This window comes from Paenibacillus sp. PCH8, from assembly GCF_002968835.1.
Classification (GTDB): Bacteria; Bacillota; Bacilli; order Paenibacillales; family Paenibacillaceae; genus Paenibacillus.
Map to the genome: position 1 here is coordinate 1 of NZ_PKQK01000009.1, position 57,671 is coordinate 57,671.

At 46.3% G+C, this 57,671-nt stretch carries 48 protein-coding genes, 1 tRNA gene, 2 pseudogenes and 1 riboswitch (1 of these 52 running past the window's edge); of the genes and pseudogenes, 12 read left to right on the forward strand and 39 right to left on the reverse strand.

The features are described from left to right. Nucleotides 1-2: 2 nt before the first annotated feature. Nucleotides 3-1,082 (forward strand): hypothetical protein, encoded by a 1,080-nt coding sequence (locus C0Q44_RS28660; protein WP_374955166.1) that lies wholly within the window; start codon nt 3-5, stop codon nt 1,080-1,082. Between the two features lie 8 nt (nt 1,083-1,090). Beyond that, complete coding sequence (locus tag C0Q44_RS31965; RefSeq protein ID WP_374955167.1) at nt 1,091-1,396, forward strand: hypothetical protein; 306 nt, start codon at nt 1,091-1,093, stop codon at nt 1,394-1,396. An 11-nt stretch (nt 1,397-1,407) separates the two neighbouring features. Here C0Q44_RS31965 and C0Q44_RS28665 read toward each other — a convergent pair whose 3' ends face one another. The 4 genes and pseudogenes from C0Q44_RS28665 to C0Q44_RS28680 form a co-directional block, all read right to left on the reverse strand. Continuing rightward, nucleotides 1,408-1,917, reverse strand: a complete 510-nt coding sequence (locus C0Q44_RS28665; RefSeq protein WP_181151217.1) for a DUF4269 domain-containing protein — start codon at nt 1,915-1,917, stop codon at nt 1,408-1,410. A gap of 42 nt (nt 1,918-1,959) precedes the next feature. Continuing rightward, nucleotides 1,960-2,166 (reverse strand): YwbE family protein, encoded by a 207-nt coding sequence (locus tag C0Q44_RS28670; protein WP_105410553.1) that lies wholly within the window; start codon nt 2,164-2,166, stop codon nt 1,960-1,962. A 206-nt stretch (nt 2,167-2,372) separates the two neighbouring features. Then, a pseudogene (locus C0Q44_RS28675) lies at nt 2,373-3,160 on the reverse strand (polysaccharide deacetylase family protein). A 107-nt stretch (nt 3,161-3,267) separates the two neighbouring features. Beyond that, nucleotides 3,268-5,292, reverse strand: a complete 2,025-nt coding sequence (locus C0Q44_RS28680; protein WP_105410554.1) for a Na+/H+ antiporter — start codon at nt 5,290-5,292, stop codon at nt 3,268-3,270. A gap of 214 nt (nt 5,293-5,506) precedes the next feature. On the opposite strand from C0Q44_RS28680, the gene C0Q44_RS28685 reads away from it, so the two are divergent. Continuing rightward, nucleotides 5,507-5,806 carry a hypothetical protein gene (locus tag C0Q44_RS28685; protein ID WP_105410555.1) on the forward strand — a complete coding sequence of 100 codons (300 nt, stop codon included), beginning with the start codon at nt 5,507-5,509 and terminating at the stop codon, nt 5,804-5,806. A gap of 87 nt (nt 5,807-5,893) precedes the next feature. On the opposite strand, the gene C0Q44_RS28690 is transcribed toward C0Q44_RS28685, so the two are convergent. After that, nucleotides 5,894-6,379 carry a MarR family winged helix-turn-helix transcriptional regulator gene (locus C0Q44_RS28690; RefSeq protein WP_105410556.1) on the reverse strand — a complete coding sequence of 162 codons (486 nt, stop codon included), beginning with the start codon at nt 6,377-6,379 and terminating at the stop codon, nt 5,894-5,896. A 460-nt stretch (nt 6,380-6,839) separates the two neighbouring features. Between C0Q44_RS28690 and C0Q44_RS28695 the strand changes: the two genes are divergently transcribed. Beyond that, nucleotides 6,840-7,955: an FAD-dependent monooxygenase gene (locus tag C0Q44_RS28695; RefSeq protein WP_105410557.1), complete on the forward strand. Its 1,116-nt coding sequence runs from the start codon at nt 6,840-6,842 to the stop codon at nt 7,953-7,955. Between the two features lie 430 nt (nt 7,956-8,385). Here the strand turns inward: C0Q44_RS28695 and C0Q44_RS28705 are convergent, their stop codons facing one another. The 8 genes from C0Q44_RS28705 to C0Q44_RS28740 form a co-directional block, all read right to left on the reverse strand. Next, entirely contained in the window at nt 8,386-10,962 is a 2,577-nt protein-coding gene (locus tag C0Q44_RS28705) for a beta-mannosidase (protein WP_105410616.1), read from the reverse strand. A gap of 92 nt (nt 10,963-11,054) precedes the next feature. Next, the gene (locus tag C0Q44_RS28710) at nt 11,055-12,638 is read right to left on the reverse strand and encodes a helix-turn-helix domain-containing protein (protein ID WP_105410559.1); all 1,584 of its coding nucleotides are present in this window, start codon (nt 12,636-12,638) and stop codon (nt 11,055-11,057) included. Next, nucleotides 12,635-14,413 carry a cache domain-containing sensor histidine kinase gene (locus tag C0Q44_RS28715; RefSeq protein WP_105410560.1) on the reverse strand — a complete coding sequence of 593 codons (1,779 nt, stop codon included), beginning with the start codon at nt 14,411-14,413 and terminating at the stop codon, nt 12,635-12,637. Before C0Q44_RS28715 ends, C0Q44_RS28710 begins: the two co-directional genes overlap by 4 nt. A 30-nt stretch (nt 14,414-14,443) precedes the next feature. Next, entirely contained in the window at nt 14,444-15,298 is an 855-nt protein-coding gene (locus tag C0Q44_RS28720; RefSeq protein ID WP_258166616.1) for a carbohydrate ABC transporter permease, read from the reverse strand. A 36-nt stretch (nt 15,299-15,334) separates the two neighbouring features. Further along, the gene (locus C0Q44_RS28725) at nt 15,335-16,216 is read right to left on the reverse strand and encodes a carbohydrate ABC transporter permease (protein WP_105410562.1); all 882 of its coding nucleotides are present in this window, start codon (nt 16,214-16,216) and stop codon (nt 15,335-15,337) included. Nucleotides 16,217-16,380: 164 nt separating this feature from the next. Next, complete coding sequence (locus tag C0Q44_RS28730) at nt 16,381-17,694, reverse strand: extracellular solute-binding protein (RefSeq protein ID WP_105410563.1); 1,314 nt, start codon at nt 17,692-17,694, stop codon at nt 16,381-16,383. 258 nt (nt 17,695-17,952) lie between these two features. Then, complete coding sequence (locus C0Q44_RS28735; RefSeq protein WP_105410564.1) at nt 17,953-20,043, reverse strand: acyltransferase family protein; 2,091 nt, start codon at nt 20,041-20,043, stop codon at nt 17,953-17,955. Nucleotides 20,044-20,619: 576 nt separating this feature from the next. Then, a complete protein-coding gene (locus C0Q44_RS28740) occupies nt 20,620-21,180 on the reverse strand; it encodes a flavin reductase family protein (RefSeq protein ID WP_076318443.1) in 561 nt (186 codons plus the stop codon). Between the two features lie 232 nt (nt 21,181-21,412). Here C0Q44_RS28740 and catA point away from each other — a divergent pair, with 232 nt between their 5' ends. Continuing rightward, nucleotides 21,413-22,060, forward strand: coding sequence for a type A chloramphenicol O-acetyltransferase (gene catA, locus C0Q44_RS28745; RefSeq protein WP_105410565.1), 648 nt, complete (start codon nt 21,413-21,415; stop codon nt 22,058-22,060). Nucleotides 22,061-22,143: 83 nt separating this feature from the next. On the opposite strand, the gene C0Q44_RS28750 is transcribed toward catA, so the two are convergent. Further along, on the reverse strand, nt 22,144-24,831 hold the full coding sequence (locus tag C0Q44_RS28750) for an adenosylcobalamin-dependent ribonucleoside-diphosphate reductase (RefSeq protein ID WP_105410566.1): 2,688 nt from the start codon (nt 24,829-24,831) through the stop codon (nt 22,144-22,146). Nucleotides 24,832-25,332: 501 nt separating this feature from the next. On the opposite strand from C0Q44_RS28750, the pseudogene C0Q44_RS28755 reads away from it, so the two are divergent. The 3 genes and pseudogenes from C0Q44_RS28755 to C0Q44_RS28765 all read left to right on the forward strand — a co-directional run bounded on the left by C0Q44_RS28755 (nt 25,333) and on the right by C0Q44_RS28765 (nt 29,422). Then, nucleotides 25,333-27,092, forward strand: a pseudogene (locus C0Q44_RS28755) (DEAD/DEAH box helicase). Nucleotides 27,093-27,094: 2 nt separating this feature from the next. Beyond that, a complete protein-coding gene (locus tag C0Q44_RS28760; protein ID WP_258166607.1) occupies nt 27,095-28,249 on the forward strand; it encodes a YqhG family protein in 1,155 nt (384 codons plus the stop codon). Between the two features lie 102 nt (nt 28,250-28,351). Further along, nucleotides 28,352-29,422, forward strand: a complete 1,071-nt coding sequence (locus C0Q44_RS28765; protein ID WP_181151218.1) for a hypothetical protein — start codon at nt 28,352-28,354, stop codon at nt 29,420-29,422. A gap of 127 nt (nt 29,423-29,549) precedes the next feature. On the opposite strand, the gene C0Q44_RS28770 is transcribed toward C0Q44_RS28765, so the two are convergent. Then, complete coding sequence (locus C0Q44_RS28770) at nt 29,550-29,768, reverse strand: YqzE family protein (RefSeq protein ID WP_105410568.1); 219 nt, start codon at nt 29,766-29,768, stop codon at nt 29,550-29,552. Nucleotides 29,769-29,961: 193 nt separating this feature from the next. Here C0Q44_RS28770 and C0Q44_RS28775 point away from each other — a divergent pair, with 193 nt between their 5' ends. Then, entirely contained in the window at nt 29,962-30,741 is a 780-nt protein-coding gene (locus C0Q44_RS28775; protein ID WP_258166608.1) for an N-acetylmuramoyl-L-alanine amidase family protein, read from the forward strand. On the opposite strand, the gene C0Q44_RS28780 is transcribed toward C0Q44_RS28775, so the two are convergent. The 17 genes from C0Q44_RS28780 to C0Q44_RS28855 all read right to left on the reverse strand — a co-directional run bounded on the left by C0Q44_RS28780 (nt 30,716) and on the right by C0Q44_RS28855 (nt 49,869). Further along, on the reverse strand, nt 30,716-31,579 hold the full coding sequence (locus C0Q44_RS28780; protein ID WP_258166609.1) for a divergent polysaccharide deacetylase family protein: 864 nt from the start codon (nt 31,577-31,579) through the stop codon (nt 30,716-30,718). The two genes, C0Q44_RS28775 and C0Q44_RS28780, sit on opposite strands and share 26 nt — an antisense overlap. Before the next feature lie 170 nt (nt 31,580-31,749). Then, nucleotides 31,750-32,556: a Nif3-like dinuclear metal center hexameric protein gene (locus tag C0Q44_RS28785; RefSeq protein ID WP_105410569.1), complete on the reverse strand. Its 807-nt coding sequence runs from the start codon at nt 32,554-32,556 to the stop codon at nt 31,750-31,752. A 28-nt stretch (nt 32,557-32,584) separates the two neighbouring features. Further along, complete coding sequence (locus tag C0Q44_RS28790) at nt 32,585-33,478, reverse strand: carbohydrate ABC transporter permease (protein ID WP_105410570.1); 894 nt, start codon at nt 33,476-33,478, stop codon at nt 32,585-32,587. 11 nt (nt 33,479-33,489) lie between these two features. After that, a complete protein-coding gene (locus C0Q44_RS28795; protein WP_105410571.1) occupies nt 33,490-34,413 on the reverse strand; it encodes an ABC transporter permease in 924 nt (307 codons plus the stop codon). Nucleotides 34,414-34,486: 73 nt separating this feature from the next. Continuing rightward, nucleotides 34,487-36,028: an ABC transporter substrate-binding protein gene (locus C0Q44_RS28800; protein WP_105410572.1), complete on the reverse strand. Its 1,542-nt coding sequence runs from the start codon at nt 36,026-36,028 to the stop codon at nt 34,487-34,489. Between the two features lie 197 nt (nt 36,029-36,225). Further along, nucleotides 36,226-37,422 (reverse strand): helix-turn-helix transcriptional regulator, encoded by a 1,197-nt coding sequence (locus C0Q44_RS28805; RefSeq protein ID WP_258166610.1) that lies wholly within the window; start codon nt 37,420-37,422, stop codon nt 36,226-36,228. A gap of 38 nt (nt 37,423-37,460) precedes the next feature. Beyond that, the gene (locus C0Q44_RS31350; RefSeq protein ID WP_258166611.1) at nt 37,461-37,826 is read right to left on the reverse strand and encodes a response regulator; all 366 of its coding nucleotides are present in this window, start codon (nt 37,824-37,826) and stop codon (nt 37,461-37,463) included. 16 nt (nt 37,827-37,842) lie between these two features. After that, nucleotides 37,843-39,597, reverse strand: coding sequence for a sensor histidine kinase (locus C0Q44_RS28810; RefSeq protein ID WP_105410573.1), 1,755 nt, complete (start codon nt 39,595-39,597; stop codon nt 37,843-37,845). Nucleotides 39,598-39,704: 107 nt separating this feature from the next. Beyond that, nucleotides 39,705-40,520: an alpha/beta hydrolase gene (locus tag C0Q44_RS28815; protein ID WP_105410574.1), complete on the reverse strand. Its 816-nt coding sequence runs from the start codon at nt 40,518-40,520 to the stop codon at nt 39,705-39,707. Nucleotides 40,521-40,547: 27 nt separating this feature from the next. Then, nucleotides 40,548-42,017, reverse strand: coding sequence for a sucrose phosphorylase (gtfA, locus tag C0Q44_RS28820; protein WP_105410575.1), 1,470 nt, complete (start codon nt 42,015-42,017; stop codon nt 40,548-40,550). A gap of 11 nt (nt 42,018-42,028) precedes the next feature. Continuing rightward, nucleotides 42,029-42,985, reverse strand: coding sequence for a carbohydrate kinase family protein (locus C0Q44_RS28825; protein WP_105410576.1), 957 nt, complete (start codon nt 42,983-42,985; stop codon nt 42,029-42,031). 129 nt (nt 42,986-43,114) lie between these two features. After that, nucleotides 43,115-44,047 (reverse strand): alpha/beta hydrolase, encoded by a 933-nt coding sequence (locus C0Q44_RS28830; RefSeq protein ID WP_105410577.1) that lies wholly within the window; start codon nt 44,045-44,047, stop codon nt 43,115-43,117. A gap of 35 nt (nt 44,048-44,082) precedes the next feature. Then, the gene (locus C0Q44_RS28835; RefSeq protein WP_105410578.1) at nt 44,083-45,555 is read right to left on the reverse strand and encodes a serine hydrolase domain-containing protein; all 1,473 of its coding nucleotides are present in this window, start codon (nt 45,553-45,555) and stop codon (nt 44,083-44,085) included. A 118-nt stretch (nt 45,556-45,673) separates the two neighbouring features. Then, nucleotides 45,674-46,663, reverse strand: coding sequence for a LacI family DNA-binding transcriptional regulator (locus C0Q44_RS28840; RefSeq protein WP_105410579.1), 990 nt, complete (start codon nt 46,661-46,663; stop codon nt 45,674-45,676). Between the two features lie 62 nt (nt 46,664-46,725). After that, nucleotides 46,726-47,550 (reverse strand): carbohydrate ABC transporter permease, encoded by an 825-nt coding sequence (locus C0Q44_RS28845; RefSeq protein ID WP_105410580.1) that lies wholly within the window; start codon nt 47,548-47,550, stop codon nt 46,726-46,728. Further along, on the reverse strand, nt 47,550-48,431 hold the full coding sequence (locus C0Q44_RS28850; protein ID WP_105410581.1) for a carbohydrate ABC transporter permease: 882 nt from the start codon (nt 48,429-48,431) through the stop codon (nt 47,550-47,552). The genes C0Q44_RS28845 and C0Q44_RS28850 overlap by 1 nt, the downstream gene beginning before the upstream one ends. 91 nt (nt 48,432-48,522) lie before the next feature. Continuing rightward, the gene (locus tag C0Q44_RS28855) at nt 48,523-49,869 is read right to left on the reverse strand and encodes an ABC transporter substrate-binding protein (RefSeq protein ID WP_105410582.1); all 1,347 of its coding nucleotides are present in this window, start codon (nt 49,867-49,869) and stop codon (nt 48,523-48,525) included. A 432-nt stretch (nt 49,870-50,301) separates the two neighbouring features. On the opposite strand from C0Q44_RS28855, the gene xynC reads away from it, so the two are divergent. After that, entirely contained in the window at nt 50,302-51,990 is a 1,689-nt protein-coding gene (gene xynC / locus C0Q44_RS28860) for a glucuronoarabinoxylan endo-1,4-beta-xylanase XynC (protein WP_105410583.1), read from the forward strand. A gap of 211 nt (nt 51,991-52,201) precedes the next feature. Here the strand turns inward: xynC and C0Q44_RS28865 are convergent. The 3 genes from C0Q44_RS28865 to C0Q44_RS28875 all read right to left on the reverse strand — a co-directional run bounded on the left by C0Q44_RS28865 (nt 52,202) and on the right by C0Q44_RS28875 (nt 53,910). Beyond that, nucleotides 52,202-52,285: transfer RNA gene (locus C0Q44_RS28865), tRNA-Leu, on the reverse strand. A 173-nt stretch (nt 52,286-52,458) separates the two neighbouring features. Next, nucleotides 52,459-53,412, reverse strand: coding sequence for a pectate lyase (gene pelA / locus C0Q44_RS28870; RefSeq protein WP_219845206.1), 954 nt, complete (start codon nt 53,410-53,412; stop codon nt 52,459-52,461). Nucleotides 53,413-53,514: 102 nt separating this feature from the next. Further along, nucleotides 53,515-53,910, reverse strand: coding sequence for a hypothetical protein (locus tag C0Q44_RS28875; RefSeq protein ID WP_105410584.1), 396 nt, complete (start codon nt 53,908-53,910; stop codon nt 53,515-53,517). Between the two features lie 663 nt (nt 53,911-54,573). Then, nucleotides 54,574-54,705: riboswitch (cyclic di-AMP (ydaO/yuaA leader) on the forward strand. Nucleotides 54,706-54,710: 5 nt separating this feature from the next. Between C0Q44_RS28875 and C0Q44_RS28880 the strand changes: the two genes are divergently transcribed. Beyond that, complete coding sequence (locus C0Q44_RS28880; RefSeq protein ID WP_105410585.1) at nt 54,711-55,175, forward strand: C40 family peptidase; 465 nt, start codon at nt 54,711-54,713, stop codon at nt 55,173-55,175. 92 nt (nt 55,176-55,267) lie between these two features. Here the strand turns inward: C0Q44_RS28880 and C0Q44_RS28885 are convergent, their stop codons facing one another. The 4 genes from C0Q44_RS28885 to C0Q44_RS28900 all read right to left on the reverse strand — a co-directional run bounded on the left by C0Q44_RS28885 (nt 55,268) and on the right by C0Q44_RS28900 (nt 57,085). Continuing rightward, on the reverse strand, nt 55,268-55,597 hold the full coding sequence (locus tag C0Q44_RS28885) for a carboxymuconolactone decarboxylase family protein (RefSeq protein ID WP_105410619.1): 330 nt from the start codon (nt 55,595-55,597) through the stop codon (nt 55,268-55,270). A 141-nt stretch (nt 55,598-55,738) separates the two neighbouring features. After that, the gene (locus C0Q44_RS28890; protein ID WP_105410586.1) at nt 55,739-55,957 is read right to left on the reverse strand and encodes a hypothetical protein; all 219 of its coding nucleotides are present in this window, start codon (nt 55,955-55,957) and stop codon (nt 55,739-55,741) included. Nucleotides 55,958-56,076: 119 nt separating this feature from the next. Then, complete coding sequence (locus tag C0Q44_RS28895) at nt 56,077-56,406, reverse strand: hypothetical protein (protein ID WP_105410587.1); 330 nt, start codon at nt 56,404-56,406, stop codon at nt 56,077-56,079. 97 nt (nt 56,407-56,503) lie between these two features. Further along, nucleotides 56,504-57,085, reverse strand: a complete 582-nt coding sequence (locus tag C0Q44_RS28900; protein WP_105410588.1) for a xanthine phosphoribosyltransferase — start codon at nt 57,083-57,085, stop codon at nt 56,504-56,506. A gap of 204 nt (nt 57,086-57,289) precedes the next feature. On the opposite strand from C0Q44_RS28900, the gene C0Q44_RS28905 reads away from it, so the two are divergent. Next, nucleotides 57,290-57,671, forward strand: partial view of a YkvI family membrane protein gene (locus C0Q44_RS28905; RefSeq protein ID WP_105410589.1) — the beginning only. It continues 674 nt past the right edge of the window; only the first 382 of its 1,056 coding nucleotides appear in the window; it begins with the start codon at nt 57,290-57,292; the stop codon falls past the right edge of the window.

Below are 57,671 nucleotides of genomic sequence, written 5' to 3' on the forward strand. Positions count from 1 at the left end.
TGCTGATCATTGCCGTCATGATCCGGCGCAAAGACACCACGATCATCTGTGTCGCAGGTATTATGACTATTGGACTTCTGGCAACGGAGACATTAAGTGGGTCAGTCGCTGGCGTCTTCAGCAGTTTTATCTATGCCACCAAAGAATTGCTTAGTACCATCTTCATCATCTCGATTATTGTGGCGATGAGCCGTGTTCTGATTAGAACCGGTATTAATGAAGTGATGGTGACACCTGTTACCCGGTTTATCCGTTCTCCTCAGGTCGCATATTGGGGAATTGGATTGATCATGATGGTTGTATCGTTGTTCTTTTGGCCTTCTCCAGCTGTAGCTCTGGTTGGTGCTGTACTGCTTCCGGTAGCCGTGCGTGTAGGTCTTCCACCGATTGGAGCTGCCATTGCCATGAACCTGTTTGGACATGGAATTGCACTGTCGGGGGATTACATTATTCAGGCGGCTCCCAAGCTTACAGCCGATGCCGCAGGTCTACCCGTTACTTCCGTTATGACCGCCAGCATACCGCTGGTCATTGTCATGGGAACGGTATCTACACTTACAGCCTTCTGGATGTTACGCAAAGAGATGAAATTTGGCTCTGCCGTCCCTTTTCCAAATGCGGCGGCAGCAGATGCTACGGGAATGGAACCTCCATCCTTATCAGGGCCTATATCCGATCCCCTACCTGGCGATCTGCCTGTGGAACATTCAGCCATGTCGCCACGTCTGCAAAAGGTATTCGCTTTGCTTATCCCGCTGTTATTCGCAGTTGATGTCATTCTGATGTTTGTATTGAAATTGCAAGGTAGTGACGCAACAGCTCTGATTGGCGGGACCGCTGTGGTCATTTTGATTGCCGTTGCCCTCGCTGCCCATCGTTATACCGGATCGGAGGAAACAACCAGCTATTTAATTGAAGGATTTCAGTTCGGATTCAAGGTGTTCGGCCCAGTTATTCCAATAGCCGCGTTCTTTTATCTGGGGGATGCTGCAATTACGGAGTTGTTCCACAATCCTCTTCCTGAAGGTTCACACGGAATTGTGAATGATCTTGGGGTTGCTCTTGCTGGACTGGTACCCTGAATGATACGGTGGGAGCGATTACGATGACGGTGACCGGAGCGGTCACAGGGATGGATGGTTCAGGGTTCTCGGGGATTTCACTGGTTGGCTCGATTGCGACCATGTTCGCAGGCTCGGCAGATTCCGCTCCTGTGCTGACCGCACTGGGTCAGGTCGCAGCCATATGGGTAGGTGGTGGAACCTTGATTCCATGGGCGTTGATTCCTGCTGCTGCAATCTGCGGAGTCAGTCCTTTCGAACTTGCAAGGCGCAATCTGAAGCCTGTATTGCTGGGACTACTGGTAACGACAATTGTAGCCATTTTTCTGATCTGATCAAAGATTATTTACACTGACACTGCGATGACATAGGGATCTCCCTGTAATCCAAGTACAGAAGCGAAAGCAGGCTCCGTCTTCCACCCGGCCCGTTTCAGTCTGCGGATCTCACGGTGTCCCGCGTCTCCCCATAGTTGTAACAATCTCCACTCCACGAGCATATGTAGGTATGCATTCTGCCTGTAAACTGGCACCGATTGGGCAAAAATCTCCACAGGCCAATGTCCCACTTGCAAATTAAAAGTCACATAAGGACGTTGGTCTGGAAGATCCCCTTCCCCACGAATACATCCAAACTCACCAACGACACCGATCTGATCATGCATCTCAGCTTCAAAGGGATCCAGATCCTTTACATAACACAGCAGATCCAGATCACTGCCCGGAACATCAATATCAATCGGTACTGTTCCTGCCGGATATGGGTGGTAGTCAGCAAGTATATCGAGCAGTCCACTGCTCTGTAATACGCGGTATGCATCCTGCTGTCGTTCATTGCCCTTAGCCAGGTGTGCCATAACATCTGCGGTAGTACACATCTCCCCGTGTTAGGCCACAAGTCAGTTCGAGCTTCCTGTAATGACCTGTTTCACACGTCCAACTTGTCCGCTCGTTAATCTCACTTTGATTCCGTGTGGATGTGTAGGGGATTTGGTTAATAGGTCCTTCACAATGCCACGAGTCAGCTTGCCTGTAGATTGATCCTGCTTCAGCACGATGTCTACTTCAAGACCTGGCTTAATATTTACTCTTTGTTGTCCATTCATAGTGTTCACTCTCCTTAATCACATGTTTCATATGATATAACTCTTCCATACAAAGCTTCATCTATTGTAGACGTTTTGTTTTCAAAACGAAAGGTTTGGAACATTGACCTTATCACTCTCGTTCTTTAAGGTATATACAGACCCACGTTAAGAAGCCGCAGGTCTCTTCATACCGAGGCCTGCGGCTTTGGATTGACTTGCGATGTTCAGGGCTGCGCATGTTTCAACAAAGACGAGGGTGAAGTCCCATGCTTCGTAGCTTCGCGTGCCTTTACAGCAAGTAGCTCAGACACCGTTACGAATCGATATCCCTGCTGTTGCAACTTGGGCAGGATCGTTTTCAGTGCTGCTACCGTATGGGACCTGCCCTCCACTTTGTCATGAAACAGTACAATATCCCCATTACGAGCGTTCTTCAGCACTTTGTTGATGATGGCCGACACTCCTGGCGAAGCCCAGTCCCGTGTATCCTGATGCCAGGACCAGAGTATAATGGTATACCCTTTTTGTTTGGCAGCCTGAATGACCATGTCATTATAGTAGCCCCCGGTGGCCTGAATAACAGGGGACGCTCCGCGCCTGCTTCAACAATGGATCGCTCCGCTGCATTCATATCCTTCATGTACTTGTCCGCACCTGTAGATCGGACTGCATACGTGTGTGCATACGTATGGTTGGCGATTTCATGCCCTTCAAGCTGTTCCTGCTTAATTAGTTCAGGAAACTTCTCTGCCCATTTACCAAGCACAAAAAAGGTTCCTTTGGCTTGATATTGTCGCAGTAAAGCCAGAATTTGCGGAGTCTGGATCGGATCCGGTCCATCATCAAAGGTCAGGGCGATGAGTTTATCCTGGGTGGGAACCTCCCACACAATCTCCCCTCGTTCCTCATAATACTGACGGTTCTTCTGAACAGGCTTCGCGTATGTGGAACTGCTGCCCAGCAAGATAATCAGCGTGAACAATCCAATGATTCGGGTTGCCTTCAGGTTCATGTTGTGTCCTCACTTTGTCTTCAAACGTAAACTCCCTGTTAGCATTTCCCGATTCACTCAAACTAATTAACGAAAGATCTGATTCATAACTGCGATTTCCTCCCGGATTACGTATTTTTCAATGCGGTTGCTTCCACATCGTTGATGAACCGGCGTAACTTGGCAGCTACATCACGGTTAATTTCACCATTCTCATACAGTTGCTGTACCGTATTGCGTTGTTCCTGAATCGCCACCATCTGCAATTCAAGCTTCTCCTGATTGAATGGATCTTCCGTTTTGCCTTGGTTCCAGGTGCGTAATTTGGCAATGACCCGTTCATACTTGGCGATGACCGACAGGGCTACCACACGATTGCCGTCATTCATATGGGCACGAATGGCCTTGATTGCCGCTTCTGAGGTGCGCAGCTTCACCTGACGGAACAGTTCTGCATTTTCAAGCATGAATGGTTGACTCGGCTTCTGCGACCGATTGGTGAATACGTGCCCCAGCATACGTCCAATCTCACTGATCGAGGACATCATTTGAGTGTTTGTACGATTGGACAGCATACTCTCCTTGCGATCCAGCCAGCTGTCACATTTGAAGGCAGCATCAGATGCAATTGCATTTTCGTCCAGCATCGCTTCGATTTCTTTACGCTCCGCACGGGTCGCAATCAGGTTAATGGCCGTTTCCTGTTTTTGAATATCTTTGCGTTTACCAGCGGTAAGCTGACCTGCGGCCTGCCTAATGTATTTGGACAGGTCGGAGACGACTGCAAGTGCAGCTGCTTTGTTCTCATCGTTCATTTCGGATTTCACCGCTCGAATCGCTGCATTAAGCATAATATCATGTGCCTTTCGTTCGGACTTCTGCGGATTATCTTCTGTAGCCTTTCCGTCATCCTTGGCCAGAACCGGAAGGAATACGCTCGCTGCAATCAGGGAGAAGAGAATAACCCCCGCCGCCAGAAAAATAATCAGATCCCTTTCAGGAAACGGCGAACCATCCTGAAGCACATAGGGAATGGAGAAGGCACCCGCCAGTGTTACTGCACCCCGTACACCTGAGAGGGTAATAATCGTAATTTCCTTGAATCGGGGTGTGCCAATGGAGGATTTGGGTCGTAGCAATTCATTGCCCTGCCAGAACATATAGATCCAGAAAAAACGCAGAACCAGGAGTAATACGGAGATCAGTCCCACATATCCCAACACCTGTAGATTATTAAACGTAACATTTTCAAAGATGGTATTCAGCACATCCGGAACTTGAACGCCCAGTATAACGAATACCAGACCGTTGAGTATGAATAAAATGACAGACCATGTGCTCGCAGATACCACCTGCATCTTCAACTGAACCGACTCCGCACGATCACGCTCGATAGCGTGAATAATGCCGCCTGCCACTACAGCCAAAATGCCCGACACACCAATCTCCTCACTCACCAGATAGATTATGAATGGAGTCAGGATTTGCAGCAGCATATGAATCGTCACATCTTCCATACCCAACCTGCGAATCCACACGCCAAGTCTGATTAACAAAAAAGATAACAGAGCCCCAACGAGAAGTCCGCCAATCGCAATCAGAATAAAACTGAAAGTGGCCTGTGCCAGAGAGAACACACCTGTAACTGTCGCTGCAATCGCAAATTTGAAAGCCACCAGACCGGATGCATCATTCATTAACGCTTCACCTTCAAGAAGCCTATGTATGCTTTTGGGTAGATGTACACGGCCTGCCATGGCGCCAACAGCCACAGCATCTGTCGGTGACAGGATGGCTGCAAGAGCAAAAGCAGCAGGTAACGGAATCGTAGGAATCAGCCAATGAATGGCATATCCCGCCACAACGACCGTCACGAAGACAAGCCCTAGCGCCAGCAGCAGGATCGGTGCACGCAGATTCCATAATTCATTCCTTGGCGTTCTTTTACCATCGTTGTATAACAAAGGTGCGATGAACAGCACGAAAAATAATTCCGGATTCAAAGGCAGGTGAACACCTGCGGGAAGCAGAGCTATGGCTACACCAAGCACAATTTGAATGAGCGGAACGGGAATAAAAGGTACAAACCGGTTTAAAATATTGGATAAACCGATCAGCACCAGTAGTACAAGTACGGCAATAAATATTTCCATGATGACAATCCCTTTCCGCTTATAGAAGTGGTGAACCCATGTTGTTTAGGCTTATTTTAACATATCCCTGGCTTTAATATAAAAATATTGTCATATTCATATACCCATTCAACCCGCCTCAGACCAGTCCGAATGAAAGAATTCGGATAGATTCTGTATATAAGATGTTACAATATGCTCAGGACAATACCCGTTTGGAAAGGAATTTGCATCTATGGCATTTGGAATTAAACGACAGGAGCTTGCTGCGTGGAAGGAACAAGTGGCTCGTGGCGAGATTGCATACCTTACTCATTTCTGGATTGACAATCGTTACCCGGGCATCACCAGTGTCACGAAAGTGGGCTGTGCAGATCAGGAGCGTCTGGAACGATGGTGTACGGATCACGGGCTGGATCCGCGATACATTCATCGGCGGCAGCCATTTCCCCATTTTGATCTGATGGGCAGCATTCAAAAAGAGATTTTGATCCAGGAAGGCATGACCGATCATGTAGCGCGCTTTCATCTGTAAACAAACTGAAAACGCCAGTCTTCAAGGTTCATCCCCTCTTATGGGGTACGAACTCATGAGGACTGACGTCATCAAGTACGATATGAACTACCGATGGTGCATCTGCTCAAACGATTTCATGTTCTCCAACAGTTTCAGCTCGATTTTCTTCAACATGCCGAACATCTGCTGTTGTTCCTCCTCCGAAAGCGCCTGCAACAATTCCCACGTCATTCGGCCACGATTCGCATTTAATGTTTTGGCAAGTTGCTCCCCCTCATCTGTTAAGGAGAGCCATACAATTCTGCGGTCTTCATCACTGCGCTCACGCTGGATCAGACCTTCACTTTCCAGTTGATTCAGTACAATCGTCGTAGCTCCTGAAGACAAACTGAGTTGTCTGGCCACATCGACTGCCATGCAACGTTTTTCACGTAAAATTTTGCCCAATATATGACTTTTTGTCGGATTCAGTTTGCAGTTGGTTTCGTTCTTATGCTGGTAATCCAATACTTTATTTTTATATCTGAAGAAGGCCTCCAACAATTGATCTACATTTGCCAATTGAGAGTTTCGCTCCGTATCCGGGCTCATAAATGTTCCTCCTGCCTTTCATCATAACCTGCCTTATATTGTAACATATTTACACTATTTTGTTTGTGAAAAATGCGCTTGTGTTGGATACCCTATACTTCTTTAAAGCTATATAAGTTGAACTAATCATCTACACGATAACGGAGAGGACAGAAAAAACCTGAAAAAGCGTAGCGTTCGCCTTTATCATCGGATTTTCCCTTGCGAAAAGGAAATCAAAAAATTTGGGGATAACAGCGATTGGAAGGTTATTCTGTCATCGTAGTGTCCGTGTAAACAATCTTTAGTTCAACTTATATAGTCATCTATTTTTTGAATACACCTATTGCTTTATGGCAATGGGTTTGTTTATAATAACCTATAACTTTAAAGTTACTTTTAGTTACTTAATGATTTTAATAAATCTGTTGTTATAAAGTAAACAACGCGTCATCCATTAAATTGCAAGGGACTTATGCACATGAATCAGAATAGTCAATCTCCGCTAAAAGCGGATGTTTGCATCGTCGGCGCAGGTCCTGGCGGTGCTCTGCTCTCTTACCTATTGAATCAAAAGGGGATATCCACGATTCTCATTGAACGACAACCACATCTACACAAGTCATTTCGTGGAGAATTGCTGAATGTAGACGGTGAAGCGATTTTGAGAAAACATGGTCTGTATTCAATTATCCAGAAACGTGGAGCACTGCTTCTGGAAGAAATTCAGTACTGGGTGAATGGTCAGATTATTCATACCGTTTCACCAGGCAATGGAGAATCCCATGTTGGGATTCATGTACCCCAAGATCATCTGCTGGAAGCGATTGTATCGCACACTCAGCAGCAGAACCAAGATGAACAAGTATTGTTTAATACCATCATGACCGGCTTGTTACGAGACAAGAACGGCCAGACCGTTGGTATTAACATTCGGCAGAACGGGTTTCCTGCTTCCATTGAAGCCTCGGTTATTGTGGGTGCGGATGGCAGATATTCTGCTGTACGTAAACACGCCGGCTTGACTCCCGAGATTCGCAAACACGGGTATGACCTGTTATGGGCGCGTATTCCTGCACCAACCGGATGGGAGCCGGCTGTTCGGATGGCGAGCATGGATGGACAACAGCTCGCATTGTTCTCCCAATACGGCGGTTATGTACAGGTTGGATGGAATATTCCAGAGGGAGCGTACTCCAAGTTGCGTGAACAACCCATCGCCCCTTTTGTAGATAAACTGATATCCGCCTTTCCTTGCCTCGCCGATTCCGTGGCTGCCAACATTCAAAGCTGGAGTGACTTTGTTCTGTTATCTGTCGAAAGCAGTTATAGCCAATCGTGGACTCAGGACAATATTGTGTTAATCGGTGATGCTGCGCATACCATGACACCGACTGGTGCATTCGGACTTAACTCGGCGCTGGAAGATGCGGATGCGCTCTCTGAACTGCTCGTTCGGATGGCCGCGGAACATTTCGAATCCAATGCACTGCTTCAGGAACTTCAGACGGTTCGTGGCGCCAAGGTCAAGCAGCAGCTTGCACGGCAAGTTGAGATGGAGTCCTCTTTCCAGCAACGCTATGAATCTTTTCTCTGAGATCCGTAGGACTTTGATTACAAATAGGCGTTCTGTCATACGCCAAACAGCCGATCACTCCCTCATGGAGAAGAATTGGCTGTTTGGCTTGTTGGTTATCTTTTGTATGTAATCGTACCATTCTTTATTTTCGTTTGCGCGGAGCAAATGTGTCCTCTCGGGGAGCCACTTCTTGATCCGTATCAGCGTTCTTCTGATTCGACAACATGCTATCTTTTTCATATATCGCTTTCTCGAGATTACTTAGCCTGACATGACGACATTCTCTCATCTGGTCCAAACGCCACAAAGGCGGCATCCCTGATCGGAAATACCACCTCCACTTAACCCATGAAACACCCTTTCGAGCTGCTACAACTCTGAATTCCATTATACTTCCTAAGCCGTTATACAACCGCTCCTCTTCGGATAAGAATCCACATCTGCTGCCTCAGGCTTCTTTGCCATTCATGGCGCTGACCCTAAGTTCCGTCAGTGGCAATAAAGATTGCTCCGGATGACGAAGTCTTACTGTTCGGCTCTCACCGGGGAGCAGATCAAAATAGTTGTCACTGAACCGCACGCGCCCAAGGGGAAGCTCCAGCTTCACCAATCGTGCAATAACACCACTGGCTGTAACCGTTACAGACTGTTCCTCTTCGTTCACATGTACGCTCAATTGAGACTTGGGCAATACCACATCCTTGGGATTACGTAAGAAATACCGATTGATCGGGGCTGCAAATCCTTCGGATACTAACTCAACCATCACTTCATCTGCACGTCTGCCCTGTAATACTTCAACTTCGGTTAATTCTGCAATACAGAGCGAGGATTGAGAAGATGCTTCAACAGCATGTGTGCTCGAATAGATCTTCTCTCCATGCAATTCATAGACATTGAGCCGTAGCTGGCCTTTCAAGACGTCCCGTGTATCGTTCACGACCCACAACGCAAGCGGTTCTCCCGGCTCATGATCCAGTGACAACAGGATAGGATGAAAGAATATTTTCCCGTAATAAAATGAGGCTTTCGGCAGCAGCTCATAGTCAATCATGGACCAGCTCGTTCCTGGCCAGCTATCGTTCAATTGCCACACCAGAGCACCGCTATTGCGATGATTGATACGCCTGAAATGCTCAATGCCATATCGCAAACCTTCAGCTTGTGTGAGCATGGAATAGTTCATATATTCTTCTATATTTTGAGGAATGCCCGTGTAACCCTCCATCAAGAGGATGCCTTTTTGGTGATTGGTATCCTTGTTGCGGTACGCCATCTCCGGACTTCCCCAATAGAACTGTCCAGCAGGCATGTTTTTCTCCAGCGTGTAGCGATTCGCCGAAGCATGCATGCCGAATTCGCTACTGAACAGAGCATCATCCTTTTTATAATTTTTGAACGTCACACCTTCAATACTGTAGTCCAGTAGCGGCGGTTCTCCGTGCTTTCTTGGATACACAGAACCGTGCCATACTTGCCAGTTGTGGCGATCTCCCACACACGGGTCATTAGCATCCTGACCGTTACTGTCCCCGAATGGTGAGGAAGGCCAGTATGGGCGGGACTGATCCAGACGTTCCAACACCTCCGGGATCAGTTCATGATAGATCTGTTCCCCGTAGAATGGACTGGTGATATCCCCACTTGCCGATTTCATGTCATATAGCCAGTCGATCTCATTATTGCCACACCAGAGAGCCAGGGAAGCGCGATTACGCAGGCGAAGCACATTATTCTCCACCTCTTGCCGCACATTTCCCATAAAGTCACGATTGAAATCCGGGAACAAGGCATTGGCGAATGCAAAATCCTGCCACACCAACACGCCCTGTCGATCACATTCATCGTAGAAGACATCCTTCTCATAGATGCCACCTGCCCAGACGCGCAGCATGTTCATATGGCCTTCCACGGACAGTTCGACAAGCTCCCGATACCGGGAATTCGGAATGGCACCGATTAGATGATCGGCTGGAATCCAGTTGGCACCTTTGGCATATATCTGAACTCCGTTGAGGATAAAAGCAAACGCATCTTCACCCCGCTCATTGTGAAGAGCCAGCTCAATTGTGCGTATCCCATACGGTTCACGATACCGATCCACCTCCACACCATCTGCATGCAATACAACCTCCAGCGTATACAGATAAGGCTCACCCAGATCATGAGTCCACCATAACTGTGGTGACATAACGTTCAATGTGGTATCCGCCTTGCCACCTTCTATAGGCAATTCAGTGGAAGCTGCCACCTCGTTTCCGCTGCGATCCAGTAGACGGACTTCACAGGACGTAACCACAGCTTGCCCACGTTTTTTTCTGCTGCGGAAAGACAGAACGGACTTCACATCAGCCGTGACTTGCACGACGGCATGTTCTGTACTGGCTGATTCCGTACGAGCGAATACACTTTCCAGCTTGGCGATTGTTCGTTTTTCCAAACGTACCGTTCCCCAGATACCTACCGTAACCATGCGGGGACCCCAGTCCCAACCAAAGTTCATCGCAGCTTTGCGCAACCACGGTCGTTCCTTCGTATACGATGACCAGTCGAAGGTCTCTTTGTCCCGGTGGTGCAGGTGAAGCGGGTCGAACTTGACAGCAATCGCATTCCAGCCACTACGTACCAATGTCGTTACATCAAATGTATGTGACATGAGCATATTGGCCGTTTTGCCAACTTCATGGCAGTTCACATATACAGTTGCGAACGTATCCAATCCTTCAAACACCAGTTCAAAATGCTCTTCTATCTCCGTATCTTTCATCAGATTGAAGGTCGTGCGATACCACCATTCCTTCTGCTCGATCCAGCGACTCTTGGCATCATTATGTCCGTAATAGGGCGGGTCGATAATACTGCGCTCAACCAGTGCAGCGTGTACATCACCAGGCACTTCAGCCCCAATCCAGAAACGGTCATCCAGCGCAGCAGCTGCCACATCCATGGCCCGCTTCTCCCCGACTTCAAAATGCTGTATTTTCCATGATCCCGACAAATCCTGACTTGAACTATACACCTTCATCATTGCACCCTCGCTCCCCAAGAACCCTGAGTAATGCCACATCGAAAACGTTTGCAGAAAAAAGCATGACTTTCTTCTTCATTTGCTCACTTCTAACTTCCCGAAGGCTTGAACGATAACGCCTCCTCGCGATATTCACTCGGGGTCTTACCTGTATGTTTTTTGAACAGCCTGCTAAAATACTTCACGTCTTCATAGCCGCTGATGGCAGCGACTTCACTAACCTTCGCTGGAGACACCGCGAGCATATCCATTGCTCTTCGTATACGCATATCGGTAACAAAATCACCGAAGGTCACGCCCATTTCTTTTTTAAACAGCTCACTGAGATGTCCCGGATGCAAATGAATCTGACCTGCTACCTGTTGTAAGCTGATATCCTGTGCCAATGAAGACTCCATATATCCAATAGCCTTCTGTACATGTGCAGCCTGTCCCTGACCCATTCGGCTATGATAGGTATGCATTAGACCATACAGTTGGTGGAACAGCAGATCCCCGAGTTCCGCAGCATCGGCATCCGGTTCCGGCAACCAGGGTTCGAGCCGTGCGGATTCTTCACGCCCTATGGCTTGCAGCGTACGGGCCAGCCAGCGATGACCTGCGATAACAGCAGAATGCAGACAAGCGCCGAACGATTCTGGCGTGACTTCCGGTTCGGCCTTCAGATCCGCCACAAGTGCTCGCGTCCAAGTGTTTAGTGTGACCGAATCATTATCCAGCAATAATGTGCCAAGTGTAGTCTCCTGCTCGTGTGTAAGCACGGTTTGACCGCCTTGACGATTCATGATGTGCTCGTAATGCCATAGGTTCAGATTCATCAACCCTCGGTAGCGGAATGCAACTGACGCCGTTCGATAACTCTCGTGCAGCTGCACCGTTCCACGAACCGACAGACCAATCGCTGCACGCAGTGTACACTTCAGTAATTGCTCCACCCGGCTTAATGCACGCTCAAGCCTAATCTGAAACTCCTGCTCCGTAGGTGCGCATGGTGTAACACAGATAATCTGCCGCTTCTCCGTATGAGCAATTGCGCCTGGCAGTACATCCTCCAGCATATTCTGCACGGCGAATCGCAGTAACGCATCAGACGAACGGTCCCATCCCTCTGCTCGAAGCACGAAGACCCGTCGAGGAACCTGCTCATCATCCAGACCACCATCTGATGCTCCAGCTGCACCAGACTGCAAAAACGAAGGGCATGAGCCAGAAGTAACGTCGCCATCAATAATCCATCCGGCAAACAGCCGCTCCCGGTTCTCCCGCAGAAGTTGCCCCTCTCTGGATTTCTCTGCCCAGCGTTCCATTATTCGCTGTTTGGCCTGTAACACGGTCTTGATGATCTCTTCTGGCTTGCTTGTTTTGAGCAGATAATCCGTTACGCCTTGGCGAATCGCCTGCTGGGCATATGAAAAGTCATCATATCCGGACAAAATAATGACCTCCAGCTCAGGCAGCAATTGCAAACCTTCTTCTGCCAGTTCCAGCCCCGTTCTACCGGACATTCGTATATCTGTCATTAGAATATGTGGGCGTTCCTCAGCCATGCGTATTAGTGCCTCCTCCGCCGAGGCAGCAGGTTGAAGAAGTTCAATTCCAAGTTCATGCCAAGCGATGACGCTGGCGAGTCCTGTACGAATAATCACTTCATCATCAACAATTAGTAATCTCATGGCGAACCCTCCAAGATTGGAATGGAAAATGAAATCCGGGTGCCGCCACCAACTCTGCTATCCACTTCAAGTTGTGCATCCGGTCCATAGTGGAGCCGTAGTCTCTCGTTCACATTACAGAGACCATAACCTCCTTGGGTTAACTGCCTTCCGGTCTGTTCACCCGTCTGTACAATGCTTACCCTTAACTGCTTCAGTGTGTTCGGCTCCATGCCGATACCGTCATCCAACACCAACATGTTCATTCGCTCATGATCCTCGTCTTTCCGAATCATAATGGTGATCGTGCCCATACCTCCCTTAGGCTGAATGCCGTGAATCATCGCATTCTCGACAAGGGGTTGCAGCAACAGCTTCAGCATCATTCGCTGCTCTAACGTCGGGTCTACAATGTAATGCAACACGAACTGATCTGGAAAACGAATGGACTGCACACGAACATAGTGACGGATATGAGCGATCTCCTGTTCCACCGGGCAGTAATCCTGACCATTATTCAAGCTGATACGCAGAAAATCACTGAGTCCTTCCACCATATCAGCAATTCTTCTCTCTTCTGACATGAGGGCAATCCAGTGAATCGAAGAGAGGGTGTTATACAGGAAGTGCGGGTTAATCTGAGCTTGTAGCACGTGGAGATCCGCTTCTTTTTTGCGGGCTTCACCTCGAATAACCTCTTCCTTCAACACCTGGATATGTGCACCAAGCAGATTGTAACTCTGTCCAAGCCTGCCGATCTCGTCATCACTTTCGGACCGAAACAAAGGAAGTGGACGTTCAGGATCAATTCGGGACAGATGTCTGGTAAGCACACGAAGTGGCCTCGTCACACGCCGCACCGTAAACCAAACCAGTCCAGCACTGATGGCAGCAGATATGGTAACGGCACACCCGGTTAGAATAAGGATATACCCATTCTCGGATTTGTATTGATCATAAGGAACGGTTCCGACTAATGTCCAGCCCGTCAATTCTTCCGGATAATAGAGCAATGTTCGTTTATCTTCCCCACGACCATAAGTGGTCGTTCCGTTGTCTCCCTGCCGAATTAGCGCTGTGACCCCGGGGTCAACATCCTCCAGCTTATGCCCGAGTCGGGATTTGTCCATTGAAGACAGGACCTCTCCCGAACTGCCGATGAGTTCGAGTCTGCCTTGCCCCCTACCCAGTCCCAGAGCGACCCATCCTTTAGATATGGCCTTCTCATCGAGACTGATGGCCAGCCAACCGATGGGTCGATAATCATGGATACTGCGAATCGGCCGCACCAATGTGATCACATTTTGTATACCTGCGTAATTCTGGACCGGATATACCCCCGTCCATTTTTTAACCGCTTCTCCGCTCGGTACAGGTGGATAAGATAAGCTTGAATTATTGGAGTCATACCAGGTGGCTGTAGACAAAGTGGCATCGAATCGTCCCGGGTATATGGCGATGTTCGCGATATATTTCTTGGAAGCAGCCAGATTGGTCATCCTGCCCAGAATATCCACTCGGTCCAGCTCATGGTCCTCATCCTGGCTAAGATACTGCTGGATATCCCGTTCTCCAATCAGGAAAATGGACAGGTTCTCGGCATCCTGCAACATATAACGAAGATTTGCTTCCACCTGTTTCAGCGTATCCATGCCGGACAGCTTTGTTTTTTGCTCTGTGATGCGGGAAGAGATCAGGAAGGCGAACAGACCCAGAGCTAACAACGGCAAGATCATAGAAGCCGTCACGACGACCGATAGCTTCCTTTGTAACGAAGATGTAAGCCAGCGTGCCAAACGTTCCTCCTCCTCTGGATGCGCTTTCGCTTACCCTTTGACTGCTCCGGCTGTCATACCTTTCATGATCTGTTCCTGAAATGCGAGATACAGAATGATGGTCGGAATGACCGACAGTGTCATGGCAGCAAGGGTTAACCCGTAGTCGGTCTGATACCCATCTGCAAAGTTCGCAATTGCCAGCGGTAACGTTTTCAATCCGGTTTTGTTGATGAACACAAGCGCGAATGAGAAGTCATTCCACGCATGCAGGAAACTCAGGATAGTCACCGTTGATAACGCAGGTACGCACATTGGCAGCATGATTCGGGTAAACAGCCCCCATAGTCCTGTTCCATCCATAAAAGCCGCTTCTTCAATATCACGCGGAACACTCGTCAGATAAGCCGTAAGTATGAAAATGGCAGTGGGTAATGCAAAAGCCGTGTACGGCAATATTAATGCCCAGTACGTATTAAGCAAGGACATCTGTTTCATCAGAATGAATAAAGGGACAAGTGTACTATGAATGGGAATGAGCATGCCTACAACGAAAAAGGTCATGATCAATCCTTTCCAGCGAAACTGGAAACGGGCCAAGATGAATGAAGCCAGCGCTGCAATAAACAGCGTCAGAATAAGTGAACCGACCGATACAATCAGTGAATTGGCAAAAGCAGTCCCCAGCCTGGAACTTTCCCATGCGTTGCTGAAATTGGCTACATTCCAGTTCTCCGGCAGTCCGAAGGGCCTGCTATAGAAATCTTCATTGGTTTTGAACGCACTGATTACGAGCCAGTAGAACGGATACAATGTTAAAATACCATACACGGTCAACAGCGTCCAAACAATTCCGCTGCGAAGGCGACGAACCGGATGACCCGACCAACTTCGCGGTGATGGCATGCTTACAGGTGTCACGCGCATTACAGTTTCCCCTCTCTAATGGTTCTCTTTTCGTTTGCGACTGGTCACCCACTGGCTTGTTCCGATCAGCAGCAGGGAGATCAGTACGATGGTCGTCGAAATGGCACTTCCGAAACCATAACGGTATGTTGTAAAGGTTGAATTATACATGTACGTTGCGAGCAGCTCTGTGGCATGAGCCGGGCCACCCTTGGTCATGATGTAGACCAGATCGAATGATTTCAGACTCCCCGATATACACAGGATGATCGCCACCTGAACCGTTCCCCAGATCATAGGCAAAGAGACGGATACCAGCTTTCGGATTCCTGAAGCACCATCTATTTTGGCAGCATCATGAATCTCACCCGGAATATTTTGCAGCGCAGAGATGAAGATAATCAGATACAACCCGACAAAGCTCCAGAGCAGCGGCGGTACCAAAGAGAAAATGGCAATTTTGTCATCAGACAGCCATTGCAGCTTCCAGCTTTCCAGCCCCAGTGCGTCCAGCAGAAAGTTCAGTATCCCGATCTGCGGATGATAGATATACTGCCAGATCATACCGATGACCACGGTAGATAACACCATAGGCAGGAATACCGCGGAGCGCAAAAAGCGTTGTAACGGGTTACTCTTGTGTAATATGACCGCCAGCATCAGCGCTAACGGAATCTGGCCGAATACAGATGCCAGTACAAAAATAACGTTATTTTTTAGCGCCCGCCAAAATACGGGATCATGCCAGATCTCTACGTAATTATCCACGCCAATATATTTGGATTCACCGATCCCTGACCAGTTAAAGAATCCATAATATGCTGACCACACGACCGGTACAAATACAAACAATGCATAGATGATGACAGCCGGGGCCAGCCCCAGCATAATAAAATGCCGACTTCGCAGTGCGTTCATCTGTTCACTTCCCTTCCTTTAATGCCTCTTTCAACTGGTGACTTGTCACTGACGATTACTTTCATATACAAAACCCCTCCCCTGCCGGGAAGGGGTACTAACGCATATCAGCCATGCTTGGTTGTTTATATTTTCATCATCACATGCTATAGATTTGATGATGATCACTGACTAACTGCATTGGCCTGAGCCTTCTGAATTTTAGCGGCAATATCTTCAACTTTGCCACCCATAAGCAGCTCTTGCAACGCATTATTGATGACTTCAACCGTTGCCGATCCCAGCTTGGAATCGTACACTGGCGTGATCTTCACTTCCTGCATCAAGTCATACAATTCAACGAACAAAGGGTGTGCTTTGGTTTTGTCCAGATCAATCTTATAACTCACCAGTGTACTGCTATCCAGTGTTGCCTTCTGACCATCAGGCCCTGCCAGCGCGTAGAACAACTCCATCGCCGCCTCTTTTTGAGCACCACTTAACTTCTTGCTCACGCCCAGCCCGGTTCCCACAACTCCCGATGTCGTTCTAGGCTCACCCTGACCTCCCTCCACTGGGGGAAGAATCGTAATATGGGTATTATTCAACACTTCTTCAGGTGCATTGTTCACCAGATTCGCCAGAGCCCAACCACCGTTCATGACCATCGCTGCCTTACCCTGGAAATAGAGCTGCATCATCTGAGTCTCGTCGATACTGTTGAATCCATCCTGGAATGCTTTGGTGTTACCCAGCTCTTGCATCTTGTTCAGCGCTTGAATAAATTGTGGATCCGTGAAGCTTGCGCCATCTTGCGCAGCAGCTTTCAAAAACCAGTCTGAGCCGGTGATTCGGTCAGCCAGTGTACTAAATATTGTCGATTGAGCTACCCAGTTGGCCTTGTTGCCTAGTGCCATGGGAATGACTTTATTCTGATTGAATGTAGCTATCGCCTGTTCCAGTTCCTCCCACGTCTCAGGCACTTTCACATTGTACTGTTTGAAGAGTGCTTCATTGTAATAAATGAAGGAGGTTGGCGCCAGATTCATGGGCACAGAGTAGATATCCCCGTCCACCGTATATCCGTCCAGCGCATTCGGGATAAAGTTGCCTTTCCACTCCGGCTTGGCGTCCAGCTCTGTATTGATGGGCTGTAACAGATCCCCTTTCACGAACTCTTTCGTCATGGCATCCGGCCACATGACGAACAGGTCAGGCATCTCGTTGGCAGCTGCCACCGTGCGAAGCCGGGTTTTGAGACCGTCCGTTGGCAGGCCCTCATCTACGACTTCAATATCCGGATGTGCCGTGCGAAAATCTTCAATGATTTGGCGCATTGCCACCGCCTTCGCATCCTGTCCCGTCCAGTTGTGCCAGAGTGTAACGGTTACTTTGTCATTGCCGCTGCCCCCTTCAGAGGATTCTCCGCTCGTACAAGCGGCAAGAACCATGGAGAATAGAGCCAGTACCAGAACACCTGAAAGCCATTTTTTCAACATTTCTATAATCCCCCTTGGCGATTTGATTACACTTATTGTAAATGGTAACGCTATCATATCGGTAGGTGACGATCCACGGATACAGGGGTGAAAAATATCGGTTCTCCCTTGGGCGAATCTCATGGGTGTCAGTTGGTTAAACACATACAAAAAGAGCCCTCACAGGGAGAGCTCTTTCTTGTACATGCCATCTGTAGCTTAACATAGACTATATCATGAATGAATAAGTTCTGAATCTTAAATGATGTTCATTCCATACTATTGGATGCTACTCTTCACCAGTGCTGCAAAAGCTTCCGAACCTTTCGCGGTGAGATGCACACCGTCTTTCTCAAAATAATCGTCTTGCCCTTCACTTGCACTGTTCCAGTCGATCAGTGAGACATTGTTATAATTGGAGACTGCTTCATTCAGCGCCCTGTTAACTGTTCGCTCCCATGGACGAGGTACACGGACAGTTACCAGATATACCTGATCTTCATCCTTCAGATAATCCAGAACAGTATCGAGATTTTTGGAATTGAATGATCCGTTGGTTCCTAGTTCCAATACCACCTTGCTGCCCATGCGGTTGTTCCGCTTCAACCCATCCAATACATCGGCTGCCTGCCACATCTGACGACCGACATGCCCATCCACATATACTCCCGATATCGTTTGTTCCAGATACGGCTTCGCATCCAGAATCACTGAATCGCCTATTACGGTATAATGAACCTTGCCATCCTGGGCAGGAGGTGCAATTTCTTCATTTTCCTGCGACGAATCAGACTCACCCTTATTGCCATTAGATGGTTTCGATCCTGAGTCGTCCGGTTCTTCAGAATGGTTAGTCACGGAGCCATCCCCCGGCTTAACTTCAGACGGACCGTCCTTGCCTTCATCTGCAGTGTTCTCATGTTCTCCAGGTCCGGAGTCTGAAGCAAATTCAGCTGCAGGTTTATCATTATCATGTTTGACCGGATTATCCTTTGCTCCCGCTCCAGGTGTATTACTATGAGATTCGTTCTTAGAGTCAGAGCCAGAAGTTACCGTTGGAGCTGGTATGACATCTTGCCCCTGTTCCTCCACTACCGTATTATCTCCATTTAGTATGGTGGACATCGACGCCGAATGGGAATCGGAGTTCGCTGCATTTGAGACCATCATATGTGACACTGTATAGGATAATAACAGAATCGTTGTCAAGAGACCTGCTCGCTTCCACCATACATTACGTATGCCAAACGCCGTTCGACCTCTTCCCCATAACCGGGACAACGATTCACGGAATCCGTTGTACCGAATCGGATTTTCAATATATTTAAGTGACAAAGAAGCCAATACAACCGTTGCAACAACCTGTAGCAGTATTCGCACAGGATGCGCGCCTCCCGTATCTACCGCAGGACTCGTTAGAATAATAACTGGATAATGCCATAGATATAGTCCGTAAGATCGCTCTCCAACCCAACGTAGTGGTGTCGCTCCAATGATGCGTGCGAGGAAGGATGACGGATGAGCCAATACCGCTACTAACAACGTCGTTGCCATGGCCTGAAGCACCATGCCTCCTTGATACAAAGATGGATCATATTCACTACTGTTCAGCATCATGTAGATCAACAATGCAAGTGCCGCCAGTCCCGACAGATCGAGGACAAGCCGGTTCATGCCAGACAGAGAACTCGACAGCTTACGACTCGGCCACACTACGGCAAGCGCAGCACCTGCAAGCAGAGCAAATGCTCGCGTGTCTGTTCCATAATATACACGGCTCGGGTCCAGATCCGGATTATACATAATGGCCATTGCGCCAGCAGACAATTCAGCTGCAACGACAATGAAGACGACCAGCCATCCCTTTCTTTTGAACAATACAATCGCTGCGATCAGAAGAAGAGGCCATATGAGGTAAAATTGCTCTTCCACAGCCAGTGACCAGAAATGTCCAAACGGTGATGGTGGTCCGAAACTTTCAAAATAGGAAACGTTGTGAAAGATATACCACCAATTGCTTATGTATAATACACCCGAGACGATATCACCACGCAGCGCAGTGAGCCGGGAAGGATCTGTAACGAGCAACCAGATCATAACTACAGCGGTCATGGTTAGCATACCTGGGAGCAGACGCCTTGCCCGCCTTACCCAAAAATCACCAAGTGCGATGCGTCCATGGTCCTGCCACTGTGACACAAGAATATCCGTGATCAGGTATCCGGAGAGAACAAAAAATATACCTACACCGAGCAGTCCGCCCGGAATAAAATCCAAATTCAGATGATACGCGATTACTGCAAGTACTGCGATGGCTCGCAAGCCATCCAGTCCGTTCATATGTCGCTTACTCTTCAATGATTGTGACATGTATGCCCCTCCTTGATACTGTGAGTCAATAACATCGTTGTCTGGGGCACTACTAAACTCTTGATCGTTCTGGTTGTCATTAACATATACGTATTGCACCTTCCATCTTTCATTTACAACATAAGAAAAGCTTCTGTTTGAAGCACTATCCGATGATGCGACATTCTGTGTGAATTCTATAATCTTAAAGAAGACGAGTTGCCTGTCCATTAAGTTTAATTATTAAAATATTCTTTATATTCATTCGTGAGTTCACGTTTAGCATTATACGCCCGAAATAAGCCTCATACTTTACAGGAATAGTTACAAACGATTAAACCGATGTAACCTTTCCTGCCAGCTCATATAGCTGTAAAATCATACTCTAATTTTGTCGTTAAATATAGTACTTTTCATCGAGTGGCTAAAATTACCTGTCCTGCTTGCGCAAACCAGCATACCCACGCACACATCGATTGAAACAATTGAATCCATAACAAAAGGCTGCCGACTTGCTCAGCAGCCAATATCCATTATAAACCTATGTCAGACCGGATTGAAAGTTTTGCTCATAATTGCTTCTTCTTGCCTAGGACCCTAGAGGTGGAACGGGTGAATCTTTTCTTCTGTCCTCGCATCCATGATCCGGTATGCTGAACGCCCTGTGTACATTGGGATTTGCAACTTCTCCAGATCAACCATTCCATTCTCCAGAAAGTACTTCTGATCCTGATATCGCTGCAACACTTCGCCTGCAATCCATTCATGGTCACCATATGTCGTAATCTCCATAACCTTGCATTCATAAGCAAAATAAGCGTCTGTCAAAATGGGTACACTTACCTTGATTCCTTCCTCATATGGAATGCCGAATCTTGTGAATTTATCCGTATCTCTCCCACTGAACGTTCCTGCAGCTTGAATCCACTCCGATCGATGACCTGGCAGGAAGTGAACACCGAATACACCGCTCTTCTCAATGAGTTCATAGGAGTATGTTTCCTTACGAAGGGAGATGCCATATACGCCTGGTGATGATCCGATGTATGTATGCCATCCGGACGCCATCACATTCTGGACTCCCTCATGACGTGAAGTCACCACCGCTACCATTCCAGGATAAGAATAAAATATGGGTTCTTCTATCGGCTGACGCATCTAATCCCCTCTCTTCTTCGTTATAAAGACAACTTTAATTATAAAGGAAAGAAACAGGTTGAAAAAGCGTTTTGCAGAGGATTTCGCTATAAGCGACACATTCAGTATCATGTTATACTGAGATGGTCAATTTCTAAAAAATACGATACTGGGAATGTGATAGGATATGGCCAAATCAGTCAAATATACCTCCTAAATAAAGACATTATTCAAATTTAGGAGGTTATAACTTATGTTTAATTCAATCGTGTTAGATCAGTGGGATCGAAAGCCTTACTTTGACCACTACTTGAATCAGGTCAGATGTACCTACAGCATGACTGCTAATCTGGATATCACTCTATTGATCAACGAACTGAAGCTTAAAGGATTGAAGTTCTATCCGGCTCTTATTCATATGATCTCTACGGTTGTCAATGCACACAGGGAATTTCGAAACTGTTTTGATGCCGAGGGGAGATTGGGCTATTGGGACGAAATGTCTCCGAGTTATACGATTTTTCATGAGGACGACAAAAGTTTCTCAACGATCTGGACGGCATTCCATGAAGATTTCGAGACGTTCCACATTCGTTATCTGGAAGATATGAAGAATTACAAAGATCACAAACAATTTGTTGCCAAACCCAATGAACCGCCAAATACTTTTCCCGTTTCCAGTATTCCTTGGGTGAACTTTACGGGATTTAATCTGAATATTTATAATGAGGGAACCTACTTGTTGCCTATTTTCACGATGGGAAAATATGTTCAACAGAACGATAAAGTATATCTTCCCTTATCCGTTCAGTTACATCACGCTGTGTGCGACGGCTACCATGCTGGTGTTGTATTTAATGAATTGCAATCACTTGCAGATCGATGCCAGGATTGGTGTTAGTTAGCTAAATGACAAAAAGGCATTCCTGACTTCATGATGGAGTCATGGAACGCCTTTTCTCTTTTACTTTTTTCAAAAGATATTTAATTACATTTGCTGTACCCACAGTTGCTGCATGTTCTGCACCCTTCCACATTGACTAGGGAAGCCGAGCCACATGAAGGACATAAATCTCTCGATTCGGTAAAGGTTTTCTGATCCTCGCCTGCTTCTGCTTTGGGATGTTGACTCCGTATATCGACCTTCGGAATCGTGCTCTTCACTTGGGCCTGCTTTTCAGCTAGTTCTACCTCGTTCTCTTGACCGACACTTTGTACATTGCTCTGTACATGACTTTCCAATGCTTTGGCGACTGCATCAGCAATCGATTCCACCCGGTTAGCTCCGAAGCCAATCGCTCCCGAACCACCGATTCCCTTGAGATGTTTGATCAACAGTTCAATCTTGTGCCCATGATCCCCGTATCGAAGGAACAGAGAGCATACTCGACCGAGTGCCTCAGCCATGGCAAACACGTCCGATCCCGCTTTGCCCACGTTCAGGAAGATCTCACCCGGCGTTCCCTCCAGATCATTGATCGTAATGTAAGCCATTCCAAATGGCGTATTGATTTTGTATGTCGCACCGCGCAGTACTTGAGGACGGCTTCTGTATTGTTTATCCAGCACTGTGGCAGATGAAGACGCTTCAACTGAAGTATGGTCTTCACCATCAACCTCGATACTGAAAGCTTCAACACCTGCCCGCTCACCGATATTATTCGAGTTATCTATTGCAGATACGACAGCCTTCTTTCCTGCTTCCGCAGTGTTCTGATCTTCGGCCTGGGTCTCTTCCTTCTTCGACGTGGACAACACCTGCACATCCCTGCTGCCATCGCGGTATATCGTTACTCCCTTGCAGCCAAGGTCGAAGGCCAGTTCGTACAGCTCAGCCGTATCCTCCACTGTAAAATCAGCCGGACAGTTGGCCGTCTTCGAGATCGAACTATCCACCCATTGCTGAATCGCAGCCTGCACCCGGATGTGATTCTCAGCCGACAAATCCATCGCCGTCACATAATAGTCTGGTAAAGCTTCACCCGGATGTTCATCCAGCCAGTCTTGTGCAATCGGTACGAACTGTTCATCATAACCTAGACGGCTTTGACGGAAATACTTGAAGGCGAAATACGGCTCAATACCTGTTGATGTGCCCACCATCGTACCTGTACTTCCCGTTGGCGCTTGTGTGATCAGTGTGACATTTCGAATGCCCTGTTTACGGATGACCTCTCCCACTTCAGGGTACGTCGCAACCATGTTTTTCATTAATCCACTCTGTAAGTACGGTTCGGCTTCGAAAGCTGGGAAAGCTCCTTTCTCTGCTGCAATCTCTGCCGATGCCAGATAGGCCTCCTTCGCCATGAATCCATACAGTTTATCCAGAAAAACAAGAGATTCAGGACTGCCGTATCGAATACGCAGCTTAATCATCAGCTCCGCCAGTCCCATTGTGCCAAGCCCAACCCGGCGTTCACGCTGCTGATTCAGTTTATTTTCCTCAAAATGATATGGTGTTGCATCGATAACATTGTCCAAAAATCTAGCCGAGATGCGAGTGGTTTCCGCCAGTTCATCCCATGCCACATCATGATTTGTTTCATCGTAGAATTTGGACAGATTAATGGCAGACAGATTACATACACCCCAGCCAGGCAGGCCTTGTTCCCCGCACGGATTAGTACAGATAATCGGATTGAAGTACCAGCTGTTGGACATCTGGTTGTAGTACTCCATGAATACCACACCAGGCTCTGCCGATTTCCAGGCTGATTCAATAATGGCATGCCAGATTTTGCGAGCCTTCAGCGTACGATAGTGCACCACCGAATGACCTGCGGCTTTCCATTGCTGCATATCCCCGTTCCACTCGGTATCATAGTCTGGATCGTTCGTATCGGGAAAAACCAAATCCCAATCTCCGTCCTGCTTGACAGCCTCCATAAATGCGTTGCTCACACATACAGACAGATTGGCATTCGTCACCTGTCCCATCGTTTGTTTCACAGTAATAAAATCAAGCACATCCGGATGCCAGTCATTCATCATCAGCATGAGCGCACCCCGGCGGCTTCCGCCCTGTTCAATCAGTCCAGTCGTATAACTGAACAAGCCACCCCACGATACGGAACCGCTGGATGATCCGTTGACACCTTTCACCACTGCCCGACGAGGACGCAAAGAAGATAGATTAATGCCCACGCCTCCCCCGCGTGCCATAATTTCCGTCATTTCGGTCAAGGTTCTCATGATGCCGCCCCGGCTGTCATGGGGGGACGGAATCACATAACAATTGAAGAGTGTCAGCTCATCACTTGCACCAGCACCCGCAGCAATTCGGCCACCGGGCACCAGCTTCCAGTCCTCCAGTACGGAGCGGAACCTTGACTCCCACGTTGCCCGCTGATCTGCTGTGGATTCGACAGAGGCCATCGCTTTGGCAAGGCGATCCCACATTTCTTCGGGCGTTTTCTCTATATTAAGTGTCAGCTTCTCCACATTTGTCTCGACAATCTCTCCGCTCCGGGTCCTTACTTGTACAAGTTGACCCTGACGTTCTATGATTTCGCCGACTTCCTTCGTTGGAAACTTGGGATCATCCTTCGTTAATACCAACACAACATCCCCGACCTTCGCATGATTGGAATCAGCGTCCTTCCAAGCGTATCGGTCCAGAAATATTTTCTCGCTAAGTCCTTCCAACTTGTACGATCCTTCGTTCGATTTCATCGCTACGTTCAACCTCCCCGGAATAACAGCTACATTTTTCACTATACAAGTAAAATATGAATAAACACCACATATAGTGATATAAATTCAGTATATTACACCATATATTGATTTCCCATGCGACTTTTATCATAGTTGTCTACATATCTTCCCACGCAAGGCCAAGTTTTTTTGTGAATAAACTGTAGTTCACATTGGTTCAACTAAACTTTTTACACAAGAACGGAGAGGACAGAAATAACCTGAAGAAGCGAAGCGTTCGCCTAAAAGCTTTCTGAAAGAAAGCTGCATCGAAAGCATACGCTATCCCCGGATTTTCCTCTTAGGAGAAGGGAATCAAAAAAATCTGGGGATAACAGCGATCGGAAGGTTATTCTGTCATCGGAGTGACAAGTGTAAATATTCCTTATTTGAACCCACATAGTTATGAACTGACTCTCATTCGTCCATACTATTACCTACGAATAAAACGTCATCACGTATGGCAGGGGAGGAATCACCATGAACCGGAAAAACCCGCACCACATAAATCAGCCTGTAGCTGAACTTCCCGTTCCTTTGGAATTTGATCGGAGCTGGATCAATCAGTTGGAATCACGACTGGATAAAGGAGGTCCTTGGGGGATTACCGACTCTTTCAACTGGGCATTCAAGCCGAAGAGACCAATCTGATTCCTAATTTTGACGAGATCCAGTGTTTGAAGCATCTACAGGGCCTTACTCCGCTACCTCACCAGATGGACACTGCACGCAGAGTATTATTTGAAATGTCAGGCCGGGCCATTCTCGCCGATGAAGTGGGTCTTGGCAAAACCATTGAAGCCGGTCTCATTCTGAAAGAATATATGGTTCGTGGTCTCGTATCCAAAGTGCTTATTCTCGTGCCTGCATCCCTTGTGCTGCAATGGGTGAGGGAATTAAATTCAAAATTTGGCATACCTGCCATCGCTCAGAAAAAGGCCTATTCCTGGAAAAATGAAGTGGTTGTGGCTTCCATGGATACGGCTAAACGTGATCCACATAAAGATATGCTGCTGAATACCGATTACGACATGATCATTATTGACGAGGCTCACAAACTCAAAAACAAAAAAACAACTAACTATCAATTCATGCTGAAATTGCGCAAAAAGTATTGTCTGCTACTCACGGCTACACCTGTGCAGAACGACATGAGTGAGTTGTTCAATCTGATCAACCTGCTGAAGCCGGGCCAGCTGGGTCGTCAGGGTGATTTTGCGGCCAACTTTGTCGTCGACAAACGTGTTCCGAAAAATCAGGAGCAGCTCAAGAATGAGTTGTCCAAAGTCATGATCCGCAACCGACGCGGCGAAGGCCCCGTTCAATTTACCAAACGGAACGTCTCCAATATAAATCTGCAACTTTCGCCCGAAGAACAGGCGCTATACGATGGTGTGACTTCTTTTGTTAAGGATCAGTATCAGGAAGCTGGCGGCAATCTGAGCAGTATGCTATCTCTTGTCACCTTGCAGCGGGAAGTATGCAGCAGTCGGGATGCCGTGTTTGTTACGCTGGTTAATCTGTCGAAGAAACTTCCACTGGACTCCCCTCTTCGCGACAAGATCTGGGAACTGGTTGCCCACATCAAAGCGATCAAGGAAAATACCAAAGCCGAGAAAACGATGGAACTGGTTCGGGACATGAATGAAAAAGTGATTATTTTCACCGAATACCGGGCAACGCAGGAATATCTGCTGAACTATTTCCGTAACAACGGACTTACGGCTGTACCCTATCGGGGCGGCATGAATCGGGGCAAAAAAGACTGGATGATGGACCTCTTCCGGGGGCGTGTACAAGCCATGATTGCAACCGAAGCAGGTGGCGAAGGCATTAATCTGCAATTCTGTCATCACATGATTAACTTCGATCTGCCTTGGAACCCCATGCGGGTGGAGCAGCGGATCGGTCGGGTACATCGGCTGGGACAACAGAATGATGTGAATATTTTCAACCTTTCAACAACGGGAACCATTGAGGAACACATTCTGCATCTGTTGCATGAGAAGATCAATATGTTCGAGATGGTCATCGGTGGACTGGATGTCATCCTGGAACGACTGGAGAAGAAAGAATCCATTGAGAAAAGTTTGTACAAAATTATACTGGAATCACAAAATGAAGAGGATATTCGCAGCAAAATGGATTCACTTGGACAATCGCTGAGCTCTATACAGCGTGAAGTTGCGGATGAGGGGCCTCTGATTACGAGACTTGATCTCCACAAGGGAGGTAGCTGATCATGACCATGTCTTCTCATGAAGTGCAGGCTTATGTTCTCACCTATCTGGAAGCCCTCGATTGTCAGATCATGGAACGATCCCCTACCTATGTAACGGTCAAGCTCTCACCTGAAGCAGACAAAGCGCTGACCAACCGACCCTATTATTGGGGATTCGTGGAGCGAACCGGGGCGCCTGCAGAGACGATGTCGTTTACATTTGTTTTTGATCCGGATAGCTACCAACAAACCATTGAAGCTGCCGAAGCCAAAGCCGCACAAGCATCACCATCGGTTACACCTGACCCTGAACCACCCAAAGATACCATTCTAGGCCGTTACTTCGGCATCACTCCATCCCTGCCACAGCTGGGACCGGGGCGAATATTGCGTGAGGACGTGGTATACGGTAGCCGCAGGTTACAACAAATTTTTGGTGCAGCTCGTGAAGGCGGTGCCTTCGTGAACCTGTTCGAGCAGGCGGCCAAACGCCAATTGCGCGCTACAGCGCCTGCCGTGTATGAGCCTTGGCTCGGTGTCTGTTTCAAGGTGGAATTTGCTTGTGATTTGAAACGGGAAGAACTACATTTTCTCGGCATCTCTCTTCGATCGGGTGAAATTATGGAGAAATTCAGCACCAAGCTGAACCGACGGGATCTCAGTCCGCGGCTAGCGGAGAACATGCATGTGCAGGCGGCTAAAGTTTCGTTATCCGATGCGGGAGCTGCTTTGGAATCTCATTTGACCAACCGCTTGCTGGAACTCGATTATAGCTGGGCAGAGAAAGCCAAAGAGCGACTCGCCCTGGAGCTGGACGTGGTGGACACGTATTATGAAGCGGTACTTCGGGAAGATATGCCTGAAGTAGAATCAACGGGTAACTTAGCCTTAGACACGGAGAATGTCTATACGAATCACACGCCACCCGTACCATTGAAACCCGTTATTGGCATCTCCAACGCTAACCCCATTGGAGCAGATGTAGAACTGGCCGCGGAGGCAGCAGTACAGGCAGACCTTGAGACAGATTCCGAAGAAGAGAAAGCGAGACAAGCGGTAATGGACCGTGAAGCCATGAAACTGCAATACGAGACACGCCGTACCGAAATGATCTGGCAATACGAACCCAAAGTGAAGGTCACAGCCATTAGCAGTGGCATGTTTCACTTACGATAGACGAAGACACTACTTTTCCTGCAAATGCTGGCAAAAGTAGTGTTTATTCATGATCAGCTACCCGACAGGTTGCAGCAACCTTTGCATAGCCTGTCCCCTAGAATGAAATATAGAAACGTTCCTGTAGCGGATAACAAAGAAGAAGGTGTTAATATGAAACGACTCTTTCACACGCAATGGAAGACTGTTCGGAGAACAACCTGTATGACCTTGGGCTTGCTCAGTTGTGCTGCCCTGCTCTCCTTCTGGTCTATTGCAAATGCTGAGAATAGAACATTCTCTTCACCAGTGCTTGCATCATCAACAGCGTATAGCCTCGAACATAATCAATTTCCGAATAACGAGACAGCCCCTGTTACTGTGCAGCAGTTTGCACAACAACAAGCTGTTGCACTCGACTCAGCTAACCCGGAAGCACACTGGAAGAACGCCGAACTGGACTTTTATCCTCTGGGTCCGGGCACACATAGCTGGCTTGTGCAAGCTGCATTTGAAGGGAAATCAATCGGATATATGATTATTACAGCCACACAACAGGGGCAATTAAAGCTGAGTGAGTATGGTCAGGGAGAACAATCACCCTATAATAATGAACTTCTCGGTCAGGCCCTGAAACGACAACATGTGAACCTTGCGGCGTTACTTTCTGGCAGAGGAGAGCTCCATCTTCGATATGCTCTTCCCCTGCTGGCTTACTGGAAAGTGGAACGACCGAATCATCTCGCACTTTATATTGATGCTACGAACGGAGATTTGTTACCGTCAGAACTTCCGGAACTTCTGGAGACTGACTCTGTACCGTTCTCTTTAAGCATACGTAATTCATCCATTACTTCAGCCTCAGCTTCAGGTTTATCAGCCGAATCACTTCATCTGCGAACCGAATTCAATCCGGCTGACAATCTGTTATGGATTACATCCAAACCTGTTGCTGCCAACCGGGTACAAGATGTGATACAACACAGTACGCATCGAGAGCTTGTTTTCTCAGCAAATGAACGTAATATCATATATGGTGGTCCTCTGCCAGTTAGCGGCTATCAGTTGTGGCACACAGATCATGGGAAAGAGTCCATTCCGTATGTGGCGATTGGCGGCAATACATCTGTTCAACGGTTTGTTCCTTTAAGTACCTTGCTGCAAGATGGTCAATTTCACATCGTTAAGCCTTGATCGATCAAAGGCTAAAACTCAGATCATATTCCTAAACAAAAACGTCCACAATAAATAAGACGCCATCCCATATTTCAAAGGGATTGCGTCTTTTGTGGTTTTATATTAACGAGGTCCTCATTGGTTATTACCTTTTATCCGAAGAACCCCGTTGATGAGACTGTGAATCCATTGCCTTTTCTTTTTTACCTACCCACAGGGATACAGCGAAAGGAATCATGCCGAACCACTTCATAGTCCACGGCTCTTTCCTTTTGGCGCGGTCTTTCCGCTCATCCTTCGGAGTATCGATGTAATGAACCACACGCTGCGTAATGTATCTAACCAATTCATCACTTTTGGCCATAACCTCTGCCTCCTTCGCTCCTGCACTTTGCGGAGCTTACGATAGTTCTATTGTGTGCAGGATGTGCCATGGTTAAACATTTTTTATTGCAAAGAGTATGAAAACCATCAAAATGCACAGTCTAATGCCAAAGGTATCCATACAGTCATGAATCTGTATTCGGTACCCATTTGATGAAGGAGTGTGTATTCCCATGTATAAGCTGTTAACCGCTTCGGTAGCCTTGCTGATTAGTTTCCATTGTCTCACCCCTCTGCCCCATGTCGCTCATGGTCAAGGAGCCTATCGTGCCGGATCTCCAAGTTCGGAGCATGCCATCCCATCACCGTTCCATCCGTCCATGATGCCGGTGACGGATGGAGATGCTTATCGCTCCAGTCATCATGCCTTTGCAGCCCCTGTTATCCTGCTCGATGTTGGCCATGGCGGTATTGATGGTGGAACAACTGCCCATGGTGTTCTGGAAAAGGACATCAACCTTGCCATCAGCCAAAAGGTGTATCTCCTGCTCCGCAGCAAAGGATATGCCGTCATCATCAACAGACTCGGTGATTATGCACTCAGTGATGAGAACCGGTGGCTGAACAGCCGCTCACGTCATCGCAGGGATCTTGCCCAGCGCAAAAGCCTAAGCGAAGAAGTGAGTACAGATATCGTTGTCAGCATCCATGCGAACTGGAGTCCCCGATCGACTACATACGGCCCGGTGGTACTTCACCAGAAGGAAGGCAGGAGCTATCTGTTGGCCCAATCTATTCAGGATGCCATGAACGACTTGTATGGTACTGGGCGCGGGGTCGTGTGGGGCAAGCCCTTCTATTTGTTGAATTACGTGAAGCAGCCTGCTGTCATTGTCGAGACCGGATTTTTGAGCAATGCCGCAGATCGGGCTAGACTGAGTGATCCAGCAGAGCAAAAAAGAATGGCCCAATCCATTGCAAACGGCATTATTTATTATCTGTCGGTAGTGTAGGAGCAGCATGCCAGTTCCACACTTCACGCACCAGATCACCAATACCTACGAACTCCACCTGATTCTGAAGACGAGTGGCCGATTCACGAACTACAGCAGATGTGTTTAACCCGGTATGGCCTACGTGACCTATTACAACACAATTATTTTTGTCGATTGCACGCTGAGTCGCCAGAACCATTTGCTTGCGAATGTGCTGCTTGGAGTTTTGATCATCCAGGAATATATCATTCCCTACAGGTGGCATATTTTTGGATATAGCCAGTTCTCCCACCACGGAGCGGAAGTTCGTACGGCTATCGACAAAAAAGAGTCCTCGCTCTTTGCATACATCGAGCACTATGGACATGATGCGCTTGTCGGATGTGATTTTGGAGCCCATATGATTGTTCATGCCAATTGCGTGGGGGACATCGTCAATCGCTTTCTCCACGCGTTCACGGACCTCTTTATCTGTAAGATTGGATGTAATTGCACCCGGTCCAAGCCACTCTGGCCTTCCTTTTTTGGGTTCCATAGGCATGTGCACAATCACATCCATCCCCTTTTCGTGTGCAGCATTCGCATCTTTTTGTGTTGTAGACAAGAAAGGCATCACCGCTACCGTCAGTTTGATTGGCATCGCCAGAATCTCTGCTGTTCCTTTCATGTCATTCCCAACGTCATCAATGATAATCGCCAGCCTTTTATGATCGGATGGAGACTGTACATCTGAAATCAACTTCTCTTCCTGAACGCCTGAGGCAATCACTGTGGATAGTCCTCCAAAACCATAAACGCAAATGATGAACAAAAGCGTAATACCTCTTATTCCATAAATCCTGTTTTTTCTGCTCATTATCATTTTCCTCCCTCATTGCTGTTTCCTCATTGTTTGATAATGTAGGGAGTTATATGTAAGCAAAGGTCTGCCAGCGGTTAAAGAAATTTGGATAAATTCAAAAAACCTGCGTATTTCGCAGGTTTTCTTCATAACTCATTATGATTGGTATGACTCACCCCTCCGGATTATAGATAAAGGAAAGGCTCCTTCGCATCCATAAACTGTACAGGGATATCACCAACAAGTGGCTGTAACCATTCAGCCATATGTTTCATTCCCCATTCTTCACTTCGCTCATGCCCCAACACCAGCATAGCCTTGTTCATTCCGAGCATCGTCGCATCGTTGACATAGGCGCACAGCGTCCACTCCGTAATTTCGCCACAAAGCATCACGTCAAGCTGCTGCTCCTTCATTAATTCCATCGGCATGGACTCTTTTCCCAACCCAAGACTTCCACCCCCGACAAGAATCCCAATTCGGGAACAAGGCATATCCGGACGACCCACCAGTTGAATAACATCCATCCGAAGCTTCTGCTTCAGAAATTTCGCCAGTTCGCCCGTGGTTGTCGCTTCAATCTCATATATCCACGGAAATTCATATGGAACCTGATTCGTCTCCCAACCCAGTTCTTTAAGCAGACCTGTATAGATTCGATCCGGTTTGGCCATATGCATATAGTCGTGATATCTCCAAATAGCCATGCCGGTATTTTCTATTAGCTGTCGTTTGGCCTCGTAGACAGGGTCCTGTTGAATCCAGTCCTGTTGATCTGCTCCCGTATAGTAGGAAGGCTCGTGTGTAATAATAAGGTTGGCTCCGGCCGCATATGCCTGCCGGATTACATCAACGGTAGCCATATAAGTCGTTACAATCCCTGTAACTACTGTACTTCCCTTTCCAGCGACAAGCACATCCCCTGTTGTAGGCAATCGATTATCCCCACAAGAGTCCTGCATCACCTGTTCCATCACTTGCTGTACATTCATCGGTCTTCCTCCTTGGATCGTTTCTTCATTAGCCTTTTACCGCACCAACAATAATGCCCTTGGTCAAATATTTCTGTAAGAACGGGAAAACTAGAATGATTGGCAAGATACCGATAATCGCCATAGCCATACGTACCGCTGTACTCGGCAGCTCAACTGCATTAGCCCCCAGCAAAGTGCTGGCCTGGCTTGATTTCAAAAACTGAATATTGTTCATTAATCGAATGAGCATATTCTGGATGCCATAGTATTGTGGTTTCGTAATAAAGTAAAGGGCATTGATCCAGTCATTCCAGTATGCAAGTCCCATGAACAAACCTACTGTCGCGAGCACCGGAACAGAGAGTGGCAGCATCATTCGGTAGAAAATACGAAGCTCGGATGCACCATCCATCTGCGCTGACTCAATCAGATCGACAGGAATGTTGTTACTGTAGAAATTACGAATCAGCAACACATAAAATCCATTTGTCAACAAATTGGGTATAATAAGCGCAGCAAAGGTATCCTTGATGTGAAAATATTTGGTCCACAAGATGTAGGACGGGACAATACCTCCACTGAACAGCATTGTAAAAAACACTACAAACGCAAGCAGGTTACGGTATTTGAAATCTTTGCGCGACATGGGATACGCCAGCATGCTTGTTATTAACAGCCCCATCCCAGTCCCGATCGTCGTCACCAGAAAAGACACACCATACGCTCTGATAAACGTTGATGCAGAGGACATCATATATACATAAGCATCGAGACTAAACTTCTCCGGGAAAAAGCTGTATCCATTTCGAATTAAGGCCGACTCATCGGTAAAAGAAGCCACGAGAATCAGAACAAACGGCAGAAATGCGAGCAACGTAAATATTCCCATGGCGATTCCGGAAAACACAACAAATATGCGTTCACCTTTAGTTCGAATCACGGTGTTTCCCCCTAAAATAAAGCATTTTCAGAATTGACTTTTTTGACGATTGCGTTGGCAACCAACACCAGTATAAATCCAACCACCGATTGATACAGTCCTGCAGCCGCAGACATTCCAATATCATTCACCTGCATGAGCGCTCGGTATACATAGGTATCGATCGTTTGTGTCGTGCTGTACAACGCCCCAGCATTCATTGGAACCTGATAGAACAACCCAAAATCCGAATTGAATATTCGGCCGATCGACATCAATCCCAAAATGATAATGGTCGGTTTGAGCAGAGGCAACGTAATCATGCGGATCTGCTTCATCTTACCCGCACCGTCAATTTTGGCAGCCTCATAGATACTTTTATCAATCCCGGATATGAACGCAATATACACAATAGAGCCATATCCGGCAGTTTTCCATAACTGAATGAAGACCAGCAAGTACGGCCAATATTTTGCTTCCGAATACCAGTTGATCTCGGGTATGCCCAGTGGTCGCAAAATGGAAAGATTCACAAAGCCGCTATCCGCATTCAGGAACGCAAATACCAGGTAGGACAGTACAACCATTGAGATCAGATTCGGTAAAACGAGTCCCGACTGAAACACTTTGGACCATACTTTGGTCAGCAGCTCCGACATGAGAATCGCAATCGCAATGGACATAATAGTTCCCAATACAATAAAAGTCACATTATACAACAATGTGTTTCGCGTCATAATCCATGCATCACTTGTCTGAAACAAAAACTTGAAATTGTCGAAGCCTACCCAATCACTTCCAAAAATGCCTTTGGCATAGTTCACATCCTTGAAAGCGATAAAAATCCCGGCCATCGGCAGGTAGTTGTTAATTAGAAAATATAGCAGCCCCGGGGCAGCCAGAAGCAATAACGGAAGTGTTTTCTTTATTCCTCTGGACGTTGTTTTGACAGTCATGTGCCATTCTCCTCCTTCATGAGGAGCGGGTCCGTCCGTGACATCGCTCCCCATTAAGACGTAATGCAAGCCCTTATTTCTGTTGTTCAGCCATCCACTGATCAAGCTGCTTTTGTTTGCTCGCGATAATATCCTCCGCTCCTGCATCGTTCAGTGCTTGCACAAATTTGAAAATCATCGGATCTGGGTCAAGCACCCCCGTTACCAGAGCTGGCAAGTATTGATTAACAACGTTAGTGACTGCACTCATCTGTGTCTTCACTTCACTTGGATCGAAGATGAAACCAAAATACGGAGATCTTTCCGTATCTTTGTTTTCCTTCAGTTTCAGTTCCACATCGGACCAGTTCACACCCTCAAGCTGATACTGCAATGACTCCGAGCCAACGATGCCTGTACTCAGCATTGCTGTATAAGGTACCGTGGAAGCATCCAGACCGTCAGGGAATTTCACATGATGCTCATCGACCTTAACGTAATCCTCCCCTTCAATGCCGTACAGAATGGTGTTAATCAACTCTTGATCTGTATACAAAAGGTTCAGGAACTTGACTGATGCTTCAGGAACTTCTGTTGTACTGGACACCATCCAGCTCACCAAATTCACTGCGCTTGTATCGAAATAGTACGGGACCAGCCGTTTCATTTCCAGGTTTTTGCCGGTCTGCGCGCTCAGTGCCTTGGCTGCTTCCATCCCGCTGTATCCGCCGAGGAAGGAGAACCCCCGTCCCGAAGCAACCGTATCCGAGAAGGCAATCGAGGCTGTGGCCGCATCCTTTTCCAGAAAACCTTTGTTAAACCACTCTCTCATCCTGTTCGCACCGTTTTTGAACTCATTCGTTTCATAGAAATTGCGGACTTTCCCATCATCGCCCACAACCACACCTATGCCTGTTGTATCTGACAGAAAATCAACCTTATACATGCCTTTAAGTGACAACATCAGGTTGGTGTCGCTTGGATTGACATTAATCGGGCCAAACGGAATGACTTCCGGATTTTTCGTTTTAACCGCTTCAAAGATAGCTGGCAGGTCATCCAGCGATTGGATATCATCTGCGGAGTAACCTGCCTCCTTGAGCATATCGGCATTGTACACAATGTTTGTTGGCAGCGACATCCCTTTATTTACCGGGATACCATATACATGCCCATTCATCGTCGTAGACTTCAGCAGGTTAGGACCAAAATCCTTCTCTAAAATCTGTGTCAATTCCTTGCCATACTCCGGCAACAATTCCTCAAGCGGATAAACCTGGTTTTTGGAAACATAATTCGTGAACTGGCCCAGTGTTGTGAAAATGTCCATTTGTTCACCGCTTTGAAGTGCCAAATTGACCTTCTGTGCGTAATCGGCTGGACCATACAAATTGAAGTCCACTTCTACACCAATTTTCGGAATGGTGATGGCATTAATCGCATCCTTGACTTTGCTGACGTCATCGGGAATACGGTTAAACGAAGGCATCGCGAAAACTATTTTCTCTACATTTGCCTGAGTGGACCCATCCCCTGTTGTTGCAGAGGATGATGTATCTGAGCCGCAACCCGCTAACAGAGAGCCGCAAAGGACCAGTGACAGCATAGAACCCCATAACTTCTTATTTTTGATCATCTCGTATATGACCTCCTGTTATCTTGTATTCGCTTTCAGTTTATCTGATTAAACCTGCTATCGCTTCAACAAAAACGGACTGTTTTTTCATAAAGACGGAATGAACCATACTTGGCCCCATGCAACGCAAAAACCCTGCTCCTGATGGAGCAGGGTTAATCACTATTTGGGCCAGATACCATGCATTGCAGGGCTGGCTACGATCGTAACGAGCTATATTTGGCCCGATATGCGTTTGGCGTTTCTCCCGCCAGCTTTTTGAACACAGTGGAGAAATAAGAAATCGTATCATATCCGGTCTCTATAGCAACCTGTCCAATGCTCATCCGACTTTCAATAAGCATACGCTTCGCCGCCTCAATTCGATATTGATTCAAATATTCCTTCATGGTCAACCCTGATTCTTGCTTAAACACTTTGGCCAGATAATCAGGGGTCAGAAATACGCTGGCAGCTACATCCTCACGATTGAGATCCTTATCGTAATTGTCGTGTATGTAACGTTTCGCCTTGTCCACTATTCCCTCGGAGCGCAGTGTTTCCTTGATCGTTTCAATCGTTCGTTCGGTGATCAGATGGGCCCACTTCATAAAATCAAAAATACTGTTCTCTGACTTTTGAAACAACTGCTGTGCAAGGGAATCTCTGAAAAGCTGGTGAGCTTGTACATTTTTTTTGGCTAGTATGGCATACACAACCTGAAGGAAATCTTCACGAATGGAATGCAGCATTTCTGCATCCAGTTGGTTTTTATGTGCCAACTGCTCAAGGTCCTTTTTCAGCCGATTGACAATCTGTGCCTTCTCCCGTTCTACAAAAAGGCTTGTATATAGCTGAATGTCCAGGTCAAATTTTTCCCTTTCCCCATTTTTGAATGAGGTGTGCTGCCGGTGTACTTTGCCCCTGAACATAATATTCGATTCATCCAGACGCTCCAAATCCGCTTTCACCTGTGCAAGTTCAGTGATGGGCTTCGGCTCACTAATATAACCTGTGGCAATACATTTCAAATATTGGTTCATCAGTTGAGTCAGATGTCTGCTTCGTTCTTCAAGCTGAGCCTGACTTACATCGTTCTCGTCCAAAATAACAGAAACATAAAGCATGTTATTTTTTTGGTAGGATACCACCCTGTCATAATTAAGACTTCTTAATATAATCTCGGAGCTAAGGTTAGAAAATGCATAACGAAAAGTGCTTTCATTCCATCGCTCGTCGATCTCCGACAGATATACACTCACGAGAAGCATCGCGTAAGACTGCTCCACATCAATGGTTAAATCCCGTTTTTGAATCTCTCCCTGAATCAGATCCAGTCGCGGTGATATCATCTTCGTCAGGATATCGGTCCAGAAGCTTGCTTCAACCAGCCCTTTATTTTTCAGCCAGCTCAACCCAAACTTACTATACTCCCCAAGCTGCTTTCTCCATTTCAACCCCCCACCGCTTTCAGCAGTGCTGCCTCAAGCTTCTCCGGGTTCAGAGGTTTGAGCAAATACGAGTCCGCATTATAAGAGATCGCGGTTGAAGCAAAATCAAAGCTTTCATGACATGTAAAAAAAATAAAGGCACAATCATGTCCCTGCTCTCTGACCCACTGAATCATCTCGATGCCGGAACCTCGCGGCATCTCAATATCGCAAATGATCAGGTCAGGCACTCCCGCCGCAAATAACAACTGGGCATCCTGAACGCAGTGCGCCCTGGATACTTCCGAAAAACCGTATTCTCCCCAGGAAATGATGTCGGTCAACACTTCAACCGTAGGAACATCGTCATCAATAAGCATGCAATGCATCACGCTCTCCCCTTCTTTATCCTGTTGTATTCTGAGACTCGTTAGGGATGGGCAGCCAAACTTCTATTTTGGCTCCAGAAGACTCGGCATTGGACAAGGTTAACAAGGCATCCTGTTTGTACAGTAATTTCAGTGTTTTGTATATTGTCGCGATCCCTATTTGCTCCCCATCTTCTCGCTCTAAATCCCCGGATTCGAAACGTTCCAGCCAACTCTCTGGAAATCCTTCTCCATTGTCTTCAATAACCAATTGGACATAGGACTGCTGACCGAGGGTCTCCACATTCGCCCGGATGAAGATAGATAATAACTCGCCATAAGTCAAAGCGTATTTGAACATATTCTCGACAAACGTCTGGATTAACAACTGAGGAATACGAACAGGGCCCGCAGTCGGCTCAATGTCCGTCATATAAAAAATTTGATCCGGATAACGAATTTCTTGCATTCGGATGTAATTTTCCACATGCCTCATCTCTTCATCAATGGAAACAAGTGTCAGTTCGGGCTTAAACATGTACCTTAGATGTCGTGAGAGCATTTGAATCATTTGTCGAATCTCTTCATTCCGGTTATGGTACGTCAAACTTGAGATGGTCGAAATCGCGTTCAGATAGAAGTGAGGACGAATTTGCATTTGCAATACTTTGAGTTCAGCCCGACTCTTTTCTATTTTTTCTTCATAGGATTGAATTTTGAGATGGGTGATCTCATGCACCATGGACTGAAATGAGTGGAATAATTTCATGAATTCAAACGAATAATTCCCCTTGGCTTCTGGAAAGGGCAACTGCCCTTTCTCCACCTCTTTCGCGGCTCGGACCAATTCGAGAATGGGACGCAATATGTTGCGGGCGAGAAATCGAAGCACCAGTGGAACGGCAATCAGGGAAATGCCGCCCAAACTAATAATCAACCACTGAATAAGCTTTAAGCCAGAGAACATGCTTTGCTTGGTAACCACATTGGTCATCTGTCCAAATTCCTCAATAGACTTCGTTACGAACAGATATCGCTTATCCGACTGCTCAGCTTCATCTATCCTGTTGCCCTTGCCCCACAGCTCCCCAGCCACCGTGGCAGCAAGGATATGTCCATCCTGTGCACTTAGTACAAACTGACTTGCGGGGTCAGCCTCCCGGCTGGTCAAAGACAACAAGCTATCCGCTTTTACAAACGTGCCGAAGCTGACTGCCCCATAGGTGATGTGTTTGAACAAATAAAATGTTCCCTCCACGTTGAGAACACTCCACTCTCCTCGTTTCCCAGCATGAGTCTGCATCACCTTCCAGTCCTCTTGCTTCAGAAAATCGGACAAAGCCATCTTCTCTGAGGATTGAACACGTTTACCAAATTGGGTGAGAATCCTGTCTCCCCTAAGAATCTGAATAAACATCCCGTCACTTGCATAGTTGTTGTTCATCTTGGACTTCAGTGCGTTCATAAGATGTATTTCCTTAAAGTAATCTCCCCCATCGACCGAATGAACATAATCGCTAGCGTACCTACTGGCATAATCACTCGCATCATCCGCATTATTTTCGAAAACTTCGATCAGATCTTTGGCATAGATATCCAAACTGTTATGAATCGTCTCCGCATAAATCGCCAACGTGTGATCCGAGTTGCTAACGATATGATTCTGAACAACCTGTAGAGAATATATATTGCTCAAGAGAAGAGCCGCAAAAAGGATGACCAAAATGACCATAATTTGGGTGTATAGTCTGAAAACAATGCTGTTTGTTCTAAATGGATGTCTCCCTTTCATGCTGTACCCTCTTCTCTTATCTTAATGCCTCGCCCCCATAATCTACATAGCCCCTGAATAGACGCAATACATGCGACTATCAGGGGCAAATGTATAAGGACTTGAATTTATTCAGCAGGCTTGTTATCCTCTCCTGCCCATTCCAAGGCTAGAACAATATAGTCATTCCAAAAATCCCAGTTGTGAACCCCGGCACTCTCAATGTAGGTCAGGCTGACATTCTCCTGATGAAGGAAATCTCGAAACCGTTGATTGACATCCAGTAAAAAGTCTTCTGTCCCACATGCCATATAAATATCTGGTATTGACGTGTTTGCTTCCTTCAAGCGCATCACAAGCGCTTCGGGATCTTTATCACTACCTGTAAGCTGATCCAAATCGCCAAACACGCGCTTGAAGTATTGGTAGTTGGCAACCCCGTCACTATAACCAGGTTCTGCATTTGCAATTTTATAAGGAAGTATAGCTGAGGACAAAGCGATAATTTTGCCAAAATGCTCCGCATACTTCAGACCGTTCCGAATAGCTCCATATCCTCCCATGGATAAGCCACCGATATACGTATCCTCTCGTTTGGTTGATAGGGGAAACAGACTGCGTGTGAATTCGACCAATTCCTGGCCAACATACTCTCCATGCAAATCCCCCTTATCCTCGTCATCCACGTAAAAATGATTTTCCCCAGCGGGCATAAATACCGCAATCCGGTATCTGTCCGAAAGCTCACGAATACGTGTATAACTAATCCAATCTGTATTACTGCCTGAATATCCGTTGAGCAGATAAAGCGACTTCAGCGGCTCACGATTTGCCCCTGGGTCAGCTTGTCCCGGAATTACTGGAGCATCCACCGGCAGCAGTGCACTAAATGTAACCTCTCTACGCATCGATTTTGAAAAAAAGTTGACTTGAATCATAGCCATGATGTTCACATCTCCTCCGATTTGAAGTTAAATCACATACTGTTCCTCTTGCCCTTGTTCGTTCACATAATGTACAGCTGAATGATAACTTTGGAAATCTACCGTTAAGGTGCACCTCTGATTGCCCAGACTCCATTGGAGAAGTATTACGTCATCTGCCGAATCCAGCACGCTGAATTCTCCCTGGAATGCAGGATAGGTATTCCGAAACCGGATAAGCCCCATAAGCCGTTGGACTACCTTTTTCTCCAGCGCCTGTTCCAATTCCTCCATCGTGTAATTATGACGGTTAATTTCTCTTCCTTCGCCCGTTAGTTGAACACTCTCGCTGTCATTCTTTCCGGCAAGCAGTCCCACATAATAGACCTGAGGGATGCCTGGTGTGAAAAATTGAATAGCTCTCGCTGCCAAATAGGCGTCATCATCATGATCAAGCGCACTGTAATAGGTGCAGCGAATTTGATGTACATCGAAGCCATCCTCCGCCTTATGCTCCTCTGATAGGATCAGACTCAAATTCGCGCCTCTCTCCAGACAGACATCAACGATTTTTCTTGCGTCTGTTGTATCGATCAGATCATCCAAATCTGGTTTGACCGGAATACCGTCATGACAATCCAGCATCGTGAACTGCTTGGCGGGTCTCTCCTTCAAATAAAGGCACAGCTCTGTACCGGATCGATTAATCAATGCCTCAAGCACACGATAAGGCAGAATAAAATCATAAATCCAGCAGCCGTACTCTGCCAGCTTGTATTGCGTGGAATAATGGGCATGAACCTCTGGCAGCAACACAAGGTCCAACGAATCCGCCAGTTCCTTGACCCAATCCATGAATAAGTAGATATCCGGCTCCACAAAAAAGCAGCTTGTTCCAAGCTTTTTGATGACATAGCCCACTGCATCCAGCCTTACCATTTTGACGTTTTGCTGTTTGAAATTTTCAAAGAAAGACCGGAGCAGCTGCTTCGTCAGTTCCGAACGCACATCCAGATCAATCTGCTCAGAAGGGTCTGTTTTGCCAAACGTGGTCCATACCCTTTCTTCTTCTCCACTCTCCTCAATTTGAAAGCTGGAATAGGGCTTGGGACGTCGCAGAAACATTTTGTCGATATCTGCTTGTACTGGCTCTCCGTCAGTCCATAGCTTATCCAATGTCATAAATAAATCGGCATATTCAGATGAACGTCCCTTACGAAGAAAATCTTGAAAATAAGGGGATTGCTGCGAAATATGGTTCACCATCAGATCGACCAATACGTCAAAATGTTCACCGATAGAGCGTATATCTTCCCATGACCCCAACGCAGGATCAATCTCCAAATACGTGAGCGGAGCAAATCCGCGATCCCCTGAAGACGGGAACGGTGGCAAAATATGAACCCCACCTGTGAAAATATCTGAAAAATGAGTATGAAGCACTTCATTCAAAGCCTTCAAATTGCCTCCCATAGAATCGGGGTATGTGATTAACTGGACTTGATTTTTCAACTTCATTCCGGAGCCTCCTATAAACCGAACTGTTCTTTAATGAATTCAAGTCTTGGCAACTCTACGACAGCACCACGATATCTCAATTTGTAGGCACTGACGGCAAATCCGAGATTCAAAGCTTTCCTGACCGTGTATCCCTGCACCAAAGCCGTGTAGAACCCGGACCAAAAAGCGTCTCCTGCCCCTGTTGTATCCACAATATCTGTAGCGTAAGATTCGAAAGAAATGGTTTCTCTGCCGTTACATACTAGTGCCCCGTCTTTCCCTAATGTCATGATTACCATCTTCGCACCTAGCTCCAAAAATCGCTCCATTTGTCGCTCGGGAGCAGCCTTCCCGAATAATCGCTCTGCGTCATCCTCCGATGGCTTGATTACATCAACCTGCGAGATCATGGATTTGACAACCTCCATACCATCCTCTCCCCGCGGCCAGATCATCCGATGATAGTTGGGATCGAATCCAATAAGTACACCATGGCTTTTGGCTTCTGTAATGACCCTTTCTACCGTATGGCGGGCGGGAACTCTCGAGATCGGCCAGCAGGAAAAATGAACGATCTTCGAATTGTGCAGCGCGTGCTCCATCGAGGCAGTGAAGCTCAGGTGATAATCTGCGCCACGGTAAAAGATCGGAACGGGTGAGTTCCGGCTTTGGGTAAGAACGACCAGACTTGTGGATTCATCAACTCGCTGAATGTGGTTCGTATCCATGCCTGCCTTCTGCAGATGATTCATTAAGAACGTGCCTAGGCCGTCCTCTCCGACCGCCGAAGCAATCTTGGACTGTATTCCCAGATTACTTACATTCAGAGCGATATTGGAAGGCGCCCCTCCAAAAAAACGGGTGTAACCATCGCATCCGATATGTTCATCATATTCATTCGATATTAGATCTACAAGCAGTTCACCAACTGTTAGCAAATCATTAGATCTATCTGCAAAATTCAAGCTTTTATCCAGTTCTAACATCGTCTTCCCCCTTGAATTGCGCTTGTATTTCCACATTAGAATTGTAATTAAACCTATTGTATTTCCGTTCCTATGCAGAAACTTTAATTAAATCGTTCTGTTTTATCAAAAAACAGGCTTTCTCTCCTCTCAATGGTTCAGTGCTCTGGATATGGCCTGAATGTACTCTGTTCTGGCTTGCCTGCTGATCTCGGCATCTGGAACTGCATGTTCGAAGGCATGGTAACATCCTGGGTACACATGAAGCTCCACCGGGATCCCGGCCTGTGCCAGACGTGCGGCGTAATCTAACGTCTCATCCCGAAAAGGGTCAAGCTGTCCGATACAAATGTACGCTGGTGGCAGACGAGTCAGATCCGTCGCGTGAGCGGGGGCCGCATGGGCTGGAACATCACTGGCGTACTCCTGTCCCAGATACATCTGCCATGCCACCAGATTGTTGGCACGATTCCATACCGCTGGATGCGTAATCTCATAGCTGGATGGCGTCACATTCCGATGATCAATCATGGGATACAACGGCATCTGGAAACAAATCTCCGGTCCATTAAGGTCCCGCGCCATTAATGTTAGCGCCGCCGCAAGACCACCACCTGCACTGGCTCCGCCAACAGCAATCCGATTCACATGAATCCCTAGTTCAGCCGCTGATTCAACGATCCACTGAAGGGTAGCATAACAATCCTCAAGACCCGCAGGATAAGGATGTTCGGGAGCCAGACGATAATCCGGGGATACCACGATGCAATCTGCCGTTTCCACAACATCGATGCACAAGACATCGTCAGCTTCTGGACTTCCCAAAATATATCCGCCTCCATGAATCCATAACAATACGGGCAAACGCCTGTTTCCTTGGTGGAGTGGCTTATAAATTCGGATACGCAACGGTTGCCCCTGCCCGCCCGGTATCGGAAGGTCTGAGATCGATATACCTTCCGATTTCTGAACGACAGGCGCTGACTGTGATCGGGCTTTCATAAGACCTTCCGGCAAGTGGATCGTTTCAAGAGTGGTGAGACTCTGCTGTAATTCCGGGTGTACCCGGCTTGTAAAGCCCATCGTAATTCCTCCATTCATGTTGCTATACAGTTAAGCTAGTCACTTATCCTAGAGCCCTGAAATTGATCCTCAATACAAGTAAAGTTCAAGTGAAAATAGTGAACCATCAGCCTCTGGTCATCCAAACGAAAACGGATACGATCGTGATGTGGAGAATCCAGCTCATACACGTAAATCTCCAACAACTGGTTGTCCAGCCAGGCAGCTTTGACAGCCACTTTTTTTCCAAACAACAGGTTGTCCTGTTCCCACTCCTCGTAACCACCGAACAACCCATACGTACCACGTTCATCCTTCCATTCGAAATGCCACTGCTGATCCATAAAGCTCAGCGCAATCTCCTGCACGCCTCGATCATTTGGCTCCAGATGGTACCGTCTTGTCCCCAATTCAGGAGCCGTATCAAGCCTAGTCTTTTCTCCGAGTTCCCACTTGCCAAGAGAAAGCTTCTGCTTTATCAGAGCATTTTGCAACGGAGAAGAATGATGCATCGCTGGCAGTAGATGGTTCCATACCGAATCCAGAACGGCTTGCATATCCTGCAAACCAGCGGTTATAGCTACCACAGCATCTTGATTCGGAATCACGATACAGTATTGGCCGAAAGCCCCATCCGCCCGGTAAGTCTCATGACGACATTGCCAAAATTGGTATCCGTATCCTTGGTGCCAATCCTCATTGCCCGTCACCCCGATCTGACCAGCATTCGTAATGCTACTAACCTTGCAGGAGGTGGCCTCCTCTATCCACGTTTGCGAAATGATTGCCGCTCCGTTCCAAACGCCTTTGTTCAGAAGAAATTGGCCAAACTTCGCAATATCACTGGTTCGCAGCCATAATCCCCATCCTCCCGTATTCCCGCCACTCGAAGTCCTTTCCCACCTCGGCTTTGGAATCCCTAAAGGTTCAAATAGCCTTGTTTCCAGATAATCGGCCAGACACATTCCCGTAATTCGCTCCACAATGAGACCCAATACATGGCTGGCACCGCTGTTATATATAAAATACGTTCCTGGCTCGTGTTCGATCGGAAGCTCGAAGAATCCCCGCACCGCATCACCGTCCGTCCTGTCTCCAATCCGCAGTTCAGCCCGATAGTTCAGAAATTCGCCTTCCGTTCCGAATCGTGTCGTATCCATGGCATGACCTGTTGTCATCGTTAACAGATGTTTTATTGTTAAATTCTTCGCATGCTCTGAAAGCCACATTCCACTAATCTCGGGAAAAAAGGAGAGAACGACATCATCCACAGTCAGCAATTGTTCCTGAACAGCAAAACCTGCTGCCATCGAGGTAAAGCTCTTCGTCAGAGAGTATACGGCATGCGGAACATCCGGTCGATACGGCTTGCACCACCCTTCGGCGACAAGATGCCCATGTCGGATCAGCATGAAACCATGCAATTCAAGCCGCTGGGCTTCGATATGTTCCAGGAAGTCTTTCACTCCCTTCAAAGACACCCCTTGTTCTGCCAGGCTGCTGCGTGGAATACGATGATCCTGTATCATATCTATCTCCTTTCATTGCTTCAATTGTGTTGCTTTTAAGACACAAATTTTATGTCAACCGCTTGACATAAAGAGTATACGGTAAAGCTTTCAGACTCTTCTCATAGAGAAGTGCCTTTTATGTGCTTTCCCGTTCAACGAGCATCACCGGTAATATATTTATTTTGGGAACCTCTTCTCCATCCATCTGCTTCACAATCAAATCAATGATTCGTTCCCCCATCTCTCGAATAGGCTGCCGGATGGTGCTGAGACGTGGTGTAACTAACGAAGCGATCTTGACATCATCATATCCAATAACCTTGATATCCTCCGGGATTTGTTTCCCTGACTGGCGGCAGGCCTGAATGACCTCTGCTGCAATAACGTCGCTGCTGGCAAAGATGCCATCAATATCAGGATGTTCCGCCAGGAACTGAACGATCTCATGTTCAATGTCCATTTCGTCTTCAAGAGAAACATCTAATTGCAGATGAATGGGAGTAATACCGAAAGCAACCAGCCTCTCATCATATCCCTGCGCTCTCCCGTTGGCTAACAAGGCCTGATGGTGAGGGCCGCTAATACCGCGATATACAAAAGCTGGCTGTCTGCACCCCTTCTCCATAAGCAGTTGTGTAGCCAGTCTTCCCCCCATGAGATTGTCTGAGGAAACTATGGGAATATCATCAGCTACCTCGCGGTCTAGCGAAACCATCGGCAAATTCAGGCCCAGATAATGCCCGACATCCAATACCGAGCTGCCCATGATGATGCCATCCACTTGATTCTTTTTTAACATGTCAATATATTGACGCTCCTTGTTCATATCCCGATCGGAATTACATAGCAGCAGTTTATAACCCTGCAAATCTGCATAATACTCCAGATAATACGTCATCTCACTGAAAAAAGGATGCGAAACATCTGGAATAACCAGTCCGATCATATTCGATTTTCTTCTGAATAAAGCCCGTGCCATTTCATTCGGTTGGTAATTAATCTCTTTCATCACCTGATATACTTTGTCACGTGTTTTCTGGCTTATATAACCTCTATTATTCAATACACGAGATACCGTAGTTACGGACACACCTGCTTGTTTGGCTACATCTTCGATTTTGGGCATAACATCATAACCGCCTTGCTTTTTTTAACTATTATAACCCTTTCATTATCCATTTTCAGAAATTATTTCAAGGCCCCTTCGGTGATTCCTCTGATGATTTGCTTTTGCAAAAATAGATACAGCACCAGAACCGGAACAATCGTCATGATCAACCCCGACATTAACGGAGCATAATCGACAGAGTACGAAGAGAAAAAGTTATAGGTTGATAGTGGCAACGTCTTGTGCTCAGGCGAGAGCAGAACCAGGCTTGGCAGCAAATAATCATTCCAGATCCATAACACATCCAGAACGACAAGTGTTACAAATACCGGTTTCAACAGTGGAAGTACAATCTGGAAAAAGGTTCTTAGCCTGGAGCTGCCTTCAATAAAAGCGGACTCCTCCAGCTCAAACGGGATGCCTTTGATAAAACCATGAAACGTAAACACGCCAAAGGGCACACCGAAACCCAAATACATAAACAGCAAGATCCCCTTTGTATCCAGCAGGTTCATATTGCCATACAGCATGACCAATGGAATCATGAGTACCTGAAATGGAAGTGCCAGTGAAGCAAGCATGATGAAGAAAACAATGCCGTTAATTCGCCATTTAAAACGGACAAACAAATATCCGGTCATTGACGAAAACAACAGGATAAGGAAAACGGACAGAACCGTAATGATCATAGAATTCATAAATCCGTTCAGAAAGTCCATATCCTCAAAAGCACTTACATAATTGGAAAATTGAATGCTCGTTGGCAGAGATAAAGGATTCTCTACGAATTGCTGAGTTGATTTGAACGAGTTCATGACAATCATCAAAAAAGGCGTCAAAAAAATGAACAACAACACGTACAGCAGCACTGTTTTTAATTGCGGAAGAGATCGACGGGCATTCATTACGATTCAACCTCCAATTTTTTAAGCAAATAAGATTGTGTAAGTGCAATAATGGCGACTACAGCGAAAAGGACTACGGCCTCCGCCTGACCCACCCCGTATTGATTGGACAAAAAGGCTTTTTGTACAATATGATACGTAGCCAGCTCCGTGGAATTAAATGGGCCGCCTTTGGTCAACGCAAGGTTAATATCATACGTCAAAAAGGAGCGGGAAACGGAAATAAAAATACAGATGACGATGGCAGGTACGGTGAGCGGTAGCATGATTCTGCGAATAATAGCCATTCTGTTCGCCCCATCGATGCTCGCGGCCTCCAGCACATCATTAGGTACACCCGAGAACCCTGCAATATAGATAATCATCAGATACCCGATCAGCTGCCAGGACGTTGTAATCACCAGCGCCCAAAAGGCTGTGTCTGTACTTGTTAGCCAGGAGGTTTCAAACCAGGACCAGCCGTACTTTTCTCCCAAATAGGGCATGACCTGCGAAAATAGAGTCTGCCATAAATAGCCGAGCACGATTCCACCAATCAGATTGGGGGTAAAAAATCCTGTACGCAACCACTGCTCCCCTCTCCCTCCACCCGTGAGGGCGAGTGCAATAAAAAATGAAACCACATTGGCAATAATAACGGTAAAGAACACGTATTTGAGCGTAAACCATAATTGTCCCCAAAATACGGTATCATGAAAAACTTCTACATAATTGGCAAAACCGATGAGCGTGCTATCAGCGGATTGAACATCCCAATTGGTGAATGTAAGGTATAATCCAACGATAAATGGGATGACGACGACTGCTGTAAAGGCGATGACGGAGGGTCCTCCAAAAAGAAAGAATGTTCCTGCATTTTTCATCAACTGTTTTCTATTCATGCTGACCTCCTTGATTACCCCTCTGGCTTCACATATAGAGGATGAACCTTCATTGCTCAGGCTCACCCTCTGCATGCCCTTTGTTTATAAATTATTTGCCAGCCTGGGAAGCCCAATAGGCTTGAACTTCATCGATAAGTCCTTTGCGATCGATAACATCTACCAGATACTTTTGCATGGATGAGCCAGTCTTGGCCCAGTAATCCTGAGGCAGGTAATTGATGACACCAATATTCAGCACTTTGCTTTGATCCACATATTGGGTAACTGCATCAGCAATAATATTGGTTCCTTTTACCTTGACATCTTTGTAAGGCAAAGACAGACCCATTTGTGAAACGATCGCATTCTGTCCTTCTTCGCTGGTCACTAGCCATTCAATAAACGCTTTGGCAGCCGTTTGCTGTGCTTCAGTAGAACCAGAGTTATCAATAGCCAATAATTTCGGTTCACTATATGCGATTTGGGTGTTTCCAAAATCCTCCGGGTTATTGCTGATGGGTACAGGAATGATTCCGAATTCGTCATCACGGCCCTCAAGTGTACCGATGACTGCCCAAGTCCAGTCCCCCATGAAATAGAATGCGGCATCACCCTTGGCAAAGTCGGCACTGTCTTTGTTGTAATCGGCAACGAGTGGGTCTTTGCTCCGGGCATTGTATTTTTTCAACAAATCAAAGGTATCCATCAGGCCGTTAAACGGTGCGTTATCGGCCAATGAAGCCGTCCCGTCTTTCAGCCCCTCTACAAATTTACGATTCTCATCCACACTGTTGGATTGCAGAGAATACGTAAGCCCCAAATAATGAGCACCCAAAGACCAATCTGCTCCATGGAGCATTACAGGCGCTTTTCCAGCGGCTTCAATTTTTTGAAAGAGCGATTCCAAATCATTGCGGGTCTTGATCGTTTGCGGATCGAAAGTCCCTCCGATGGCTTCCTCTACTACACGCTTGTTATACAGTAACCCATACCCTTGGGCCGTCCATGGAATACCCAGAAATTTCCCGTCCAGCAACGCACCTTCCACTGCACCCGGCTTCGTCAGCTCTTCATACTTCGACTTTTCTGCATCCAGATCCAGAAATTTGTCCTTATATTGAAGAATGGTTCCAGGGTCAAGATTCGCAATGGTTGCCGGATTACCCGATGCCAGCAGAGATTGGAACTTTTCAAGCTGAGCCCCTCCGATCGGAGTAGGGATCAATTCAATCGTCACTTCAGGATGCAACTCATGATATTTTTTGAAAAGATTTTCGAATACAGCGTTAACTTCAGCAGAGGTATTGAAAAATGTAAGTTTAACATCCTTGCTGGCTGCTTCGGTTGCATCCGGGTTTTCACCCGTTGCCCCGGTCTGCTTGCCTTGCGAACAAGCCGTGAGTAGCATCGATAGTACCAACAGTAAACAAACAAACGGTGTAAGTTTTTTCTTCATCTTACTAAGTCCCCCTGACAATAGTTTATGAAAGCGCATACAAGATAGATGCAATTTTATGATAACCGGTTGACATATAATGTGTCAATCGGTTGATACAAAATTCGAGCTCCATTTTTTTCATTCATTTTTAATCCAAATGTAGACAAACCTCTATCATTTATGATTTTTTTTGCATTCCTTGCAGGATTATGGGAATTTGTGGAGAATAGAGTAATCACTGGTTTCTCGTGAACACCTAATTGGAAGCGCATACTTATCAAGTTTTGCTTTTCCCCTCTTCTAAGTAAGGATAATCACATTCGGCCGAGAAACCATTTTACCTCAATATTGAAAGGAGGACACCTCCAAATAAACTTAAATCACAGCGTAAGCTCTGAAGTGTTTTATATGTATGAAAATGAAATGAAATATCGAGGAGGATAACTCATAATGAACTTACGATTCAAAAAATCATTGGCTGTAGTCTTGGCCTGTTTAACCGCTCTTCCTCTCATGTTGGCACCCGCGCCCACTCAGGTTTCAGCAGCAAGCGACGCCAACGTAAATCTGTCTGCCGAAAAACAGGTTATTCGCGGTTTTGGTGGAATTAACCACCCCGCCTGGATCGGTGATCTTACAGCAGCACAACGCGAAACTGCTTTTGGCAATGATCAGAACCAGTTAGGCTTCTCCGTACTCCGGATCTACGTCGATCCGGACCGAAATAACTGGTCTCGTGAAGTCGCTACAGCTAAACGTGCCATTGAAAAGGGTGCTATCGTATTTGCATCACCATGGAACCCTCCAAGCAGCATGGTTGAAACGTTCAATCGCAATGGAAACCCCAATGCCAAGAGGCTGAAATATGACAAGTACGCCGCCTATGCACAGCACCTTAATGACTTTGTAACCTACATGAAGGATAACGGCGTGAATCTGTATGCAATTTCAGTTCAAAACGAGCCTGATTACGCAGAAGAATGGACTTGGTGGACTCCTCAAGAAATGCTTCGATTCATGAAGGAGAATGCCGGATCCATCAACAATACTAAAGTTATGGCACCGGAATCCTTTCAATATTTGAAAAACATGTCTGATCCCATCTTGAATGATCCGCAAGCCCTCGCCAATATGGATATTCTGGGTGCACATACGTACGGAACACAGTTCAGTAACTTCCCTTATCCATTATTCAAGCAAAAAGGAGCAGGCAAGGAGCTGTGGATGACAGAGGTATACTACCCAAATAGCGACAACAACTCGGCCGATCGCTGGCCAGAGGCTTTGGATGTTTCCTATCATATGCACCAATCTATGGTCGAGGCAGAATTCCAGGCCTATGTATGGTGGTATATCCGCAGACAGTATGGTCCAATGAAAGAAGACGGCACGATCAGCAAGCGCGGTTACAATATGGCGCACTTCTCCAAATTTGTACGTCCAGGTTATGTCCGAGTGGATGCAACCAAGAAACCGGATACGAATACATTTGTTTCAGCGTACAAGGGGGATAACAAGGTTGTAATTGTGGCGATTAACAGAGGCACCTCTGCAACCAGCCAAAGATTTGTTTTGCAAAACGGTAATGCCTCCACCGTATCTTCATGGGTAACAGATAGCAGTCGGAATTTGGCTAGTGGCGCACCGATCAATGTGTCCAATGCCGCCTTTACAGCACAACTTCCAGCCCAAAGTGTCACTACGTTTGTAGCCAATGTAAGTAGTGGTAGTGGTGGTAATACTGGCAGCGGTACCACATATGAAGCAGAGACAGAAACCACACTCACCGATGCTGTAATTGAAACGATTAATTCCGGTTACACTGGCTCCGGGTATGTTAATTTCAACGCCTCGACTAACTCGGCAATTCAGTGGAATGCTATCAATAATACTGTAAGCGGCACCAAAAATGTGAAATTTCGCTATGCCTTGGAAAGCGGGACGCGTAATCTTGATGTTTTCGTAAATGGGACCAAAGTGATCAGCAATACCCCCTTCTCTCAAACGGGAAGTTGGTCCACTTGGGCTGAAAAAACGATCCAAGTACCGATGAATGCGAATACCAATACCATTAAAGTGGTGACAACTGGCACAGAGGGGCCAAATATCGACAGCATTACGGTTACAGCAGCTCAATAATGGACGTGTAGGGAAAAATTGCCCTAACCCCCCTTCTGTATCCGATACAGCAAGTTAGTATCATCAGAAGCGGGGGTTAGGTTTTATGGAACAGCATTCACAGCGCAGTAACAGGAGCCAAAGTAATCAGCAATACCCCTCCTCAGCCTGTGTCAGGCAATACAAAAAGGTTCCCCGAAGGCGTTAGCCTATCGGGGAACCTTTTATTTGATGCGGTCGAGAGGACTCGAACCTCCACGGGGGTTAGCCCACACGGACCTGAACCGTGCGCGTCTGCCAATTCCGCCACGACCGCATATTGTATATCTCCGACATGTGTATATCGGCGACAAGGAATAATATATCATGTGAAATCTAGCATGTCAACACTGAACATATAACAAAGAAAACCTGCCAGACATCCATGTCTGATCCAAGCTTTCAATGATTGCTAATCTTTACTTCATCACACCTGAAGCTTCATGCAAACTACAGTTTGGAAGGCCAGTTACCATACCACGCATAACCGCCTCTTCTCTCTTTATCAATATCGCTTAATTTGTATCTAACGATCCCGTCACGGCCTATAAAGATCGGTTTATCTGTTCCCACTTCATAGAAGCGAGCCCAGATGGGTGCTGCTTTCGAATCAGCGATAATTTTGCTATCCCCATTTGCTCGTTCGTACTTATAACCCGTGATTTTCACCTTATTAAACCAAGCCTCAGCTCCCTTAATGGATGCTGTAATTTTGGTATTTGCGGGTCTGGTCTTCAAAAACTTTACAATCGTTACACTCTCCCCAGCCGTCAGCGATGGTACCTCATAAATTCTCGCGCTTGCCGGTTTTAGCGAACTGGAATCATGTTGTTGTCCCCAAACTGTCAGCTTACCACCTACAACCACTTGTGTATTTAGAATGGCTTCTACCCCTTTGGCAACTGAATTTTTAGCACGATTGGCAAGTGTGCTGTCGATAAATGAGAAGTCTCCTTTGCGTGTTGCGACTTCATCCAACATGTACATGACATTAATCATGGCATCGTCATTGTATGTGATGTGCTTGTGATACCCGGAGCTTTGGTAGACTTGTGGCCATCCGCCGTTCGAATACTGCATATTCAGCAAAAAGTTGATTCCCTTGATCGCGGCAGCTGAGTAACGCGAATCATTTGTCTTTATAAATTCCTTCGCGAGTCTTCTAACTTCTGAGTATGTAGCTTTGTTGTCAATCGTGGACTTCGCCCATTCCCCACTTGTTTGTTTATAATCTTTTCTCCAGCCCCCATCCGGCAGCTGATTCTTCAATATATCGGAAATACTTGCTGTTGTGCCTGATGCATCTGCAGCGGATACTGTTGCTACAGGAAGAACTGCCATGCCGACTGCTGAGAAAGCCATCGAACATGCCATGACTAGAGTAACTAATTTTTTTGCTTTCAATGGATTACACTCTCCTCGCTAAATATTCAGTTTCACCTCAGCATCAATATTTACATATAGAACAATAGAAACAAATCAAATTCAATATATATAAATCCATTTTCACTTTAAGTTCACTTCATTCGCCAATGGATAGATATCCTCAAAGTTATTCGTTTCCAAAATCATTTTCTCTGTGTCAAAGATCAATAATGTTGGACTTTTTTCAATGTCGAATAATTTTACATAATCATACTTTTGCGACGTATCCTCCATACTGATAAAATTCAGCTTGCTGAAACGAATTGAGGACATCACTTCATCCGAATTTACGATCCCCAATAACTGTTTGTTCAACGAATTCAAGTCTGATTCCGCGTTCCAAAATACATAACCACTATAAGTTCCCTGTTGCTCTGAAAGTAATTCCTTCATTGCTGTTTCTTTGCTATCAGCAGAACAGCCCGCTGTGAAGACAGCCGTAAGAACGACGAAAACAATGATTAGTAGTTTTCTCATCTGGGTCAACCTCCTTGAAATGACCAAGTAATTTTTCTACATGATTTAAGGCTACATTTTTGGATGGTCCTCATGACATAAAAATATAGTTTGTTAGTTTCAAGCATAAGCAAAGTCTGTTTCTTATCACAGAGTCTAACAAAAGAATCCTGAACTAACTCCTCTGCGATGGAAGGATCATGAGTAATACTAATGGCTTTTTTCTTCATCACAGAATAAATTCACTGTACAATCTTTCAATTAAAATGGTACCGCTTTCAATTTTAGGTTCTAATGACACAGGTCGGATCAACAATGTACTCTCCTCCTTTTTGCTTTGTATTTTATCCGTACACATGTGGAAAATTGCTTCGTATAGTGATCATCTAATGAATAGATATTACGAGATAAATATCGAGTGAACAACAAACAATAAAACATAATAATAGAATATTTTACTTATATTGTAATACATTAACTAACTTAAATCAATTTTCTGTTTCTTATCATTTGATATCCTTTAAGCTTTTAGTTACTTTTTTGTAATCATTACCACTTCTATTCCAACATATTTTTCGTCAAAAAACGATAATTCCGCTAACATTGAGGTACTACGAAGGATTATAAACCCGTTTGACAATTACGCAATTATGCAATATAGTTTCAAATAGTTACAAAAACTTAATTATTCATTTGCCGAGTTTCATGTTTGAAAACGGGGGAACCATTTTGGGTGAATTATTCTTATACATAGGAAATATAGGGAACCTTCTACCGAACCCTTAGCTAACTCCGTAGGCATCGAAGGGAGAACATTGATTTTGAAAAAACTGATCATCTCCATTTTTGGAGCAGCTGTACTATTTACATCCGGGGCAACAAGCACAGAGGCAAGCAGTATCAATTCCGTAGTGAACAACATGACTGGTATACCTTACAAGTGGGGCGGCACAACGATGGCTGGCTTCGATTGTTCCGGGTTTATGAGATATCTTTTCAACAAATATAGCATTGAATTACCACGTACATCCCAGCAGCAAGCCAAAGCAGGTACTCCGGTATCCAAAAGTAGCGTTCGCACAGGCGATCTGGTGTTCTTTAATACGATGGGCAATGGCATTTCACATACAGGTGTATATATCGGTGGCGGACAATTCGCTCATGCCTCCAGCAGTAAAGGTGTAAGCATCACCAAGTTGTCCAATCCTTATTTCAATGATCGCTACGTGACGGCACGACGGGTAACAGGACAATTTATGTATGATAAAATGTTAGGTAAAATGTAATCATCATATAGAAAGAGGAGGCCCGGATCATTCCGGGACCTCCTCTTTTGGTTGACTTGCCTTTTATATGACCGATTCGTGTACTACATGTACTAATGCAGCGCCTTTTGCACTCGCATCGCGCCCTGAGACAGGGCATGTCCGCCCCCAACTGCTCCGGCTACGGCAACCGTCTCCATGATCTCCTGATCTGTGGCGCCCTTGGCACGGGCTTCTTCCACATGGTAGAAGGTACACACCTCATTGTTGGCGAACAATCCAATCCCAAGTGCAATCAGTTGTTTCGTCTTCGCATCAATCACGCCAGGCTGAAAACATTCTCCGGTAAACTCATGATACGACCTGACCACATCTGGCAACATATCACTTAATGCTCCAATCTGATCCTTGTAGGCATGAACTTTATCATTCATCAATGTCATGGCTTGCAGCACACCCTTTCGGCTATAGTTACAGATCATCCTCACTGTACCTATCTTCTCTCCCGAGTGAGCCAATTATGCCAAGAAATCATGGTAATTCCAAACATTTAAGCGCTCAAGCTTCTTCCAAATAATAAACCGTTACTCACCAAGCGGGTTCTGGCGAGGCTCGCTAAACAGCTGATATCGATAGCGGCGATCCAGCTTCACCACACGCCGATTCTGACGGCGAATCAGTACTTGCTCGCCATCCCAGGCAACAACAATTCCCGTTACATCATTAGATTCCAGCTCATCCCGCACGACTCTTACTTTATCACCCGATAAACGCAAGGTGTCCAACTCTGTATCACTGATCATGTCTATAGCTCCTATATTCCAAATTAATTTACAAAAAGAGACCTAAATGATAAGTCATTTAGGTCTCACGTGACTGTATTAGACTGTCATGTCATTCGAAATTATGTCCCGACTGAAAGTTACCGCTGCGCGTGCTCTTTGCTGTCGTTCTTCTCAAACCAAAAATCAAGCACTTTGGCAGACATCACACGTTCTTCAAGGTACTCTACTTGATGCGGTGTAAATTGTTCTTTCCAAGAGAAGGACAACTCTTCGCACAAGCCTACGATCGTCAGTAATTCTGACCAGGCAACATAGCGTTTGTACCAGAAAAATTGAGGATGTTCAATCATATAGGGATAAAGGTCATCGAATTCCGTATGTTTACAATCCAGGGCACGTTCAAAATGAACTTTCGATCCCGCCAGCTTATCATTAAAAAATTGTTCTGTTGCAAGTTGGTTCCCCATGGTGTTGCCTCCTCTCCCTAACATAACCCCATTATAAATGAAATCAGCGGTCATGCAAAGGCATAGTTCAAAAAATAGGCCCTATTCCTTTAAAATGTCACATTTCGTTATCGTCAAATTGTACCGTTCCATCGTTCAGGGAACGAATGCGTACCAAGGCTTCTACCGGGATACCTTGTTCACGAATCGTGCGCGCACCTGCCTGGAAACTTTTCTCCACCACAACGCCGAATCCGACCAACTCTGCACCGGAACGTTCAATAATTTTGATCACTCCACGAGCGGCATCTCCATTGGCAATGATATCATCGATGAACAAAATACGGTCATTCTCATGAATGTACTCACGAGATACCATGATGTCCGTTACAATTCCTTTGGTAAAGGAAGGTACGCGTTCACAGTAAGCATCAGGATCAGCCAGAAGCGTTTTTTTGCGACGAGCGAATACTAGTGGGACCCCAAGTTCATAGGCTGCGGCAAAAGCAACCGGAATCCCTGAGGATTCTACCGTGATTACTCGAGTCACTCCACTTTCACGAAAACGGGCAGCGAACTCCCGTCCCATCTCCATGGTTAATGCAGGATCAATCTGGTGGTTCAAGAGACCATCCAGCTTCAATACCTGATCCGAGATGACAACACCTTCTTGTAAAATTCGTTGTTTCAATACTTCCATCATTTGACCTCCCAAGCCTATCCTATGAGGTAAAAGTATCATATATCTATCTATAAGTTCAAGCGAAATTGCCCAAGTGCTGTTCCTATGATGCCATTCAAGCGATTGCTTGCTATTAATTGTCATGACTTTTGTGGGTCAAGCATACCTTGTACCATGGTACCCGCATGTCCAAACTATACAGGGGCCTGAGAGGGGAAACACATGAAACAGGCATTTCGGGTGCTGCAAATCGCATTTACATACATTGGAACGGTTGTCGGAGCCGGCTTCGCAACAGGACAGGAAATATTGCAGTTTTTTACCCAGTATGGCAAATGGGCCACCATCACCATAGGCTTATCCACCATGCTCTTTGTCTGGCTAGGTACCAAAATGATGCTAATCGCTCACGATACCGGCTCCTGCTCTTATGAGGATCTGAACAAACATTTATTTGGCCACAAGGCGGGCAAATGGATCACCTGGGTGACCCTTCTCATTCTCATTGGAGTGAACAGTGTCATGCTTGCCGGGGCAGGTTCCGTTTTTGTGGAACATCTGGGTTTACATTATCAGACGGGTCTGATTGTCACACTAGTAGGTA

Coding starts and splice junctions, on each gene's coding strand:
- C0Q44_RS28770 (WP_105410568.1), bottom strand. CDS start 29,768: ATGGCCAAAAGTGATGAATTGGTTAGATACATTACGCAGCGTGTGGTT.
- C0Q44_RS28780 (WP_258166609.1), bottom strand. CDS start 31,579: ATGAGCAGAAAAAACAGGATTTATGGAATAAGAGGTATTACGCTTTTG.
- C0Q44_RS28685 (WP_105410555.1), top strand. CDS start 5,507: ATGGCATTTGGAATTAAACGACAGGAGCTTGCTGCGTGGAAGGAACAA.
- C0Q44_RS28815 (WP_105410574.1), bottom strand. CDS start 40,520: ATGGCTATGATTCAAGTCAACTTTTTTTCAAAATCGATGCGTAGAGAG.
- C0Q44_RS31350 (WP_258166611.1), bottom strand. CDS start 37,826: ATGCATTGCATGCTTATTGATGACGATGTTCCTACGGTTGAAGTGTTG.
- C0Q44_RS28800 (WP_105410572.1), bottom strand. CDS start 36,028: ATGATCAAAAATAAGAAGTTATGGGGTTCTATGCTGTCACTGGTCCTT.
- C0Q44_RS28665 (WP_181151217.1), bottom strand. CDS start 1,917: ATGGCACACCTGGCTAAGGGCAATGAACGACAGCAGGATGCATACCGC.
- C0Q44_RS28720 (WP_258166616.1), bottom strand. CDS start 15,298: ATGCCATCACCGCGAAGTTGGTCGGGTCATCCGGTTCGTCGCCTTCGC.
- catA (WP_105410565.1), top strand. CDS start 21,413: ATGTTTAATTCAATCGTGTTAGATCAGTGGGATCGAAAGCCTTACTTT.
- gtfA (WP_105410575.1), bottom strand. CDS start 42,017: ATGAAGTTGAAAAATCAAGTCCAGTTAATCACATACCCCGATTCTATG.
- C0Q44_RS28845 (WP_105410580.1), bottom strand. CDS start 47,550: ATGAATGCCCGTCGATCTCTTCCGCAATTAAAAACAGTGCTGCTGTAC.
- C0Q44_RS28735 (WP_105410564.1), bottom strand. CDS start 20,043: ATGTCACAATCATTGAAGAGTAAGCGACATATGAACGGACTGGATGGC.
- C0Q44_RS28875 (WP_105410584.1), bottom strand. CDS start 53,910: ATGAGAAAACTACTAATCATTGTTTTCGTCGTTCTTACGGCTGTCTTC.
- C0Q44_RS28680 (WP_105410554.1), bottom strand. CDS start 5,292: ATGGAAATATTTATTGCCGTACTTGTACTACTGGTGCTGATCGGTTTA.
- C0Q44_RS28835 (WP_105410578.1), bottom strand. CDS start 45,555: ATGATACAGGATCATCGTATTCCACGCAGCAGCCTGGCAGAACAAGGG.
- C0Q44_RS28850 (WP_105410581.1), bottom strand. CDS start 48,431: ATGAATAGAAAACAGTTGATGAAAAATGCAGGAACATTCTTTCTTTTT.
- C0Q44_RS28900 (WP_105410588.1), bottom strand. CDS start 57,085: ATGGAAGTATTGAAACAACGAATTTTACAAGAAGGTGTTGTCATCTCG.
- C0Q44_RS28705 (WP_105410616.1), bottom strand. CDS start 10,962: ATGAAGGTGTATAGTTCAAGTCAGGATTTGTCGGGATCATGGAAAATA.
- C0Q44_RS28825 (WP_105410576.1), bottom strand. CDS start 42,985: ATGTTAGAACTGGATAAAAGCTTGAATTTTGCAGATAGATCTAATGAT.
- C0Q44_RS28830 (WP_105410577.1), bottom strand. CDS start 44,047: ATGGGCTTTACAAGCCGGGTACACCCGGAATTACAGCAGAGTCTCACC.
- C0Q44_RS28895 (WP_105410587.1), bottom strand. CDS start 56,406: ATGGGGAACCAACTTGCAACAGAACAATTTTTTAATGATAAGCTGGCG.
- C0Q44_RS28855 (WP_105410582.1), bottom strand. CDS start 49,869: ATGAAGAAAAAACTTACACCGTTTGTTTGTTTACTGTTGGTACTATCG.
- C0Q44_RS28765 (WP_181151218.1), top strand. CDS start 28,352: ATGAAATATAGAAACGTTCCTGTAGCGGATAACAAAGAAGAAGGTGTT.
- C0Q44_RS28810 (WP_105410573.1), bottom strand. CDS start 39,597: ATGAAAGGGAGACATCCATTTAGAACAAACAGCATTGTTTTCAGACTA.
- C0Q44_RS28750 (WP_105410566.1), bottom strand. CDS start 24,831: ATGAAATCGAACGAAGGATCGTACAAGTTGGAAGGACTTAGCGAGAAA.
- C0Q44_RS28670 (WP_105410553.1), bottom strand. CDS start 2,166: ATGAATGGACAACAAAGAGTAAATATTAAGCCAGGTCTTGAAGTAGAC.
- C0Q44_RS28840 (WP_105410579.1), bottom strand. CDS start 46,663: ATGCCCAAAATCGAAGATGTAGCCAAACAAGCAGGTGTGTCCGTAACT.
- C0Q44_RS28690 (WP_105410556.1), bottom strand. CDS start 6,379: ATGAGCCCGGATACGGAGCGAAACTCTCAATTGGCAAATGTAGATCAA.
- C0Q44_RS28740 (WP_076318443.1), bottom strand. CDS start 21,180: ATGCGTCAGCCGATAGAAGAACCCATATTTTATTCTTATCCTGGAATG.
- C0Q44_RS28695 (WP_105410557.1), top strand. CDS start 6,840: ATGAATCAGAATAGTCAATCTCCGCTAAAAGCGGATGTTTGCATCGTC.
- C0Q44_RS28725 (WP_105410562.1), bottom strand. CDS start 16,216: ATGAACGCACTGCGAAGTCGGCATTTTATTATGCTGGGGCTGGCCCCG.
- C0Q44_RS28760 (WP_258166607.1), top strand. CDS start 27,095: ATGACCATGTCTTCTCATGAAGTGCAGGCTTATGTTCTCACCTATCTG.
- C0Q44_RS28775 (WP_258166608.1), top strand. CDS start 29,962: ATGTATAAGCTGTTAACCGCTTCGGTAGCCTTGCTGATTAGTTTCCAT.
- C0Q44_RS28785 (WP_105410569.1), bottom strand. CDS start 32,556: ATGAATGTACAGCAAGTGATGGAACAGGTGATGCAGGACTCTTGTGGG.
- C0Q44_RS28795 (WP_105410571.1), bottom strand. CDS start 34,413: ATGACTGTCAAAACAACGTCCAGAGGAATAAAGAAAACACTTCCGTTA.
- C0Q44_RS28730 (WP_105410563.1), bottom strand. CDS start 17,694: ATGTTGAAAAAATGGCTTTCAGGTGTTCTGGTACTGGCTCTATTCTCC.
- C0Q44_RS28710 (WP_105410559.1), bottom strand. CDS start 12,638: ATGAGATTACTAATTGTTGATGATGAAGTGATTATTCGTACAGGACTC.
- C0Q44_RS28890 (WP_105410586.1), bottom strand. CDS start 55,957: ATGATCAGTGATACAGAGTTGGACACCTTGCGTTTATCGGGTGATAAA.
- C0Q44_RS28885 (WP_105410619.1), bottom strand. CDS start 55,597: ATGACATTGATGAATGATAAAGTTCATGCCTACAAGGATCAGATTGGA.
- xynC (WP_105410583.1), top strand. CDS start 50,302: ATGAACTTACGATTCAAAAAATCATTGGCTGTAGTCTTGGCCTGTTTA.